The 56,420-nt window shown below is 69.5% G+C and carries 50 protein-coding genes, 1 tRNA gene, 1 other RNA gene and 2 pseudogenes (1 of these 54 running past the window's edge); 31 read left to right on the top strand and 23 right to left on the bottom strand.

Features of this window, described 5'->3' with window-relative positions:
* The 5 genes in view from HMPREF9058_RS07085 to HMPREF9058_RS07065 are tightly spaced (each overlapping or abutting the next) and all read right to left on the bottom strand, a layout consistent with a single transcriptional unit that may run on beyond the window.
* Positions 1-492, bottom strand: the 5' portion of a protein-coding gene (locus tag HMPREF9058_RS07085; RefSeq protein ID WP_009406594.1) for a type II secretion system F family protein. The gene continues 432 nt to the left of window position 1, outside the view; the window shows 492 of its 924 coding nt (coding positions 1-492); its start codon is at positions 490-492; its stop codon lies beyond the left edge, outside the window.
* Entirely contained in the window at positions 489-1,364 is an 876-nt protein-coding gene (locus HMPREF9058_RS07080; protein ID WP_009406614.1) for a type II secretion system F family protein, read from the bottom strand. Before HMPREF9058_RS07080 ends, HMPREF9058_RS07085 begins: the two co-directional genes overlap by 4 nt.
* Positions 1,361-2,677, bottom strand: a complete 1,317-nt coding sequence (locus HMPREF9058_RS07075) for a CpaF family protein (protein WP_009747685.1) — start codon at positions 2,675-2,677, stop codon at positions 1,361-1,363. The genes HMPREF9058_RS07080 and HMPREF9058_RS07075 overlap by 4 nt, the downstream gene beginning before the upstream one ends.
* Positions 2,674-3,432 (bottom strand): hypothetical protein, encoded by a 759-nt coding sequence (locus HMPREF9058_RS07070; protein ID WP_009747711.1) that lies wholly within the window; start codon positions 3,430-3,432, stop codon positions 2,674-2,676. The genes HMPREF9058_RS07075 and HMPREF9058_RS07070 overlap by 4 nt, the downstream gene beginning before the upstream one ends.
* Positions 3,432-4,139 (bottom strand): SAF domain-containing protein, encoded by a 708-nt coding sequence (locus tag HMPREF9058_RS07065; protein ID WP_009406593.1) that lies wholly within the window; start codon positions 4,137-4,139, stop codon positions 3,432-3,434. Before HMPREF9058_RS07065 ends, HMPREF9058_RS07070 begins: the two co-directional genes overlap by 1 nt.
* 242 nt (positions 4,140-4,381) lie before the next feature.
* On the opposite strand from HMPREF9058_RS07065, the gene HMPREF9058_RS07060 reads away from it, so the two are divergent.
* The 5 genes from HMPREF9058_RS07060 (at position 4,382) to HMPREF9058_RS13400 (ending at position 9,448) form a co-directional block, all read left to right on the top strand.
* Positions 4,382-4,675: a hypothetical protein gene (locus tag HMPREF9058_RS07060; protein WP_009747694.1), complete on the top strand. Its 294-nt coding sequence runs from the start codon at positions 4,382-4,384 to the stop codon at positions 4,673-4,675.
* A gap of 1,770 nt (positions 4,676-6,445) precedes the next feature.
* Positions 6,446-6,766 carry a hypothetical protein gene (locus HMPREF9058_RS07055; protein WP_009747712.1) on the top strand — a complete coding sequence of 107 codons (321 nt, stop codon included), beginning with the start codon at positions 6,446-6,448 and terminating at the stop codon, positions 6,764-6,766.
* A gap of 223 nt (positions 6,767-6,989) precedes the next feature.
* Positions 6,990-7,682 (top strand): hypothetical protein, encoded by a 693-nt coding sequence (locus tag HMPREF9058_RS13065; protein WP_009406638.1) that lies wholly within the window; start codon positions 6,990-6,992, stop codon positions 7,680-7,682.
* Positions 7,683-7,840: 158 nt separating this feature from the next.
* Positions 7,841-8,734 carry a hypothetical protein gene (locus HMPREF9058_RS07045; RefSeq protein WP_254654086.1) on the top strand — a complete coding sequence of 298 codons (894 nt, stop codon included), beginning with the start codon at positions 7,841-7,843 and terminating at the stop codon, positions 8,732-8,734.
* A 141-nt stretch (positions 8,735-8,875) separates the two neighbouring features.
* Positions 8,876-9,448 carry a hypothetical protein gene (locus HMPREF9058_RS13400; protein ID WP_139018980.1) on the top strand — a complete coding sequence of 191 codons (573 nt, stop codon included), beginning with the start codon at positions 8,876-8,878 and terminating at the stop codon, positions 9,446-9,448.
* A 200-nt stretch (positions 9,449-9,648) separates the two neighbouring features.
* Here HMPREF9058_RS13400 and hemQ read toward each other — a convergent pair whose 3' ends face one another.
* The 3 genes from hemQ to HMPREF9058_RS07030 are packed head-to-tail and all read right to left on the bottom strand — an operon-like array spanning position 9,649 to position 13,427.
* Positions 9,649-10,458 carry a hydrogen peroxide-dependent heme synthase gene (hemQ, locus tag HMPREF9058_RS07040; RefSeq protein ID WP_009406625.1) on the bottom strand — a complete coding sequence of 270 codons (810 nt, stop codon included), beginning with the start codon at positions 10,456-10,458 and terminating at the stop codon, positions 9,649-9,651.
* Between the two features lie 40 nt (positions 10,459-10,498).
* Positions 10,499-11,938: a ferrochelatase gene (locus HMPREF9058_RS07035; protein WP_009747704.1), complete on the bottom strand. Its 1,440-nt coding sequence runs from the start codon at positions 11,936-11,938 to the stop codon at positions 10,499-10,501.
* Positions 11,931-13,427, bottom strand: a complete 1,497-nt coding sequence (locus HMPREF9058_RS07030) for a glutamyl-tRNA reductase (RefSeq protein ID WP_043537885.1) — start codon at positions 13,425-13,427, stop codon at positions 11,931-11,933. Before HMPREF9058_RS07030 ends, HMPREF9058_RS07035 begins: the two co-directional genes overlap by 8 nt.
* A gap of 292 nt (positions 13,428-13,719) precedes the next feature.
* Here HMPREF9058_RS07030 and HMPREF9058_RS07025 point away from each other — a divergent pair, with 292 nt between their 5' ends.
* From HMPREF9058_RS07025 to HMPREF9058_RS07000, 6 genes and pseudogenes are all read left to right on the top strand, one after another.
* On the top strand, positions 13,720-14,985 hold the full coding sequence (locus HMPREF9058_RS07025; protein WP_302621222.1) for a uroporphyrinogen decarboxylase: 1,266 nt from the start codon (positions 13,720-13,722) through the stop codon (positions 14,983-14,985).
* Entirely contained in the window at positions 14,982-16,655 is a 1,674-nt protein-coding gene (locus HMPREF9058_RS07020; RefSeq protein WP_009747714.1) for an NAD(P)/FAD-dependent oxidoreductase, read from the top strand. The genes HMPREF9058_RS07025 and HMPREF9058_RS07020 overlap by 4 nt, the downstream gene beginning before the upstream one ends.
* A 129-nt stretch (positions 16,656-16,784) precedes the next feature.
* Positions 16,785-18,140 (top strand): hydroxymethylbilane synthase, encoded by a 1,356-nt coding sequence (locus HMPREF9058_RS12790; protein WP_009747664.1) that lies wholly within the window; start codon positions 16,785-16,787, stop codon positions 18,138-18,140.
* Between the two features lie 4 nt (positions 18,141-18,144).
* Positions 18,145-19,098 (top strand): uroporphyrinogen-III synthase, encoded by a 954-nt coding sequence (locus HMPREF9058_RS07010; RefSeq protein WP_009747699.1) that lies wholly within the window; start codon positions 18,145-18,147, stop codon positions 19,096-19,098.
* Positions 19,099-19,406: 308 nt separating this feature from the next.
* Positions 19,407-20,455 (top strand): annotated as a pseudogene (gene hemB / locus HMPREF9058_RS07005) (porphobilinogen synthase).
* Positions 20,456-20,563: 108 nt separating this feature from the next.
* On the top strand, positions 20,564-22,012 hold the full coding sequence (locus tag HMPREF9058_RS07000) for a glutamate-1-semialdehyde 2,1-aminomutase (protein ID WP_043537904.1): 1,449 nt from the start codon (positions 20,564-20,566) through the stop codon (positions 22,010-22,012).
* 68 nt (positions 22,013-22,080) lie between these two features.
* Here the strand turns inward: HMPREF9058_RS07000 and HMPREF9058_RS06995 are convergent, their stop codons facing one another.
* Both HMPREF9058_RS06995 and HMPREF9058_RS06990 read right to left on the bottom strand, forming a co-directional pair.
* The gene (locus HMPREF9058_RS06995) at positions 22,081-23,022 is read right to left on the bottom strand and encodes a macro domain-containing protein (protein ID WP_020992009.1); all 942 of its coding nucleotides are present in this window, start codon (positions 23,020-23,022) and stop codon (positions 22,081-22,083) included.
* 139 nt (positions 23,023-23,161) lie between these two features.
* A complete protein-coding gene (locus HMPREF9058_RS06990) occupies positions 23,162-23,542 on the bottom strand; it encodes a co-chaperone YbbN (protein WP_009406633.1) in 381 nt (126 codons plus the stop codon).
* A 378-nt stretch (positions 23,543-23,920) separates the two neighbouring features.
* Between HMPREF9058_RS06990 and HMPREF9058_RS06985 the strand changes: the two genes are divergently transcribed.
* The 5 genes from HMPREF9058_RS06985 (at position 23,921) to HMPREF9058_RS06965 (ending at position 29,231) form a co-directional block, all read left to right on the top strand.
* Complete coding sequence (locus HMPREF9058_RS06985) at positions 23,921-24,916, top strand: hypothetical protein (protein WP_009406596.1); 996 nt, start codon at positions 23,921-23,923, stop codon at positions 24,914-24,916.
* A gap of 311 nt (positions 24,917-25,227) precedes the next feature.
* A complete protein-coding gene (locus tag HMPREF9058_RS06980; RefSeq protein WP_009406654.1) occupies positions 25,228-26,418 on the top strand; it encodes a Fic family protein in 1,191 nt (396 codons plus the stop codon).
* A 430-nt stretch (positions 26,419-26,848) separates the two neighbouring features.
* A complete protein-coding gene (locus HMPREF9058_RS06975) occupies positions 26,849-27,631 on the top strand; it encodes a hypothetical protein (RefSeq protein ID WP_009406643.1) in 783 nt (260 codons plus the stop codon).
* A 10-nt stretch (positions 27,632-27,641) separates the two neighbouring features.
* Positions 27,642-28,436 (top strand): hypothetical protein, encoded by a 795-nt coding sequence (locus HMPREF9058_RS06970; protein WP_009747669.1) that lies wholly within the window; start codon positions 27,642-27,644, stop codon positions 28,434-28,436.
* 42 nt (positions 28,437-28,478) lie between these two features.
* Positions 28,479-29,231 carry a potassium channel family protein gene (locus tag HMPREF9058_RS06965; RefSeq protein ID WP_009747683.1) on the top strand — a complete coding sequence of 251 codons (753 nt, stop codon included), beginning with the start codon at positions 28,479-28,481 and terminating at the stop codon, positions 29,229-29,231.
* A 160-nt stretch (positions 29,232-29,391) separates the two neighbouring features.
* On the opposite strand, the gene HMPREF9058_RS06960 is transcribed toward HMPREF9058_RS06965, so the two are convergent.
* The 4 genes from HMPREF9058_RS06960 to HMPREF9058_RS06945 all read right to left on the bottom strand — a co-directional run bounded on the left by HMPREF9058_RS06960 (position 29,392) and on the right by HMPREF9058_RS06945 (position 32,755).
* A complete protein-coding gene (locus HMPREF9058_RS06960; protein ID WP_232211353.1) occupies positions 29,392-29,694 on the bottom strand; it encodes a type II toxin-antitoxin system RelE/ParE family toxin in 303 nt (100 codons plus the stop codon).
* Between the two features lie 21 nt (positions 29,695-29,715).
* A complete protein-coding gene (locus HMPREF9058_RS06955) occupies positions 29,716-29,988 on the bottom strand; it encodes a type II toxin-antitoxin system ParD family antitoxin (RefSeq protein ID WP_003788084.1) in 273 nt (90 codons plus the stop codon).
* 167 nt (positions 29,989-30,155) lie between these two features.
* Positions 30,156-31,235 (bottom strand): aspartate-semialdehyde dehydrogenase, encoded by a 1,080-nt coding sequence (locus HMPREF9058_RS06950; protein ID WP_043537881.1) that lies wholly within the window; start codon positions 31,233-31,235, stop codon positions 30,156-30,158.
* Positions 31,232-32,755 carry an aspartate kinase gene (locus tag HMPREF9058_RS06945; protein WP_009747705.1) on the bottom strand — a complete coding sequence of 508 codons (1,524 nt, stop codon included), beginning with the start codon at positions 32,753-32,755 and terminating at the stop codon, positions 31,232-31,234. The genes HMPREF9058_RS06950 and HMPREF9058_RS06945 overlap by 4 nt, the downstream gene beginning before the upstream one ends.
* A 342-nt stretch (positions 32,756-33,097) precedes the next feature.
* Here HMPREF9058_RS06945 and HMPREF9058_RS06940 point away from each other — a divergent pair, with 342 nt between their 5' ends.
* From HMPREF9058_RS06940 to HMPREF9058_RS06930, 3 genes are all read left to right on the top strand, one after another.
* Positions 33,098-34,522: an ATP-binding protein gene (locus tag HMPREF9058_RS06940; RefSeq protein WP_009406636.1), complete on the top strand. Its 1,425-nt coding sequence runs from the start codon at positions 33,098-33,100 to the stop codon at positions 34,520-34,522.
* A gap of 317 nt (positions 34,523-34,839) precedes the next feature.
* Positions 34,840-35,784 carry an ABC transporter ATP-binding protein gene (locus tag HMPREF9058_RS06935; RefSeq protein ID WP_009747692.1) on the top strand — a complete coding sequence of 315 codons (945 nt, stop codon included), beginning with the start codon at positions 34,840-34,842 and terminating at the stop codon, positions 35,782-35,784.
* Positions 35,781-36,869: an ABC transporter permease gene (locus HMPREF9058_RS06930; RefSeq protein WP_009406627.1), complete on the top strand. Its 1,089-nt coding sequence runs from the start codon at positions 35,781-35,783 to the stop codon at positions 36,867-36,869. The genes HMPREF9058_RS06935 and HMPREF9058_RS06930 overlap by 4 nt, the downstream gene beginning before the upstream one ends.
* A gap of 104 nt (positions 36,870-36,973) precedes the next feature.
* Here the strand turns inward: HMPREF9058_RS06930 and recR are convergent, their stop codons facing one another.
* The 3 genes from recR to HMPREF9058_RS13380 are packed head-to-tail and all read right to left on the bottom strand — an operon-like array spanning position 36,974 to position 41,304.
* Positions 36,974-37,582 (bottom strand): recombination mediator RecR, encoded by a 609-nt coding sequence (recR, locus tag HMPREF9058_RS06925; RefSeq protein ID WP_003788101.1) that lies wholly within the window; start codon positions 37,580-37,582, stop codon positions 36,974-36,976.
* Between the two features lies 1 nt (position 37,583).
* Complete coding sequence (locus HMPREF9058_RS13605; protein ID WP_175284701.1) at positions 37,584-38,984, bottom strand: hypothetical protein; 1,401 nt, start codon at positions 38,982-38,984, stop codon at positions 37,584-37,586.
* Entirely contained in the window at positions 38,977-41,304 is a 2,328-nt protein-coding gene (locus tag HMPREF9058_RS13380) for a DNA polymerase III subunit gamma and tau (RefSeq protein WP_009747662.1), read from the bottom strand. The genes HMPREF9058_RS13605 and HMPREF9058_RS13380 overlap by 8 nt, the downstream gene beginning before the upstream one ends.
* A gap of 111 nt (positions 41,305-41,415) precedes the next feature.
* On the opposite strand from HMPREF9058_RS13380, the gene HMPREF9058_RS06915 reads away from it, so the two are divergent.
* On the top strand, positions 41,416-41,922 hold the full coding sequence (locus HMPREF9058_RS06915; RefSeq protein ID WP_009406621.1) for a carbonic anhydrase: 507 nt from the start codon (positions 41,416-41,418) through the stop codon (positions 41,920-41,922).
* Between the two features lie 18 nt (positions 41,923-41,940).
* Here the strand turns inward: HMPREF9058_RS06915 and ffs are convergent.
* An RNA gene (gene ffs / locus HMPREF9058_RS12780) (signal recognition particle sRNA small type) lies at positions 41,941-42,035 on the bottom strand.
* Positions 42,036-42,182: 147 nt separating this feature from the next.
* Here ffs and HMPREF9058_RS06910 point away from each other — a divergent pair.
* The 4 genes from HMPREF9058_RS06910 (at position 42,183) to HMPREF9058_RS06895 (ending at position 44,641) form a co-directional block, all read left to right on the top strand.
* Positions 42,183-42,270 (top strand) — tRNA-Ser (locus HMPREF9058_RS06910).
* A 120-nt stretch (positions 42,271-42,390) separates the two neighbouring features.
* Entirely contained in the window at positions 42,391-43,002 is a 612-nt protein-coding gene (locus HMPREF9058_RS06905; protein ID WP_009747673.1) for a septum formation family protein, read from the top strand.
* Between the two features lie 246 nt (positions 43,003-43,248).
* Entirely contained in the window at positions 43,249-43,722 is a 474-nt protein-coding gene (locus HMPREF9058_RS06900; protein ID WP_009406622.1) for a septum formation family protein, read from the top strand.
* Positions 43,723-43,933: 211 nt separating this feature from the next.
* Positions 43,934-44,641: a TetR/AcrR family transcriptional regulator gene (locus HMPREF9058_RS06895; protein ID WP_009406613.1), complete on the top strand. Its 708-nt coding sequence runs from the start codon at positions 43,934-43,936 to the stop codon at positions 44,639-44,641.
* 68 nt (positions 44,642-44,709) lie between these two features.
* On the opposite strand, the gene HMPREF9058_RS06890 is transcribed toward HMPREF9058_RS06895, so the two are convergent.
* Positions 44,710-45,804: a hypothetical protein gene (locus tag HMPREF9058_RS06890; RefSeq protein ID WP_009747700.1), complete on the bottom strand. Its 1,095-nt coding sequence runs from the start codon at positions 45,802-45,804 to the stop codon at positions 44,710-44,712.
* A 381-nt stretch (positions 45,805-46,185) separates the two neighbouring features.
* Between HMPREF9058_RS06890 and HMPREF9058_RS06885 the strand changes: the two genes are divergently transcribed.
* A complete protein-coding gene (locus HMPREF9058_RS06885; RefSeq protein WP_003788121.1) occupies positions 46,186-46,524 on the top strand; it encodes a hypothetical protein in 339 nt (112 codons plus the stop codon).
* Between the two features lie 156 nt (positions 46,525-46,680).
* A complete protein-coding gene (locus HMPREF9058_RS06880; RefSeq protein WP_050798021.1) occupies positions 46,681-47,256 on the top strand; it encodes a LytR C-terminal domain-containing protein in 576 nt (191 codons plus the stop codon).
* Positions 47,257-47,911: 655 nt separating this feature from the next.
* Here HMPREF9058_RS06880 and HMPREF9058_RS06875 read toward each other — a convergent pair.
* Positions 47,912-49,381 carry a uracil-xanthine permease family protein gene (locus tag HMPREF9058_RS06875; RefSeq protein ID WP_009747658.1) on the bottom strand — a complete coding sequence of 490 codons (1,470 nt, stop codon included), beginning with the start codon at positions 49,379-49,381 and terminating at the stop codon, positions 47,912-47,914.
* Positions 49,382-49,622: 241 nt separating this feature from the next.
* Between HMPREF9058_RS06875 and HMPREF9058_RS06870 the strand changes: the two genes are divergently transcribed.
* The 5 genes from HMPREF9058_RS06870 to HMPREF9058_RS06850 all read left to right on the top strand — a co-directional run bounded on the left by HMPREF9058_RS06870 (position 49,623) and on the right by HMPREF9058_RS06850 (position 54,281).
* The gene (locus HMPREF9058_RS06870; protein ID WP_009747688.1) at positions 49,623-50,006 is read left to right on the top strand and encodes a DUF4190 domain-containing protein; all 384 of its coding nucleotides are present in this window, start codon (positions 49,623-49,625) and stop codon (positions 50,004-50,006) included.
* Between the two features lie 60 nt (positions 50,007-50,066).
* Positions 50,067-50,804 carry a hypothetical protein gene (locus HMPREF9058_RS06865; protein WP_009747696.1) on the top strand — a complete coding sequence of 246 codons (738 nt, stop codon included), beginning with the start codon at positions 50,067-50,069 and terminating at the stop codon, positions 50,802-50,804.
* Positions 50,805-50,894: 90 nt separating this feature from the next.
* Positions 50,895-52,334 carry an annexin A7 gene (locus HMPREF9058_RS06860; RefSeq protein ID WP_043537880.1) on the top strand — a complete coding sequence of 480 codons (1,440 nt, stop codon included), beginning with the start codon at positions 50,895-50,897 and terminating at the stop codon, positions 52,332-52,334.
* 81 nt (positions 52,335-52,415) lie between these two features.
* Positions 52,416-53,819, top strand: coding sequence for a hypothetical protein (locus HMPREF9058_RS06855; protein ID WP_139018977.1), 1,404 nt, complete (start codon positions 52,416-52,418; stop codon positions 53,817-53,819).
* A 159-nt stretch (positions 53,820-53,978) separates the two neighbouring features.
* Complete coding sequence (locus HMPREF9058_RS06850) at positions 53,979-54,281, top strand: hypothetical protein (RefSeq protein WP_009406618.1); 303 nt, start codon at positions 53,979-53,981, stop codon at positions 54,279-54,281.
* Between the two features lie 91 nt (positions 54,282-54,372).
* On the opposite strand, the gene HMPREF9058_RS06845 is transcribed toward HMPREF9058_RS06850, so the two are convergent.
* The 3 genes and pseudogenes from HMPREF9058_RS06845 to HMPREF9058_RS06835 all read right to left on the bottom strand — a co-directional run.
* Positions 54,373-55,059: an SDR family oxidoreductase gene (locus HMPREF9058_RS06845; RefSeq protein WP_009406653.1), complete on the bottom strand. Its 687-nt coding sequence runs from the start codon at positions 55,057-55,059 to the stop codon at positions 54,373-54,375.
* A 151-nt stretch (positions 55,060-55,210) separates the two neighbouring features.
* A complete protein-coding gene (locus HMPREF9058_RS06840; RefSeq protein ID WP_009747709.1) occupies positions 55,211-55,945 on the bottom strand; it encodes a glutamine amidotransferase in 735 nt (244 codons plus the stop codon).
* Between the two features lie 67 nt (positions 55,946-56,012).
* A pseudogene (locus tag HMPREF9058_RS06835) lies at positions 56,013-56,420 on the bottom strand (purine-nucleoside phosphorylase); the annotation flags it as partial.

Here is a 56,420-nt window from a genome sequence, read left to right as displayed (position 1 = left end):
GCGGAAGTCCCGGCGCGCCTCCTCGGCATCGTTGCGCAGGCGCAGCGTGGGCAGCAGCAGACCGGCAACTCCCAGGGCGACGCTCAGCAGCAGGGGCACGGACCATCCCAGGGGCGCCCCCATGACCTGCATGAGGCCGACGACGAGCAGTGGTGCGGCGAAGCCCCCCACCCCGAGGAAGACCGAGGTCACCATGTGCCGCTCCAGGGAGCGCCTCACGACGGCCAGGTCCCCGGTCAGGGAGGACAGGTCGATGCCGGTGCGCCGTACGAGGGAGGTGATGCGCAGACTGAGGGTGTCCACCCATTCGGGGGTGTCCGCCTCAGAGGGGTTGAGACGACGAACGTCCGCACGCATGCGGCCCTCGTCGCGGCGGGTGTCCAGCTCGGCCAGGGCCGCGGCGGGCTGAGTGGCGGGGGGCGCCAGGATGAGGATGAGGGCGAACAGGCCCGCCCCACTGAGCGCACCACCGATGAGGATCCAGGTGATCATGCGTTCTCACCCCCGGCCGGGGAGGAGACGGTCAGGAAGCGCCGCGGCAGCTGAACGCCGGCCAGGCGCCGCATCCAGAGCATGCCGACGGCGAAGAGCGCCACAACGACGACCAGCACCAGCTGGCCCTGCACGCTGGAGTAGGGGGCCACGAAGCTCCGGTTGAAGACGGCCAGCCCCAGCATGACGACGATGGAGAAGATGACGACGATCTGGGCCGAGCGCCGGGTGCCGGCGCGGGAGGCGGAGACGCGCTGTCGCATGTCGAGCTCGGAGCGGGCCGTGTCCGCCAGGGCGCTGAGGAGCTGACGCAGACCGGGCCCGCGCAGGCGGGCGTTCATGATGAGGGCGGAGACGATGAGGTCCGCCGTGGGGTCGTCGAGGTCGTCGGCGAACTGGCGCAGCGCCGTCGGCAGGGGGACGCGCACGCGCATGCGATCCGCCAGGAGGGCGAGGTCCTCGCGCAGGACCGGGGCGGCGGCGTAGACGGTGGCGGGGATGGCCTGCTCCAGGCCCACGGCGCCAGCAATGGTGTCCCGCAGCGACTCGGACCAGGTGGCCAGGGCCTCGATCTTGGCGGCGGCGAGCTTCTCCTGCTTGGCTCCGCCGAAGAGCAGCGGCCAGACGATGACCAGCAAGCCGGCGGCGACGGCCAGGACGATCCAGCGGGTGAGCAGCAGGACGCCCAGGCCGACGACGAGGGAGGCGATGAGCCGGCCGGACAGGCCCTTGAGGCTGTCGCGCAGGGAGCCCGAGGAGCCGGGGCGGTCGGGCATCATGTCGACGCCCATGAAGAACCCGACGAAGAGGAAGAGCCCTCCGCCGACAAGTGCGCCGGCGAGGATGGCAATAGTGGCGGTGGCCTGGTTCACGCGTAACCACCCCGGTAGGCGGCGGCCGGGTCGTAGCCGGCGTTGATGAGGTCGTTGACGCAGGAGATCGGTGCGGCCGGCTGGGCGGTACCGGTCCCGTCGTCGGCGAAGACCTCACTGGACAGGACCCGCCCGTCGACGCCGTTGACCTCGCGCACGGAGGCGACGTAGCGGCGCAGCCCCCCGCCCTGGGAGAAGCGGTTCTCCCGAGTCAGGAAGATGACGAAGTCGACGGCGCCGGCGATGAGGAGGTTGGTGGCGTCCTGGGGCAGGTGCTCGGCCGACTGGATGGCGTAGGTGGCGATGCGGTTGAACACCTCGGAGGAGGAGTTCGCGTGGATGGTGGACAGCGAGCCGTCGTTGCCCTGGCTCATGGCGTTGAGCATGGTGACGATCTCGTCGCCCAGGACCTCACCGACGATGACCCGCGAGGGGTTCATGCGCAGTGAGCGTCGCACCAGGTCTGCCATGGAGATCGCGCCGGAGCCCTCGGAGTTGGGCAGGCGCTCCTCGAAGGCGACGACGTTGGGGTGCAGGTCCGCGAACTCGCCCAGGCCCAGCTCCAGGGCGCGCTCGACGGTGATGAGGCGCTCCTCGGGTGGGATCTCGTTGGCCAGGGCGCGCAGGAAGGTGGTCTTCCCGGCGTTCGTGGCGCCGGCGATCATGATGTTCTTGCGGGCCCGCACGGCCGCCGAGCAGAAGGCGGCCAGCCGCGGGGTCAGGGATCCGAGCCGGACCAGGTCATCGAGGCCCACCCGGTCCAGGCGGGCGCGTCGCACCGAGATCGAGGGCCGCGAGCAGACCTCCATGACGGCGGACAGGCGCGAGCCGTCCGGCAGGCGCAGGTCCAGCTGGGGGTTGGCGGAGTCGAAGGGACGCGAGGCCAGGCCCGAGTAGGAGCCGAGGACCTGCACGAGCTCGATGAGCTCCTCGTCGGACTCGGCCACCGGGGCGCCGCGCTCCTCACGGCCGTCGGCGTACTGGATGAAGACGTTGTCGTAGCCGTTGATGTCGATGTTCTCGACATCCTTGTTGTCCAGCAGGGGCTGGAGGCGGCCGACGCCGAAGAGCGCCGCGTGGATGCCCTGGGAGACCTCTTCCTCCTCCTGGGCGTTGAGCGGGCTGCGGCCGGCGGCGATCTCGGCGCGGGCGTGCTGCTCGAGCACGCGGCCGATGAGGGCGCGGGCGAACTGGCGCTCGTCCTCCGGGGACATCGGGGGGATGCCGGAGGTGGCGTCGTCGCGGCGCTGCTGGGCCAGGAGGTCGGCGACCTCCTCGCGCATGTCGCGGACGAGTCCCTGGTCGACGCTCATGCGGCACCTCCATTGATGACGGCGCCGGCGAGGGCGGTGGCGACGGTTCTGGCCGAGCGCACCAGCAGGGTGCGGCCCAGGGGGCGGGCACGACGGCCCGCCAGGGAGTCCGCGGCGCTCTGGTCGAAGGCCAGGACGCCGATGACGGGGACCTCCAGGCCGCTGCCGCGCAGCAGGCGGGTAAGGTCGTCGGCCTCGTGGCGGGCCTTCCAGGGCGCGATGAGGAGGACACCGAGGCGGACCCGCTCGGAGCGGCGGGAGGTCTCGGCAACGATCCAGGACAGCCGCTCACGCAGGTGGCCGTAGTTCTCCACGCCGGGGCGCACGGCGACCAGGGTGATGTCGGAGGCCATGGCCACGCCCAGGCTCGGTGCGCCGGGAGACAGACGGCCGACGTCGGCGATGATGTCCCCCTGGCGTTGCAGGCTGGTAGCCAGCCCGGACCAGCCCGCCCCGATGGCTGTGGCCTGGTCGGGGCGCGACAGGCCCACGAGGACGGGCAGGTCGCCCTCGATGAGGGTGAGGTGATCGCGCAGGGGCGCGGCCGGGTCACGGCGGATGGCGGCGGCCAGGGAGACGACGCCCCGGTCGCTGTCCAGGGGCGCACCCTCACGGGAGTGGGTGCGATAGACCAGGTCGGACCCGGCGGGGTCGAGCTCGGCCAGGACGGCCGGACGGGGCCAGACCGCGGCGAGCACGTGGGCGCTCGTCGAGGCGCCGGGCGACCCCTTCGCGGAGGCGATCGAGATGAGCATCAGCTCTCCTTGATCGGCTGCCCGGACGCGGTCAGGACGACGGCGATGGTTCCGTTGGCCGATGCACTCGCGAGCTTGGCGGAGCCCTTCTTGTCAACGAGGACGGAGATGACGGCGCCGGAGGTCCAGTCCTCACTGGTACCCGAGGAGGGCTTGGCGGCGAGCACCTGGGCGTCGGAGACGATGACGTTCTGGGAACCGATGTCGACGATGTCGACCTTGTCGCCGGGCTGCAGGCCACCGGCCGGGAAGCGCCCGGCGTTGGCGGAGACGCCGACGACCTGGAGGTCCCCGCCGGGCACCGGGTTGGTGGCGAGCTGGGAGGTGTCCAGCAGCTGGCCCTTGGAGATCTCCACGCGGGCGGTGCGGCCGATGACCTGGTCGATCTGGTCCGCGCGCACCAGGGTGGTGAGGTCTGAGGAGACCGAGGCGCTCACCAGATCCTCTTTGTCAATGACCTGCCCCGCCTTGATGGTGTCCTTGGCGGCCAGCATCTGGACGCGCTGATCCAGACGCATGGCCAGCAGGCCCGCGAGCAGGGCGCCGCCGACGATGAGCAGGACGGCGAGGGCGGCCAGGAGCGGGCGGCGCTCGCGCGGCGCGGAGGGGAGGTGACCACCGGAGTCACGGGTCTGGCGGGCGGGCTGAGGCTGACCGACGTCATTCGTGCGACGCCGTGAGGAGCGTCCGTTCTTGGACAGTGCCATGGGGAGACCTCAAGTCGAATCGGATGGGACAGCGACAGCACCGTAGCCTATCCGTGACCATCTTGGCTGACTGAACGGCCAGGATCCGGAAGAAAGTCACATGGGTTGTTATCCCCTTGCGATCCGATGCGGATCGTGAAAAGGTACTGGAAGCGACGGCCGTCACAGTCGCAATCACATGAAGAGCCCTCAGGTATTCTTCGAGTGACTCAATGAACCAACCAATGAGGAGGAACCTCAGTATGATCCAGGCAGACCTTGAGACCCTCAAGACCCTCTACCAGACCCTCAAGGACGACGTCCAGCGGGCCGACGACATTCAGAAGCTGACCGACACCGCCCTCCAGAACGCCGTCTGGGAAAGCGCCAACGCCAAGGCCTTCCGCGACGCCTGGACCGAGTTCAAGCCGAAGCTCGTCACGTTCGAGCAGGTGTTCGCCACCGCCGCGACCGACGTTGCCAACAACTACAACAACAACGTTGACGCCAACGGTGAGAACCTCGAGCACCTCGCCCCCGTTGAGGCGATCGCCTGAGCGACCCTCTCGCCTGAATGGGTCGGGAACAGCGTGTGCTGCTCCCGACCCATTCAGCGTCCCTAGGCTCAGGCTCTCTCTCGGCTACATACAGCCTCGAGACATCTGACATCAATCTGCAGGCCCACCCGACGCGAAGCAGCATCACCCTCATCCATCTAATTCGGTAGGCGATGGATATTGCACCCTCAAATACAAGAAGCCAGTTCAATGGAGTCGTTGTCATGTCTGTTCGGATAGCCCGCCTCTTGACATGCTTTGCCTGCGTGGTTCTGTCGGCCTCCAGCTGTTCGTTGTCGAAATCTAGCGATGTGAAGTCGGCAGTTGCGCCCAGCAGTGTTGCCCCGTCCGAAGTCGGAGCAGAATGCCCTGGAGTACCAACGACATCGTTGGACGCAGTCGCGAAGAATTTCTCTTTTCGTCCATCTGAGGCTCTGCGGCGCAACTCCGATGTTGTGACGAACGTTGAATGCTATGGCCATAACGACAAGCGTTTGATGGTATTTTACTCGCACTATGGCGAGAATCTGAAGGGGAAGGACGTCCACGAGCTGTCAAAAGCCTATCGAGCCTCGCAGCCCAGTAGTACCTTCCCCGTCGCGGGAGTCGTGGGCGCTAAAGGTGAGGTTATCCTCGGAGATGACGGTGGGGGCAGCTCAATCATCACATGCGGCAACTCCTTCATCCTCGTCTCCTTCTACCCGTGGCAAGAACTAGGAGACAACCTCGACGTCAATCTTCGCAACCTGGCACTGTCGATGGTGCCTTGGGTCTGTCAGGGCGAGCCGGTACCCGGCCTTGGGGCGGACCTGACACCAGCGTTCCCCAACGGGACACCTACGGCATCGACCTCGCCAGAGGCGCCAGGAGGCGAACCGTCCCCAACTGCACCTGAATCGGAGTCAGGGCTGTAGCGGCCCCACCACACCACCCTCTACCGCCCCACAGGTGACGGCTCAGAGGACGTCACTAAGGGCTCAGGCCAGTCCCGGGATGCAATGAAGTAGGGGGCATGCAGAAGCCGCGATCGCTGCGACGCCCCTCGTCCCCGTGCTGACCATCCACGCTGCACACGTGAGTCCAGGCGGCCTCTGGGTGGTGTCATGATTCCGCGGCGCGCGATCGGTAAGCGCGACCCCCGAGCTGCATGACAACCGACCGGGCCCCACACCCGCAGTCGGCGACAATCCGCTATCCTTCACACGAAAGCGCCCTTCGCTTGAAGTTCTCGAACGGCAGGAGCCCGCCTTGTCGCAGGCGAAGCGATACCGTCACCCCACTTGCATCACCTCAACAGTCAACACCTAAGTTTAAGGTCAGGTTGTCATGAAGCTTCGGTCTCGGTGCTTTGTCGTTGCGAGTGTCGCTATGGTGTTTCTGAGTGTGTCGTGCTCTGTGGTTGGCGGCGGAGAGGTGCCCCCTAAGAAGGTCGCGCCATTGCGTTCAGTCATGTTGACTCGTGAGGACGTCCCTGGGGCCACTGACGTGAAGTGGTCGAATATCTCGGGATACCAGAGTAATTGCCCCACCGCGGATGATGACCTCAATCTGTCGTTGTCATCGGATCCTGAGACTCATTTGAGTGTCGAACGCCTTGAGGGTGATGGGATGTCCGTTACCCAGGCACTGATCTTCAATCTCATAGAGAGCGACAAGGGTGGACGTGTTCGTGCTCTGCAAGCAGATGTCATAGCCTGCGACGGTGTAGAGACGACTGAGAATCGCCCCTGGCCCGACAGGCCCGCACCTGCCCCCGCGGAGCGAGTGAGCGTGGCGATGTCGACACTGGAACCGGGCTCCCTGCCCAAGGGCGCCTTCGGATTGAGGCAGCGGGCCACCACACGAGCCAGTGTCGTTGTCGTGGACATGGTCTACGCACCTGTGAGACGCGGAGACCAGCAGGGCATCCTCATGATCCGTACCGCCGCAACCGAGGGCAAGACCAGTCCGCAAGACGCCGTCGGGCTGCTGAACAAGGCGCTCCACCGCGCCGACGCCCGCATCGACCCCGATCAGCTGATCGCGCCGGCGCAGACGTCGCCGGCATCAGGCAGCGTCACGGCAACACCGACATCGCCGCCAACACCCTGAGCCCACCCACGAACGCACCTTCCTGCGACTCTGGGTTGGAGCGCCTCCGACAGTGGAAGCGTCGTCAGCCAGAGGCGGTAGCCGTTGACGTCTGCACCGTCGGAGAACAGGGATGTGGCCTTCGTCGGACTGCCGTGACTTGGTTGTGATCTGGCGGGTAGGGTCAGAGGGTTCCTGCTGCGCCGGGTGACTGTGTGCGGCCCGATCGTGGAGGTGTTCCGTCATGACTCGTTCGCTTGCTCGTTTGTCTGGTCGCTGCCGTGTCGCCAGCGCCCTGGGGGCGGGCGTGCTGGCTGCCTCGCTGGCGCTGGCTGGCTGCTCGTCGAGCAGCCCGAAAGGTGGAGGCACGATCCCGCCCCTCAACACCGCGGGCGCCAGTGCTGCATCGACGACGGCACCGGCCGCCTCGGGTGGGGCGTCCTCGAAAGGCTCGGCGGCACCGACGACTCTGGATGCTCAGAAACTGACTGACGAGTCCATCGGCTACTACGTGGACTTCGTCCCCCAGAGACTGGACACCACCCAGACCCAGGCTGCCCTGGGATACCTGGCCTACGACAGGGCGACGTGGGAGGCATACCGTGATCTGGATGGCGACCTGTCAGCCGTCGAAGCCTCCACAACCGGTGCAGCGTTGGAGAATTATCGCAAGACCTACCGTGAGGCCCAGGAATCAGGTGGGCGTGAGGTCGGAACGTCACGGGTGACGGTTATGTCCGTGGAGATACAGTCGGACAGCGAAGCCGCAGTCGACGTGTGCTCCGATCAGACTCAGATAAAACAGGTCTCAGAGTCAGGTAAAGACATCACACAACCTGACTGGCGGCATACACATTCCTATCTTGTATCGGTGAAACTGACGGACGGTGCCTGGAAGGTTGCTTCGCTTGAGAAGAAGGGGACGGACATTTGCTGAAAAAACATCTCTTCAAGCTCATGGTGGCCGTGTCGCTTGCCGGCGCTGGCGCACTCACTCCGACGGGCCCAGCGTCAGCCAACACGCGCGACAGTGGTGGTGGTGTGACACCGTCGGTGTCCGGGTCTGAGGGCACGGGGTACGAGGTGCAGATCTCGGTGAAGTCAGAATCGGCGGCACCCGGAGGCGGGGGCGGCGACGGCGGTGGTAGTGAGTCCTGGTCCACGCAGGCCACCACCACCGTGCAGCCGGTGTGCTTCTACGCCCATCCCGTCCCAGGGCACGCTGTGGCCAAGCACATGGAGGACTGGTACAAGGAGTCACAGGGCGACCCAGCAATGAAGAAACGCGCTGACTACGTCGGCGCCAGGGACTTTCCTGACTGGAAGAAGCACGCCCAGGAGGACGGTAACTGGTATCACGCCGACTGCAAGAAGGAACGGGCGGCCGACGGCGAGACCTTCGGGTGGATCCTGTACAACTTCTTCAAGGTGAACAACAATCCCGAGTCGATATTCGTACCGGCCGGCCAGCAGCCGCCACGAGTGCCGGTGGACGGGGCCACTCTGGCCCGGGCCGCGTGGAACGCGATCAAGCTGCCGACCCCGACAGTGGAGACCAACCCCAAGGTCGGCCCCCAGGGCGCGACCCTGGTAGGCATGGACACCTGGGTGTGGGCCACCGGCAACACGCCCAAGACCGTGACCGCCACCGCCACAGCCGGCCCGACCACGGCCACAGTGACAGCATCATCAGCAGGGCTGCAGCTGTCGGCCCCCGACGGGAAGGCCTCCTGTCAAGGCTTCGGAGTCGTCTGGCACTCCGGCATGCCCGAGGGCTCCAGCCCCTGCACCATCTCCTTCAACCGCAGCTCGGCCCACCTGGGCGGCACCACACCACTGACAGTGTCCGTGGCCTACAGCGTGACCTACACCGGCAGCGACGGCGCCAACGGCACCCTGCCAGGACTCACCACCACCAGCACCATCAACCTCCCCGTCGCCGAGGTCCAGACCCTCACCACCAACCACAACAACCCCCGCCAGAACTGAACCGGCACCGGCATCGAAAGACAGTCGGACGAGAGTTATCAAGCAATAGAATTTCCGGGCAACACACATCCTACAACAGGCGGATAACATCAAGTGAATGGACACGATTCCCACTCCAAGGCTGACGGCGATTCACTTCGCATGCAACGCCAGTCGCCCACCCGTGTCATACTTGCCACTCTATTGACGGCAACCCTTCTGGTGCTGATCGGAGTCTCTTGGCGCCTTCTAGGGAACCACAACGAGCGCACTCGCAAGAAGATGCCCGACCTCACGGTTCCCAGCGTCATTCCGAGCGATTCCGCTCAAACATGCCGCGGCATACCCGACAAAAGCGTGCAGGCCTTGCTGGGTTCCTACGGAGACGACTTGACCTATGATTCAGTACATCTCCAGAACTACACAACCTGCACCATTATGAACTCAAACGAGAACATTCTTAGGATCGTCTACGGCCATGCAGATGGCGATAACATCCCTTCCGACAAGATCGCGACCGAGAAGAATGGGGCGAAACCAGTCGCCCTACAGTCCGCCCCACAAGGTCATGGACTCGTGAATTCCACAGATTCCGCCAACGCAGAAATTGTTTACCAGTGCGGGCAAGGACAGTTCATCTCAATCACCATCCAAGGCTACGTCCTTGAAACCCCGGTCGAAAGCAACCTGATTAATATGGCGAATTCGATTTCCTCACTGGCTTGCACCACATAGATGGCCGCCCTCTCCTGCCTCGACCTTCACCAACAGCGCCGGCAGATGCGTCGTCGCCCACCCTCACGGCCGGGGACATCTCGCGCCGGCGGGTGCTGTCTGCGCGTCCGGGGACAGGATTCCTGTCCCCGGACGCGCGGGACGTCCCCGGCCCGAAGAGAGTGTCCCCGACGGCGTCGAATGTCCCCGCGGACAGGGAGTCAGGCCCAGGGCTGGCGCTGGGCCCACTCCTGCGGGCTGACGCGGCGCCCGGTGTAGAAGGGCGTGTCCACGCGCACGTGCATGCGCGCATCCGTGTAGCGCTGGTGGTGCAGGACCCCCTCGAGCCGGTCGAGGCTGTCGGCCTCGAAGCCGAGAATCCACTCGTAGTCGCTCAGGCCGAAGGTGGACAGGGTCGAGCCCTTGACGTCGGGGTACTTGGAGAAGCCGTGGCGCCCGTGCTGGGCCATCATGCGCGAGCGCTCCTCGGGCTCGAGCAGGTACCACTCGTAGGAACGCACGAAGGGGTAGACCATGACCCAGTCGCGCGGCGCCACCCCGGCCAGGCAGGCCGGCACGTGGCGGGGATTGAACTCGGCGGGCGTGTGCAGCCCCATGCATGACCACACCGGCTCCAGGTAGCGGCCCAGCGCACTGCCACGCAGGCGGTGGTAGGCGTCCTGAAGGACCTCGGGGTCGTCGTCGAGCCACCACACGAGCAGGTCGGCGTCGGCGCGCAGGCCCCCGACGTCGTACCAGCCGCGCGTCGTCACGCCGCCGGCCTCGACGAAGTTGGCGCTCTCCCCCAGGAGCTGCTCGCGCTCGGGCTGGGAGGCGGGCAGCGGGCGAGCCAGGCGGAAGACGGCGTAAAGGGTGTAGTGGTACTGGTTGTTGATGGCCTCCAGGTCGACGTCGGTGGCGTCGCGCGGGTCGCGGTGGGGGCGGCGCTCCTCGTCCTCGAAGCGGTGCAGGCCACCCTCACCGGGGTGACCGCCGGGATGTCCGTGCTGGCCGTGGGTGTCGGTGCTCATTCTCTTCTCCTGGTTCTTATCGGAGCTACTGGGATGGGGACTATCGAGAGCCGTCGCCGTCGGTCCCGTGGTGAGCGGGCCGGCCGGGGTGGCCGGCCCCGTTCCGGCAGCACGAGTCCGGGCAGACCGTGTGGAACGGGCCGACGCCGGTGGTCGAGTCGGGCCGGACGTCCTCACCGCGGGCGGCGGCGGCCCGCTCGAAGAGGATGTCGACGAGGGAGTCGATGAAGGCCGGGTGGGTGCCGACGGTGGCAGCGCGCGCATACGGCATCCCCAGGTCGCGGGCGGTCTGGGCGGCCTCGGTGTCGAGGTCGAAGACGACCTCCATGTGGTCGGAGATGAAGCCGAAGGGGGCCACGACGACGCCCCCGGGTCGCTCCACGGAACGGCCGTCGGTCAGGTGCCCGGCGGCCAGGGCCTCAAGGTGGTCGTTGACGTCCGGTTCGAGCCAGCGGGCCTGCGGCGGGCCGGAGCGTGAGCAGTAGACGAGGTCGGCCTCCACCGTGTCCAGGCCGAGACGACGGGCGACCTCGGGCACGAGGACGGCGGCCAGCGCCTCGTGCTGAGCGACGTAGGAGACCTCCGTGGACAGGTCGGCGGCCACACCCGGCTCTCGCCGCCCGGTCTCGGTCGGGCCGTGCGCGTCAGAAGTGCCGGAGGCGCCGGGTGCGCTCTTGGGACCCGCCCCCGGGGCGGAGCCGGCCTCCATACCCAGGGGGATGGAGTGGGTGACAAGCACGAGTCGCGCGTCCGCGGCCGCCACTCCCTGCTCGGCCAGGGCGCCGTAGGCCTCGACGATGGCGTCAATGTTGGCCTGCAGCAGGCCGGGGGTGTTGTAGTAGGGGCGCGTCTTGTCCGCGGTGAGCTCCACGGGACCGCCCCCGTCCCCGCCGACCCGGGCAGCGGCGTCGGCCTCGAATCCCTCACCGGTGGAGCCGTCCGCGCCGTCGGCGAGCAGGGCGACGGCACCGGCCAGGTCCTCGCGGTACTGGCGGCACCCGGAGTAGGAGCCGAAGGCCGCGGTGGGCAGGGCCAGGACGCGGCGGGCCCCGGCGTCGGCCAGCTCGCGCAGGGCCTGGCTGACGAAGGGGTGCCAGTTGCGGTTGCCGACGATGATCGGCAGCGTCGAGCCGCGCTCGGCCAGGCGGGCCTGGAGGGCGTCGCGCAGCTCGGCGTTGCACGCGTTGATCGGGGAGGCGCCGCCGACGCTCTGGTAGTGGCCGGAGACCTCCACGAGGCGAGAATCGGGCACGCCGCGGCCGGCGGTGGCGTTGCGCATGAAGGGCAGGACGTCCTCGGGGCGGCGGGGCCCGCCGTAGGACTGCAGAAGGATGGCGTCGTAGGGGGCCAGCGGGTCGAGGGCCGGGACAGTGGCTGGGGCTCCGGCGAGGTCGGCGCCCGGGAGGGTGTCCGGGCGTGCGTCCAGGCACGCGGGAGCCTCCTGGGTGGACCCGGGCACGGGCGCGGCGGTGTCAGTCATGGTTCTCTCCTGTGCTTTCCAAACCCCAGACGAGGTTGAGGGCCTGACGGTAGGCCTCCTCGCGGCCATCCTGGCCGGCGCGGCGGGCCATGACGGTGGGCTGGTGGAGGAGGCGGGCGGCCAGGTGGTGCAGGGCCCGCTCGGCCTGCGCCAGGGGCACCATGGGCTCACCGTCGATCTCGCTGGCGGCCTCGAAGCCGGGCTCGGCAGCGAGGTGATGGTGGGGGCAGGCCCCTGCGGCGGCGTCGGCGCTGTTGACACCGCTGACGCCGGTTCCGGCGCGCCCGTCGACGGCGGGGACGGCCAGGGCGAGGCGGCGGGCGGGCTGGGGGCGCAGGCGGGCGGCCTCCTCGGCGACGACGCGACCCACCTGGGCGCGCAGGGCGGTGATGAGGGGGTCCATGGCCCGGCCGGCCAGGGTGCGCTCGAAGTCAGCGGCCTCGGCCTCGACGATGGCGCGGGCGGCGGTCACCTGCTGGGCCTCGGCCTCGGGAACGGCGTCGCGCACGCGGGCCAGGTCGAGGTGGACGACGCCGGGCAGGGCGCCGACGGCCTCATCGACGTCGCGGGTCAGGGCCAGGTCGAGGATGACGAGCGGCCGGCCGGCTCCCCCGGCCGAGCCGGCTCGCTCGGCGGCGACGGGGGCGACGACGTCGGCGGTGAGGATCGGCCCGCCGGTGCCGCGGCAGGTGACCACAAGGTCGGCGCGGCTCATGGCCTGGCTCAGGGCGTCGGTGGGGACGGCGCGCAGGCCGTGGCCGGCGGCGAAGGCCTCGGCGCGGTTGGAGGCGGAGTAGACGGCGATGTCGCTCAAGCCTCGGGCGCGCAGGTCGGCGACGGTGGCGCCGGCGTAGGAGCCGGTGCCGACGATGAGGGCGCGGCAGTCCTCCAGCGGCGGCAGGTGGCCGGCGGCCTGATCCACGCCGACGGCGACGACGCTGCGCCCCTGACCGGACAGCTCGGTCTCGTGGGCCACCCGGCGGGCGGTGGCCGAGGCGCGCTCGACGACCCGCACGAGCTCGGGGCTGAGCGTGCCCTCGGCGGCGGCGGTCTCGGCGGCGCGCCGGACCTGGCCGACGATCTGGGCCTCACCGACCACCATCGACCTCAGGCCCGCGGCGATGGCGAGCATCTCCCGGCGGGCGGCCGCCCCGACCAGGTGGGTCACTAGGAGGCCGCTCGGGGGGAGCCCGGCGCGCTCGGCCAGGAAGGCGGTGATGGTCTCGCCCAGGTCTGACGCCGCGGTGGACCGGCTCGCGTCAGCCGGAGAGAGGTCCGGGTGCAGGGCCGCCGGACAGCCGGTGTCCGCCCAGGAGTCGGCATCGATGAGCAGGGTCAGGCGGTTGCAGGTGGACAGCACCAGGACCCCGCGCAGCGCCGGGACCGCCTCCAGGAGGTCCGACCCCAGCCCCGGGGCGACCGCACCGAGCCGGGCAACGACGTCGAGGCCCGGCAGTCGATGGTCTGCGGAGAGAAGATGAGTAGTCACAACGAGCGCTATTGAAACATCACCGTGGGGAGCAGGCACAATAGCGGCGTGGCGACACACACCCGACATCATGACAATGCGTCATCACCATATTTCTGACACTCTGTCAGGACCCGACGGATGTCTGGAACGCCGCATCATCACGCGCAATAAACCCTCTCTGACCACTGCTGACAGGAGGCAGTCGGATATGTCTCGCATTCAGTTCCCTTATCGCAGGGAAAGCACGCGGCGTCAGCATTCTTCGCCCGATAACAGCGATTTCGTCACCGGCAGTTCACACAATGATTCAATGACTTGCGAGCCGGCGGCGAGGGCTGCCGGAGCGGCACGGCCTGCCGGGACCACGACGGGACCGGCTCCGTCGCCGGCGCTCCTGGAGGCGCTGGCGGGACGGAGGCCCGCGCGCACACCGGTGTGGTTCATGCGTCAGGCGGGACGTTCGCTGCCGGAGTACCGCGCGCTGCGGGCGCGCGCCGGCGTGCCGATGCTGGATGCCTGCCTGGATCCTGCGCTGGCGGCGGAGGTGACGCTGCAGCCGGTGCGGCGCCACGGCGTCGACGCCGCCGTCTTCTTCTCCGACATCATGGTGCCGCTGCGCCTGGCGGGCGTCGGAGTGCGGATCGAGGAGGGCGTCGGGCCGGTCCTCGACGCCCCGGTGCGCAGCGGCCGCGAGGTGGGCGAGCTGGTGGCCCGCCGCTTCGGTGACGGCCCCGACACCGAGGGGGTCGGGGCGATCGAGGAGGCGGTGCGGCGCGTCGTCGTCGAGCTGGGCAGTCCGCAGGCGCCGGGCGTGCGCGAGGGGCTGAGCGAGCGGGCGCGCGCCGGGCTGGAGCACAGTGCCGGGTCGGCGGGGTGGACGCCGGTGCTCGCCTTCGGCGGGGCGCCCTTCACGCTGGCGGCCTACCTGGTGGAGGGCCGACCCAGTCGCGACCACCTGGCGGCGCGCACGCTCATGCGCGCCGACCCCGACTCCTGGGACCGGCTCATGACCTGGTGCGCGCGCCTGACCGGCGAGTTCATCGCCACCCAGGTGCGTGCCGGGGCGGCCGCGGCCCAGCTCTTCGACTCCTGGGCGGGCTCGCTGTCCCCGCGCGCCTACCGCGAGCGCGTGGCCCCCTACTCGGCGCTCGCGCTGGATGTCGCCCGCCAGGCCGTCTCCCCCACCACCGGTGAGGCGGCGCCGCTCATCCACTTCGGGACCGGGACCGCCCGGCTGCTGGGGCTCATGCGGCAGGCGGGGGCCGACGCCGTCGGCGTGGACGAGCGCATCGAGCTGGGTGAGGCGATTGAGGTGCTGGCCGGGGCCGACCCGCAGGCGGGAGCCTGCCCGGTCCAGGGCAACCTCGACCCAGCGCTGCTGGCGGCGCCGTGGTCGCTGGTGGCCGCGGAGGTCGACGCGGTGCTGGCCGCCGGGCACGCGGCGCCGGGGCACGTGGTCAACCTGGGGCATGGGGTCCCGCCGGCCACTGACGCGAACGTCCTCACCCGGATCGTGGCTCGGGTGCACGGCTCGGCCGACTGGGAGTCCGTGGCCCTGGCCGGGTGGGAGGCATGAGCGAGGAGGCCGTCGGGGAGCGGCGGTGGGACGCGCTCGTCATCGGCGGCGGGATCGCGGGTCTGACGGCGGCCTGGGACCTCGTGCGCGCCGGGCTGCGGCCGCTGCTCATTGAGGCGCGCGGCTACACCGGAGGGCTCGTCGCCGCCGGGCCGATCGGCGGAGCACGCATGGACCTGGGCGCCGAGGGCTTCGTCGTGCGCGGCCAGGCAGCCACCTCCATGCTCGCCGAGCTGGGGCTGCGCACCGCCGCCCCGCACGGCCGGCCCCGTCTCTTCCTGCCGCCCCTCGCGCCGGGCGCCGACGAGCAGTCGTCCCAGTGGGGGTTGCACCGGTTTCCTGACCACGCCTACCTGGGGATCCCGGCGGACCCGCTGGCTCCTGACGTCGTCGCCATCATCGGGCAGGAGGCCGCGCGCCGGGCCGCACAGGATGCCGACCTTCCCGGCTCCGTGGGCACCGGCCCCGGGGATCCGGCCGACCTGGCCTCCTTCGTCACCGCCCGGATGGGGGCCGGCGTCCTGGAGCGCCTCGTGCGGCCCATCGTCGCGGGCATCCACTCGGCCGACCCGGCGGACCTGGCGGCCGATGTCGTCATGCCCGGGCTGCGGCGGGCCACGGCGGAGCTGGGGTCGCTCAGTGCCGCTGTGGCGGAGGTGCTGGAGCGGCGTCGGGCCCGCCAGGACGGGGCGGGTGGCCGGAGCGTGGACGCGGCCGTCAAGGGCGGGCTGTTCCGGCTCACTGACGCGCTGCGCGAGGCCATCGAGGCCGGCGGCGGGAGCGTGCGCACCCGCACCGGCGCCCAGTGGTTGCGGCCCGGCGGCGGCCAGGACTGCGCGGGCGGACAGGCGCCGGCCGCCTGGCGGGTGGGGATCGCCCCGACGCGCCGGGGTCCGACGCTGTCGGACGAGCCGCTACCCGATGGGGCGCAGGAGGTCGTGGTCACCGACCGCGTCGTCGTGGCCTGCTCGGCGGGGGCCGCGCTGCGGCTGCTGCGGGGGATTCCCTGCCTGCCCGCGAGCGCGACGGAGCTGACCGTGCCGGTGGGGGCGCCGATCGCCCGCTTCACGCTGGTGGCCCGGGCTCCGAAGCTCAGTGGCGAGCCGGTGGGCTCGGGGCTGCTCGTGGCGCCCGCCGGCGTTGCTGAGCCCGCTGGCCCCGCTGAGCCCGCCGCGTCGTCGTCGACCGGCACCGGGGCCTCTGTGCCGGACTCTCATGGGACGGATCCCGGTGGGGGGTCTGCGCGCCCGGTGGCCTGCCCGGTGCGGGCCAAGGCCCTGTCGCACCTGAGTGCCAAGTGGCCGTGGGTCGGTGCCGAGCTGCGGGCGCTGCACGGCCCGGACGTCCACGCGCTGCGCCTGTCCTACGGTCGGCCCGGGCAGCCGCGACCGCAGGTGGATCTGCAGGTGGCGCTCGATGACGTCGCGGCCCTGACCGGGGTGAGGATCAAGCCGGAGGCGGTCATCGACCACATGCTGGTGCGCTGGGACGGGACGCTGCCGCCGGTGACGCCCGCCTACCGGGAGCGCACGAGGCTCCTGGAGGAGCAGCTGGCGCCGGTGACGGGACTGGAGGTCACCGGGGCGTGGGTGGCGGGGACCGGGATCGCGGCCGTCGTCGAGCACGCCCGCGCCGCGGCCGGGCGCCTGGTGGGTTCCGATGATCGGTGAAGCGCCGCGCCAGGACGGGGGCGGGCGGCGCGTTCGTATATTAGGTCGCGAGTTCGTACTTCCAAGGTACGAAGGCGAGCCCTACGGTACGAACGCGACGATTGAGAACTGCGCACGAGGAGGGGATGCATGACCACGACGGGGACGGGCTCCTGGCGGCGGCTTCGGCTGGGCACGCGCGGCTCGCGCCTGGCGCTGACCCAGTCCGGGCAGGTCGCCGAAGCACTGATGGCGGCCGGCGGGGGCGGTGCGGCCGCCGCGGCCGGCAAGGCCAGCGAGGGTTCCGGCGGCCTGGGCATCGACCTGGTCACCGTGCGTACGGACGGCGACGGCGACCGCACGCCCCTACGGCAGCTCGGTGGGGTGGGGGTCTTCGCGGCCCGGCTGCGTCACGCGCTCCTGGATGGCGAGGTGGACCTGGTGGTCCACTCCTTCAAGGACCTGCCCACGCAGCCGGTCGAGGGTCTGGAAGTCATCTGCGTGCCGCCGCGCGAGGACCCGCGCGACGCCCTGTGCGCCCGCGACGGCCTGACCCTGGCCGACCTGCCCGAGGGGGCCCGCGTGGGCACCGGCTCGCCGCGCCGGGCCGCCCAGCTGCTGGCCGCCCGCCCCGACCTGGAGGTGGTGGACCTGCGCGGCAACGTGCCCACGCGCCTGGCGCGGGTGCGAGGCCTGGAGGTGGTCGGCGTCGGGACTGATGAGCCGGTGGCGCCGAGCCGAGCCGATGCCGCCGGCGACCTGGACGCGGTGGTCCTGGCCCTGTCGGGGCTGCGGCGTCTGGGTCTGGAGCACTGTGCGAGCGAGGTCCTGGACCTGGAGACGATGCTGCCCGCTCCGGCCCAGGGGGCCCTCGCCGTGGAGGCGCGAGCCGACGAGGACTCCGCGGAGCTGGCCCGAGCGGTGGCGGCGCTCGACGATGAGCCCACGCGCCTGGCGGTGACGGCCGAGCGGGCGCTCATGGCCCGGCTCGGGGCGGGCTGCGCGGCGCCGGTGGGGGCCTGGGCACACCTGCGGGGCGGCGGTCAGGAGCCGCGGGAGGAGCACGCCGAACACGGAACCGGGTGGAACGAGGAGTTCGGCGGCAATGACACCGCCGCGACCAGGACCAGGCAGGGCGCCGGGACTGGGCAGGATGCCGGGGCGGCGAGTGGCGGCCCGCGGCCAGTCGTCGCCGCGGATCGGGGCGATGAGCGCGGGGGGACGGAGCCGGCCGGAGCGGCGGGGCCGCAGGGTTCGGAGGTCTCACGCCGCTCGCCGCGGGTGCTCGTGCTGCGGGCGGTGGTCACCTCGCTCGATGGTGGCCAGGAGGTCGGCTGCGAGCTGAGCACTGAGCTGCCCGAGGCCACTGGGGGGCCGAGGACTCCCGGGGACACGGCGGCGGTTCGGGCGGCCGAGGCGCTGGGGGTCAGGGCGGCCGAGGTCCTGTTGGAGGACGGCGCCGACCAGATCGTCGACCTGCACGCCAACAAGCCCCGGCGGGACTGAGGCCATGGCGCAGTCCACCTCACGCACTGACTCGACCGGGAGCCAGCCGGGCCTGCCCCGGGAGGGCGGCGGGGCGCCGCTGTCGGGGCGGGTGGTTCTGCTGCCGCGCCTCAAGGAGCGCGACCGCATCGCCTCGGCGCTGGAGCGGGCCGGGGCGATGGTGCTGCGCGCCGCCGTGACGCGGACGGTTCCGGGTGAAGCAGCGGCGCTGGAGGCGACTGCGCGCAGGATCGTGGCGGGCGAGGCGGCCTGGCTGGTACTCACCTCGGCCCGAACCGTGGAGGCGCTGGTGCCGTACCTGCTTGCGGAAGCCGGAGTCGGCTCGGCGATCTGGAGGCACGGGCTCCACCAGGAACCCGGTACTCCCGCCCCCCACGACAGCGCCAGCACCCCAGCCATCCCACCGCTGCGGGTGGCTGTCGTCGGCCCGGCGACGGCACGTGCGTGGACCGAGCTCACCGGGACCGCCCCCGACCTGGTGGCCCGGGGATCGGCCACCGCCCTCCTGAAGGAACCAGAACTCGCCGGCCCACTGCCAGCCCCGAATGCTGCGCGGCGGGTGCTGCTGCCGGCCTCGGCGCTGGCCGACCCGGCACTGGCGGAGGGCCTGCGTCGAGCGGGCTGGGAGGTGGAGCAGGTGGCCGCCTACACGACCGTCACGGCCGACGCCCCTGACCTGCCCCCTGACCTGGATCGCACGTGGGCCACTGGCGGTGTGGACGCGGTCGTGCTCACCGCCCCGTCCACGACGCGGGCCGTCCTGGAGCTGCTCGGCCCGCCACCGCAGAGAACCGGGCTGGTGGCCATTGGCGCCACCACGGCAGCGGCCACCCGCAAGCTCGGTCTGACGGTCGCTGCCGTCGCCCCCTCCCCCACGCCCGAGGGGGTCCTCCAGGCCACCATCGACACCATCCGGGCCACAACGGGCCCCGCTCCTGCCCCTCAGGAGCCGCCGTGATGGCCACATACCGGCGAAAGTGTCACGATTGGCGACTTTTCATCGCCGCCACAGTCCCTGGGGCACCTACCCCTCGGGTATTCGCCCAGGTCAGAGCCGGATACTCCGATGAGCTCCGGAGCCGCACCCCCGCTCGGCACGACTAAAAGTCGCCATTCGTGACACAAAACCACCCCGCAGCCTCTGAACCCGACACAAGCGCCCCCCGCACAAACCTCCTCAGACCCACCCGATCCGCCTCGTTCCAGTCATTCCAACACTGTGGACGGCCTGCGAGGCGGCGGACCACCTACCACCAGGAGCACCTCATGACCGATGCCCTTCGACCGGCCGCCGACTTCCTGTCGCGCCGCTCCGTCCCCGACCCGCAGGCCCCCACGGTCCGCCCCCGGCGCCTGCGCACCACTCCCGCGATGCGGCGCCTGGCGCGCGAGCACGTCGTGGACCCGGCCGCCCTCATCCTGCCGGTGTTCGTGCGCGAGGACATCGATACCCCCGCCCCGTGGAGGCGATGCCAGGGGTCGTCCAGCACACGCTGGACTCGCTGCGCAGGGAGGCCGCCGCCTGCGCCGAGGCCGGCATCGGCGCCATTGACCTGTTCGGCGTTCCCGCCACCCGGGACGAGGCCGGCACGGCGGCCTGGGCCGAGGACGGCATCCTCAACCGCGGGATCGCGGCCGTGCGCGCGGAGGTGGGGGACGAGGTCGTCGTCTGCGCGGACACCTGCCTGGATGAGTTCACCAGCCATGGCCACTGCGGCCTCATCCGCCCCGAGGGCCCGCGCGCCGGCGAGGTCGACAATGACGCCACCCTGGCCACCTACCAGGCGATGGCCGTCTCCCAGGCGGAGGCCGGGGCGCACATGGTCTCCCCCTCGGGGATGATGGACGGGCAGGTCGCCGCGATCCGCGCCGCCCTGGACGCCACCGGCCACGATGACGTCGCGATCCTGGCCTACTCGGCGAAGTACGCCTCGGCCTACTTCGGGCCGTTCCGGGAGGCCGTGGGCTCCACGCTCACCGGGGACCGGCGCGCCTACCAGCAGGATCCGGCCAACCGCCGCGAGGGCATGCGCGAGGTGATGCTCGACGTCGCCGAGGGGGCGGACATCGTCATGGTCAAGCCGGCCGGCCCCTACCTGGACGTGCTGGCCGACGTCGCCGCCGCCTCACCGGTGCCGGTGGCGGCCTACCAGGTCAGCGGCGAGTACGCGATGGTGGAGGCGGCCGCGCAGCGCGGGTGGATCGACCGCGAGCGCGTCATCGCCGAGTCGGTGCTGGGCATCGTGCGGGCGGGGGCCGACATGGTCCTGACCTACTGGGCCCGGGAGATCGCCGAGAACCCGGCCCTGCACTGATACAAGAGCCACGGAGGGCAGGATCGTTCCGGTAGGTTGGGAATCAGTTCCGGCCGGCGCGAGGTCACCTCCCGAACCGGCCCTGACCAGTTCATCGACAGGAACATCGTGACTCAGCAATCGCAGCCCGCAGGCCGGCCCTCCAGTGCCACCGCCTCGACCAACACCTCCCTGTTCGAGGCGGCTCGCGCCGTCATCCCCGGGGGCGTCGACTCCCCCGTGCGCGCCTTCGGCTCAGTGGGTGGCACGCCGCGGTTCATCGCCTCGGCAAGCGGTGCCCACGTCACCGACGCCGAGGGCCGCAGCTACGTGGACCTGGTGGGCTCGTGGGGCCCGGCGCTGCTGGGGCACGCCCACCCCGGCGTCGTCGCCGCGGTCCAAGCGGCCGCCGCCCGCGGCCTGTCCTTCGGCGCCCCCACCGCCACAGAGACACTCCTGGCCGAGGAGGTGCGCCGCCGAGTGCCGGCCGCGCAGAAGGTGCGCTTCGTGTCCACCGGCACCGAGGCGACGATGACGGCCGTGCGCCTGGCCCGCGGCGCCACCGGCCGCGACCTGGTGGTGAAGTTCGCGGGCTGCTACCACGGGCACAGTGACGGCCTGCTCGCGGCGGCCGGCTCAGGCCTGGCCACCGGCGGCCTGCCGGGCAGCGCCGGCGTGCCCGCGGCGGTGGCCGCCCAGACCATCGTCCTGCCTTACAACGACGTCGCCGCCCTGGAGGCCTGCTTCGCCGAACGGGGCGCCGAGATCGCCGCGGTCATCACCGAGGGCGCCCCGGCCAACATGGGGATCGTGCCGCCGGCACCCGGCTTCAATGCCGCGATCCGCCGTATCACCGCCGAGCACGGCGCCCTCATGATCCTCGATGAGGTCCTCACCGGCTTCCGCGTGGGCCCGGCCGGCTGGTGGGGCCTGGAGGCCGTCGACGGCTGGACCTCGGACCTGCCGGGCCAGGCCACTGAGCGCGCCGACGTCGCAGCCCCCTCCTGGCCGGGCGCCGACTGGCGCGAGCGCGCCGCCTGGGTGCCGGACCTGGTGACCTTCGGGAAGGTCGTGGGCGGCGGGATGCCGCTGGCCGCCGTCGGCGGGCGGACGGAGGTCATGGACCTGCTGGCGCCGGACGGCCCCGTCTACCAGGCGGGCACGCTCTCGGGGAATCCGCTGGCCACGGCGGCCGGCCTGGCCACGCTCCAGCTGGCCGACGACGCCGTCTACGCCTCGGTGGCCGCCCGCGCCCAGACCATCGGCGAGGTGGTCTCGGCGGCCCTGAACGAGCAGGGCGTGCCCCACCGCGTACAGCGGGCGGGCTCGCTGTTCTCCTTCATGTTCGGGCAGCGGGCCGCCGAGCAGGGCGTGAGCGACTACGAGGCCGCTCGCGCCCAGGAGACCTGGCGCTACGGGCCCTTCTTCCACGCCTTCCTCGAGGCGGGGGTGGGCCTGCCGCCGTCGGTCTTCGAGGCCTGGTTCGTCTCGGCCGCGCACGGCGAGGCGGAGCTGGAGGCGATTGCGGCCGCGGCCCCGGCGGCCGCCCGTGCCGCGGCCCGGGCCCAGGCGAGCTAGACAGCCCCCGCCCTCAGAGCAGTACACCCGCCCCCAAGCGAGCTGACGGGGACCGCGAGCCCCACCCCTTACGGCCGCCAGGGCGGCGGGGCGAGGGCGGCTTCGTAGGCGGCGACATCGACGTCGGCGTTGAGGCTGATGACGATGCGCATCCGGGAGTCGGGGTGGGCCGCCAGCCAGCGGCCGATCGTCTCCAACGTCACCAGGGCGGCCTGCCGCTTGGGGTAGCCGAAGACGCCGGTGGACAGCGAGCACAGGCCGACGCTGCCCAGCCCCGCGGCGTGCGCGACGTTGAGGACGCTCGTGTAGCACGAGGACAGCAGGCGCCGGTCACGCAGGGTCGGCTTGCGCCCGTCCTCGATGACGGGCCCCACCGAGTGGATGACGTGCTGGGCCGGCAGGTGGTAGCCGCCGGTGAAGACGGCCCGGCCGGCGGGCTCCCCGCCCTGGCGACGGGTGGGGTCGAAGGTCTCGGCCCAGGTCATGTAGCGGGCGCACTCGGCGCGCAGGGCCGGCCCGGCGACGGCGTGGATGATGTTGTCGATGCAGCGGTGCCCGGGGGCGAAGCAGCCGAGCATCCCGGAGTTGGCGGCATTGAGGACGGCGCCGGCGCGCAGCCGGGTGAGGTCGCCGCGCCAGAAGGCCACGTTGCGGCCCAGCAGGCCGGGAACGTGATCGGTGATGGCCAGGGGCGGAATCTCGGTGGCGTCGACCATGCCGCGCTCGGCGGCCTCGGCCTCCAGGAGGGTGTCGAGGTCGGCGGCGATGTCCTCGGGAAGGGGCGCCGGGGGGCGAGCGGTGAGCAGGAAGTCGAGCATGGTGCGCAACTCGTCGGGGTCGGTGGGGACCGTCGAGTCGATCCAGTCCGTGGCCCCCTCGGGGTCAGAACGCAGGAAGGCGTAGACGAGGTGGCGCACCAACGCGTCGCGGCCCGAGGCACCGACGGGGACCGCCCATCGGGCTCTGACAGCGTGGCTGACGTGGGACTCCAACTTCACGCGGGCCATCATAGGATATCAAAACGTAATGTTCTGCCCTTGGGTGGGCGAGCCGGGCAACAGACAACGACGTCGCCCGGAAACGGCGGGTTCCCGGGCGACGTCGGACGGCTGCGGGCACCGAGAGGACGGCCCCGCGGCGGGCGACGGATCAGGCCTGAGTGCCGGCGGCGGCCTCCTCCTCGGCGATCTTGGCCTTGAGCTCGTCCATGTCGAGCTCGCGCACCTGCGTGATGAGGGAGTCCAGCGCGGGGGCGGGCAGGGCACCGGCCTCACGGTAGACCAGCACGTTGTCGCGGAAGACCATGAGCGTGGGGATCGAGGAGATGCCCAGGGCACCGGCCAGATCCTGCTCGGCCTCGGTGTCGACCTTGGCGAAGGTGATGTCCGGGTTTGCCTCGGAGGCCTTCTCGTAGATGGGGGCGAAGCGCATGCACGGGCCACACCAGGAGGCCCAGAAGTCGACGATGGTGATGCCCTCGCCGTGGATGGTGTCCTTGAACTCGGGGCCGGTGATGTTCTTGGTGGCCATGAGTGTTCCTTTCAAGACTGTGGAGACAGATGGGTTCCACTGCGGCCAACACGGCCGGGGCCCAACCTATTCCTGAGGTCGGCAATCCTCGTGACGGGGCCGCCCGGCCTCGCACCGGTACCGCGCCGCCGTCTCTTGCGGCCGGGGACATTCCACGCGACCGGGTGCGCGCCGTCCCGGCCGGGGACACCCGACGCGTCCGGGGACAGGATTCCGGTCCCCGACGGCGTCGAACGCCCCCGCCCGCACAGAAATGTCCCCGCCGGCGTCGAACGCCACCCGGGGAGAACGGTCCCCATGGGCGTGAGGCACCCGCCACCCCCAGACTTGACTCGCCAGCCACTACCGACCTGCCGACAGTTTTCAGGAGGGCACCCCATGACGATCTACCTCCGCACCTGCCCCACCACCAGCATCAAGGTGCTCGGGTGCCTGGGCGCCCTGGCCGCCGCCGGCATCGCGCTTCTCTACCCGTTGATCCTGCTCATGACCGCCTTTGCCCTGGGCGCCCTGGACGAGGCCGTCGCCTACCCGGAGGACAACGAGTCGATAGCCAATGCCGCGACTGCGGTAGGCGCGACACCACTCATTTTCAGCCTCGTGCTGACCTCCGTCATCTTTGGAGCAACCTCCTGCTTCACGGGCACGGACCGGTGGCTCACCAAGGACGCGACAGTGACTTATCGCGATATCGCGTCGGCACGGTTCCTCCATGTCGCCCGGGATCCCAACAGCCGCGCCGTGGGCATGCTGTGGGCGATGCTCGCGGGCATGCTGGTGACGGCCTCCCCGTTCACCATGATGTCTATCCCGCACTCCCTGATCTACAGCGATTCCACTCAAGATCTGGCCGTGGGGGCCACCTGGATTCTCGGCCTGGCCCACATCGGCCTGTTCGTGGCACTGAAACGCGCTGCCGCACGCCGGCGGGCAAGCGCGGTACGCCTGAGAACGTACGGCGTGGCGGTCGCGGACCCGAAGTCCTTCTCCCTCCCCCTGCCTTCCAGCCGTGGCAACCTCAGCATCCAAGAGGTCCCGGTGCACTTGGGTCGCGTGAAGGTCCAAGCCGTCTACGCCCCACCCGCCGGAGGTGCCGAGCCGGGGCGACCGGTCATCATCCCGCGGCTCGGCCTGACGGTGAGACCCTCACGGCTCGACGACGCCCGCTCCCGGGTCGAGGCCCGGCTCGACGAGGTCTGGCGGGCCGCACAGCTGATACGAGCCTCAGTCGAGCAGGAAGAGACGGCCGACGCCCCGACATCGGAGGCTGAGACGAATCCGGCTCACCAGCCACCACATCAGGACGCGGACCCCGGTCACGACCCGCCCCAGACAGAAGACACCCCTCCCACGAGTCGCGGCTCCACCACCTGACCCAGCCCTGCACAGTGCGGCCGGGGACATTCCACGCGGCCGGGTGCGCGTCGCTCCGGAGGGGGACATCCTGCGCGTCCGGGGACAGGATTCCGGTCCCCGACGGCGTCGAACGCCCCCGACCGCACAGAAATGTCCCCGACGGCGTCGAACGCCCCTGCCCACAACGGAACCCCACGGCGGCAGTCACCGGCGCACAGCCCTACACATGCCCGTTTCCAGACACACACCCATCCGCGATGTCCAACAATCCAACATTGTATGCAATCCTTCCTCTTTAGATGTCATACAACCACCACTAGGATGACATCATGGACGTGAGCATGTTCGTTGACGACACCATGGGGGAACTGGTCGACATCACCGGCTCCGACCCGGTGACCGGCAGCTGGCAGCACAAGGCCTTCATCCCCACCCCACTCGGCTCCGATGAGCCATCCATCAGCGGAGGCACCTACCGGATGGTGGCAGCAGCCGGGCGCGCACTGGCCGCCCTCGACGCCACGGCCCAGCAGCTGCCGAACCCCTACCTGCTGCGAACCCCCTCCCTACGGCGCGAGGCTCAGTCGACGTCGGCCCTGGAGGGCACATACGCCCCCCTGCGCGAGGTGCTCACCGCCGACGACGACGCCCCCGCGACCGCCGAGATGACGGAGATCCTCAACTACGTCCGCATGGCCAACAGCGGTTTCCTGTGGGCGCAGGAGGGGCGTCCCATCACCCTGTCGCTCGTCGAAGACCTTCAGGGCGAGCTCATGCGGGGCACTCCCCTGGAGCCCGCTTCAGGTCGCCTGCGCGACACCCAGGTCATGATCGGCCACCGCACCGGTGCGCACAGCACGACCCCGATCCATGCGTCCCGATTCGTTCCCGTACCGCCCGGGGATCCTCTTCGCGCCGGCATGCGTGCCCTCGTCGACTGGCTGCATCGGGACCACGAGGGAGACATCGACCCGATCATCGCCGCGGGCATGGCCCACTACCAGTTCGAGACCCTTCACCCCTTCCGGGACGGCAACGGGCGCCTGGGGCGGTTCCTCATCGTGCTCACCCTCCTGAGCTCGGGTGTTCTCAGCGAACCCACGCTGACGGTCTCGCCGTGGTTCGAGGAGCGCCGCGCCGAGTACTACGACTCGTTGCTGCGAGTCAGCACCCACGGCGACTGGGACACCTTCCTGACCTTCTTCTCCCAGGGACTGGCCGCGGCGGCCACCAGCACGCGCCACCAGATGCTCGCCCTGTCCGCTGCGCACCAGAGCCTCAAGGAGACGGTGCGCACCTCCAGCCTGCGGTCCGCGCACGCTCTTGACCTTGTCGACTTCGCGGTCGCGAATCCGAGCTTCACGGTACGCAAGGTCGAGGCGGCCCTCGGCATCTCGTACGGGCGAGCCAACGGCCTGGTTGCCCAGCTGGCTGACATCGGGGTGCTCGACGTCGTCGAGACCGGCTCGCAGCCTCGCCGCTTCGCCGCCCCTGCCGTCCTGAAGGTCCTGCTCGCCTGAGCCCGCCCCACCTCTTGCGGCCGGGGACATTCCACGCGACCGGGTGCACACCGCTCCGGACGGGGACACCCGACGCGTCCGGGGACAGGATTCCGGCCCCCGGGCGCGCGGACTGCCCCCGGCCGCGCAGAAATGTCCCCGACGGCGTAGAACGCCCCCACTCCGGGAGAGTGACCCCATGTGCGGGTGATACCCACCGGCCCTACGACGCCTGCCGCCACACCACAGGGCCCTGCCCACTCGTGCGCTGACACGGGCAACCGGCCCGGCGCCATCGTTTTCCACTATTCGGCGGACTCCAACCGCCGACACGGACAATTTTCTTCACTACACTTCCCGACGACGCACCACCCAGATCGAGCCACGGTGCCGCCGCACCCCGGCAACACGCCGGGCACCTCCCAACCCTTGAGAAGAGCAGCATCGCCACATGAATGAGATCCAACCGTTCCGACCACTGCAGGCGCCGGTAGCAGTTGCGCTCAGCGCCTTCGCCATCATCGCACTCACGGAACTGCATAGCCTCGACCCCGACTCCACATCATTTTCAATCGACTCATTCAACGCATTATCCGCCGTTGTTTTCTGGATAGTCTCCTCAGGGGTGGTCACCTACAATTCCCCGCAAGCACAAGGGGCGACAAGCGCAGTATTCACTGTCGCCGCCCTCGTGGGTGAGATCATGCCAGCAGACAGTGAACATAGACGGAGCACCCTCTCGGAGATCTCTCCCATCCTGTGGATCCTGGCTGGAATCATGTGCGGATCGGCCGCGGCAACATGCACCACCATCAGCCGCACGAGCAAGCATCACTCAACTCTCAGCATCACGGACCAGCTCCTCGGGAGAATCGCGGTCGCAGTACTTGCCAGCCTCCTGGCATCCGCACCACTCGTGAGCACCTCACCCTCTCGCTTATGGGCGACACCCGGACAGACCAGCATGTCTATTATCACATTCCTCTGCGGTTTCGCGATGACTGCATTTGCCGGACTATCGCCCTTCATTCCCCCGATCTATCTGGTCGTCACCCTTATCCGCTACTACACCTTCGACAACGCAGAGGCGGCGGGTACCTACCTGGCCGACATTCTCCCCATCCCTCTTCTCGCCATCTCCGCCACAGCAGGACTGCTCACCATGTACCACTACAAGAAGCCACGACCAATCACGTCGAGCCAATCCACAGAATCTCACACTTCATCACACTAAGAGGATACTCATGAATAATGAAATCTCTTTTCAGCAGTTACGTGCACCCATCGCCGTGGCGCTCACAGTGATCCTCAACTCGATGTTCGCCCTACCCTCGGATGCGCGCCTGACAGATCTTTCCAAGGTTGAGAGTCCGCTCATCCTCGCCTCGATCCTGTTTATTTTCCCTCTGGCGATATGGAATCATCCGCCCAGCCTGGGGGCTTCAGGAACGACCCTGCTGATCCTGAGCCTCCTGGCGCATTCCCACAGAGGCACGTACGGGGACTTCGAACACGCCGCCAGGCCTCTGTGGTTCACCGCCGGCCTGCTCCTGGGAGCGGCGCTCGCCTTCGTCGCCAGAAAGCACGTACGCTCGACCCTCTCGCAGGTATCCGGATGGAGGTACATCCTCCACCCCGCACGACTCACTGAGGCGATCGTCGGAATCAGCACCATCCTCGTTCTTTTTAGGCCCTCAAACCCACAGTTCATCCACGTCGAGCACGCCGACACTGCCACCAGTGAGGGCTCCCTGCTCTTCTGGTTCGCCGCGGGGGTATTCATTACCCTGTTGGCCGCCATCTCCCCGACGGCGACGACCATCTGCCTGGCTGCCATCGTCTGGTTTCACGGCGTCAACGATTACAGCGCGTTTCCCACCACCGGCACCGTTTCCATCCTGTTTATCCTTGTGCTGGTGAGCATCAGCCCTCTGTTCGTCCTTCACGATCTCCCAGCGCAGGAGACCGAGGATTCCGACACCAGCACCGGCGACGTCGGCGTCGACGGCCCCGGCCTCGCAGAAATGCCCCACCGGTGAGGGCAACACAGTCTTCTCCCCAGCGCCGTCTACTATCGGTCCATGCCGTCTGAAATCAGCCCGGGCACTCGGCTGCGGGCGTGGGAGCGGGCCGCGGAGTGGCCGCTGGCCGGTGCCGCCGTCGTCTTCCTGGGCGCCTATGCCTGGGAGGTACTCACCAACGCGCAAGGCGCAGCCAAGGAGACGGCCGAGCTCGTGATCGGCGCCGTGTGGGCACTGTTCGGCCTCGACTATCTTGTCCGCCTGGTCCTGGCGCCGAACCGGGGCCGCTGGTTCCTCCGCCACCTGCCCGACCTGGCGATCATTGTCCTGCCGATACTGCGGCCGCTCAGGCTCCTGCGCCTGGTGACGCTCGTGAGCATCATGCAGCGCAGCGCCGGCACCGCGCTGCGCGGACGCATCACCCTGTACACGGCCGGCAGTGCCGCCCTGCTCATCTTCACCTCGGCACTGGCCGTGCTGGATGCGGAGCGTCATGAGCCGGGCTCCTCGATCCAGTCCTTCGGCCAGGCCCTGTGGTGGGCGCTGACGACGATCACCACCGTCGGCTACGGCGACACCTTCCCGCTCTCCACGCAGGGGCGCTTCATCGCAGCGCTGCTCATGATCGGTGGGGTGGCACTCGCCGGCGTCGTCACCGCGACCCTCGCCTCGTGGATCGTCTCGCTGGTCGAGGAGGAGAACGCCGAGCAGGAGGCTGCCACGCAGGCGCAGGTGGCAGCCCTGCAGCAGCAGGTCAGCGAGCTGAGCGAGCGCATCGACCGTCTTCTGGCGGAACGCGACTTGGGACGCTGACGGTGGGCCTCCCCCGGTCCGACGTCGGCCCCACTGACCGCGCAGACACCGAACCGAGCCGGGCATCTCTCGCGGAGGACAACAGAATTTCTGTCCGGCTACGCGAAAGATGCCCGGCTCGGCGCGGAGGGCTACGCCGCACACAGATTCGCAAGCTCAGTCATTCATCGTCGGCACGCAGAAGCGGACCATAGTCGCGCCCGCCGTAGTAGACGCCGATGATCTCAATCATCTCATCGGTGATGGCGAAAGCGATGACAGCACGTCGGCGAAACCCGATGGTGCGCAGGCCGGGGCGGATGTCGTCGCGAGCGCGACCAACCATTGGGAAGTCGGCCAACGCATCGCACCGGTCCATCAGCGCGGTCACGTAGGCCTCGGCGCGATCAGGGAAGCCCGACTCGTGTGCGATCCAGTCGTAGAGATCGGTCAGATGACGCTGCGCCTGCGGAGAGTATCCCACACGCCGGGTCACAGATCGCCCTCACGCCTCGGAGGTCCGGCGGGAGTGATGGGCCGCGATGTGGGCACGCACCTGCGAGGCATTCAGGGCCAACGAGGGATCAGCCCTCAGCTCGTCATACGCCGGCGCCACATCGCCGCGCAGCCAGGCATCAACGGCCTCCTCACGGGCGAACAGCTCCCGGAGTCCATCAGTGACTGCCTCACTGCGGTCGGTGTAAGCACCCGATGCGACGCGCTGCTCCAACTCGTCCGCCAGATGAGTTGGCAGAGTGACACTCACTTGTCTGCTCACAGGACACCTCCTCTCCTCTGATGGACGGGACTCTACACCGGGCTCCTGGGAAGATCGGCGGCCACACTGACCGCGCAGACACCGAGCCGGGCACGTCTCGCGCAGCCCGACCGCATAACGGTCGCCTCACGCGAAAAGTGCCCGGCTCGGCGAAAGAGAGGACCCAGTCAGCCCCGCAGCTCGGCGGCCACCAGCTCGGCGAGCTCGACGGCGTTGAGGGCCGCGCCCTTGCGCAGGTTGTCCCCCACGGCGAAGAACTGCAGGCCGTGGCCCGGCGCGAAGGCCTGGTCGGCGCGCAGGCGCCCCACGAAGGTGCCGTCGCGGCCGGCGCCCTTGAGGGGGCTGGGCACGTCGTCGTAGGTGACGCCGGGAGCCGCCTCCAGCAGCTCGCGGGCGCGCTCGACGCTGATCTCGCGCTCGAACTCGGCGTTGATGCTGAGCCCGTGGCCGGAGAACACCGGGATGCGCACGCAGGTGCCGGAGACCAGCAGGTCCGGGATCCCCAGGATCTTGCGGGACTCGTTGCGCAGCTTCTGCTCCTCGTCGGTCTCACCGGAGCCGTCACCGGCGTCGTTCCCGGCCCAGGCCACGGCGTTGAAGGCGATGGTGTCGACGTAGACCTCCGGCGCGGGGAACTCGACGGCCCGCCCGTCCAGGGCCAGGCCCTCCATGTCCTCGTTCACGACGGCGCGCACCTGCCCGGCCAGCTCGGCCACCCCGGCCCGACCCGATCCGGAGACGGCCTGGTAGGTGGAGACGATGAGGCGGATGAGCCCGGCCTCCTCGTGCAGCACCTTGAGGGCAGGCATGGCCGCCATGGTGGTGCAGTTGGGGTTGGCGATGATGCCCTTGGGGCGCTCGCGCAGCGCGTGCGGGTTGACCTCGCTGACCACGAGCGGCACCTCGGGGTCCTTGCGCCAGGCCGAGGAGTTGTCGACGACGACGGCCCCGGCCGCCGCGAAACGGGGGGCGTGCTCGCGCGAGGCCGCGCCCCCAGCGGAGAAGATGGCGACGTCGATGCCGGCCAGGTCCGCGGTGGCGACGTCCTCAACCTCGACCTGGGCGCCGCGGAAGTCCACGACGGTCCCGGCGCTGCGGGCCGAGGAGAAGAAGCGCACCGAGCGGGCGGGGAAGTCGCGCTCGGCCAGCATGGCGCGCATGACGCGGCCGACCTGGCCGGTGGCCCCCACGACGGCGACGCAGACGCCGTCGGCCACTCCGGTGTAGGTGTTCACGGGATTGCTCATCGTCCGGTCCCTCCGTAGACGACCGCCTCGGCGGCCTGGGCGTCGAGGCCGAAGGCGGAGTGGACGGCGCGCACGGCCTCGTCGAGTACGGCGTCGTCGACCACCACCGAGATGCGGATCTCGGAGGTGGAGATCATGTGAATGTTGACCCCGGCCTCACTCAGCGAGCCGAACAGGCGCGCCGAGACCCCCGGGTTGGAACGCATTCCGGCCCCCACCAGGGACAGGATGCCGATGTCAGGGTTGAAGTGCAGGCTTCGGAAGCCCAGCTCCTCGCGGGCGGCCTCGAGGGCCTCGCGAGCGGCGGCGGAGTCGCCGTCGGGGCAGGTGAAGGAGATGTTGGTCAGGCCCGTCCCCTCGGCGGAGACGTCCTGGACGATCATGTCGATGTTGGCGTCGGTGCCGGCCACGATCGCGAAGATGCGGGCGGCGGCGCCGGGGACGTCGGGCACGCCCACGAGCGTGATCTTGTCCTGGCTGCGGTCGTGGGCGATTCCGGAGATGACGGGGGCTTCCACGTGGTCCTCCTTGGCGGTCGGGCGGGGGCGGGCCTGGGCCCGCGCGGCGATGGCATTGCGGTGCGCGGTGTCGACGACGGAGGCCGAGGGCCCCTCGTCGAGCCCGGCGGGGTCTGAGGGCGAGGTCGGGACGGCCGGGGCGGCTTCCTGGGCCTCATCGGCGGCCTGCGGGGCGGCCGGGCTCGCGGCACTGGGGGCGCTGTCGGTGTCGGCGGCAACGACGTCGTCGAGCTGGGCGGCCACGACCGAGGGCACGAAGGCGCCCTCGCGGCGGCCGTCGTAGATCCAGGTCCCGGTCTTGTCGGAGAAGGAGGAGCGCACGTGCAGGGGCACCCCGAAGCGGCGGGCGTACTCCACGGCGCGCAGGTGGAGGATCTTGGCGCCGTGGGCGGCCAGCTCCAGGGTCTCCTCGCTGGAGAGGGACTCGATGCGCTTGGCGGTGGGGACGATGCGGGGGTCGGCGGTGAACAGGCCGTCGACGTCGGTGTAGATCTCGCAGACGTCGGCGTTGAGGGCGGCGGCCAGGGCGACCGCGGTCGTGTCGGAGCCGCCGCGCCCCAGGGTGGTGGTGTCCTCAACCTCGTTGATGCCCTGGAAGCCGGCGACGATGGCGACCGAGCCGGTCTGGATGGAGCGGGCCACACGCTCGGGCAGCACGCCGACGATGGAGGCCTTGCCGTACTTGGAGTCGGTGAGGACGCCGGCCTGGGCGCCGGTGTAGGCGCGCGCCGGGACGCCGAGCTCGGAGACGGCCATGGCGAGCAGGGCCACGGAGATGCGCTCACCGGCGGACAGCAGGATGTCCATCTCGCGGGCGGGGGCGTCGGTGGTCAGGGCGGCGGCCTGGTCGAGGAGCTCGTCGGTCGTATCCCCCATCGCGGAGACGACGACGACGACCGTGTTACCGGCCTCGCGGGTGGCGACGATGCGCCGGGCGACGCGCCGCATCGCGTCGACGTCGCTGACGGACGAGCCGCCGTACTTCTGGACGACCAGTGCCATAAGGCGCTCCTCGGGTCCTGGAATCAGTGCGTGTCTAGCATCAGGTGCTCCGCGCCGGTGCGGGCGTCCTGGCAGGGGCTTCCGGGGGTGGAGCCGTCGCCGTGCGGCGCCCACGACGACGTGGCTGGGGTCAAGCATACGGTGCGCCGTGTTGCCTGCACATCACGCGGCCCGCAGCCCTCGCCCTGCACGCCCTGCGACCACACTTCGACAGAATCTTCAGAATCGACCCGGAGCCGCGTCGTTTCTGAAGTTTTGGTCGAAGTGTCGACGTGAGGCGGGCCCGAGAGCCACCCCACTCACGCCCACTCTTACATACTCTAAAAATGTTAGAGTAGACACATGGGCCACGACGACATCGATGCGCTACTCAACCTCCCCATCAACGAACGCGGCGAGCGACTGGCTCAGACGCAGGAGAACCAGTGGTTCGAACGCAAATCCATCCGTGTTGACCAGAAGAGCTTCGCCAAGGCCATCATCGGGATGGCGAACGCGGAAGGTGGAACCGTCGTCGTCGGCTTGAGCGAGAAGCGAGTCGAGGGGACCGACTCCACACCCTCTCAAACCAACAGGCTTCGCCAGGTACCGATGACCATGGCGGCTCCACCACTGCGCGTCCACTTCCGGGAGGTCCCGGTGATGAACGACGACGGCACGCAAGACCATCTTCTCGTCGCCCAGGTACCTCCCAGCCGACACGCACACCGGCGCAGTGACGGAACAGCCTTCCTGCGCATGGGCGACTCCACCGTGAAACTTGACGGCCCGATGTGGGAAGAGCTCGTCTACGACCGGGAGGCCGAGACATATGAGGCCCAGCCCGCCGGTATCACGATGGCTGACCTGAGCGGAAAGGCAATCGATCGACTACGAGCGGAGATCGGCGCACACGGAGACGACAGCCACGTCCTACGCAGCCGCAGCCTCCTGGCACAGGACGGCAAGCCCACCATCGCCGCACTCCTGCTCTTCGGCGCTGCACCCGAGCAGCTTCTGCCGCAGGCACTGGTGCGCGTCCTACGCTACCGAGAGGACGAGACAGGCACCGGAGCACGCCAAACCATGGAGGCCGACGGCGATCGACGCCTCGAGGGCACCATCCCAGACGTCATCGCCAGAGCAGCTGAGCTCATCGATCAGTGGGCCCCTAAGCGCAGGGCTCTGAAGAACGAGGGGACCTTCGGCCCGACGGACATCATCCCCCGGGACGCCTGGCTGGAGGCCGTGGTGAACGCCGTCGTCCACCGCTCTTACTCGATGGCCGGGGACCACATCCGTGTGTCGATCTTCCCCCACCGTATCGAGGTTTCCAGTCCGGGCCGTTTTCCCGGGATGAGCGATCCGAGTCGCCCACTCGAGATCGCGCGATACGCACGCAACCCGCGCATCGCCAGGGTGTGCGCGGACCTCGGGATCACGCAGGAGCTCGGCGAGGGCATTAGGCGCATGGTTGACGACATGCGCCAAGCCGGTCTCGCGGACCCTCACTATCGTCAGACCTCAACTAGCGTCATCGTGAGGCTGGATGCGACGTCGGCCATCTCGAGCGACGTCATTGAGAGACTGCCTCACGGCTCGCTCGCGGTCGTCACGCTCCTGCGAAGCACCGGGCCATTGGGCACGGGGGAGATCGTGTCGGGCGTCAACGCATCCCGCCCTACGGTCCTGCGGTGGCTCAAGACGCTGCGCGAAGAGGGACTGGTGGAGCGAAGAGGACAGTCACCTCGAGACCCGCGAGCCACATGGTACGTACCCGGCACCTGATCCCCCGCCTCTGCCGCCTCACTGCCCGCAGCAGAGTCCTCCGGCCACCCACTGACATCTACTCTAAAATATTGAGAGTAGCAATGTGAACCTGCAGAACGTTGGGATGACAAGGAACAACTCGCCTCGAACGGCGCTACTGCCAACCTACTCGAACGCTACTCGAAGCTCTCTCAACAGCCGCCGGACCACACTTCGACCGAATCTTCAGAATCGACCCGGAGCCGCGTCGTTTCTGAAGTTTTGGTCGAAGTGTCGACGTGAGGCGGGCCCGGCTTCCACCCACCGGCCCCGCGCCGACGACGTAGCCTGGCCGTATGAGCATTGAAGTCTCCCAGCTCACCCGCTTCTTCGGCCGGGCGCCGGCGGTGCACCAGCTGGACATGTCGGTGCCCAGCGGCGCCGTCACCGGCCTGGTCGGCCCCAACGGCGCCGGCAAGACCACACTGCTGCTCATGCTTGCGGCCCTCCTGGCCCCGGACCACGGGACGATCCGGGTGGCGGGCCTGGACCCGGTGACCCAGCCGCGCGAGGTCCACCGCGCCGTGGGCTGGATGCCCGACGCCTTCGGCACCTGGGACTCCCTGACCTGCACCGAGATCCTCCTGACCTTCGCCGCCGCCCAGGGCATGGACGCCGACGCCGCCCGCCCCCGAGCCGTCGAGATGCTCTCCCTGGTCCACCTCGAGGAGATGGCGCGCACACCCGCCCGGGTCCTGTCCCGCGGCCAGAAGCAGCGCCTGGGCCTGGCCCGCGCCCTCATCCACGCCCCCAAGGTCCTGCTCCTGGACGAGCCGGCCGCCGGCATGGACCCGCGTTCGCGCGCCGACCTGCGCGTCCTGCTGCGCGACCTGGCCTCGGGCGGCACCACGATCCTGCTCTCCAGCCACATCCTCACGGAGATGGAGGAGATGGTCGACGGCGTCGTCTTCATGTCCCACGGGACCGCCGTCACCTCGCCGGCGGGGTGGGGCCCGGCGCCCGGCCAGGCGGGCTCGGGCGCGCCGGCCCCGCTCCCGATGCAGCGGACCTGGCGGATGCGGGCCCTGGACGCCGAACGACTGGGCCAGTGGACACGCTCCGCGCAGCTGCCCGTCACGGCGGAGGAGGACGGCGCCGTGCGACTCCCGGTCGCCGACGACGCAGCCGCGGCCCGCCTGCTGCGAGGGGCCGTTGAGGCCGGGGTGGAGGTCGTCTCCTTCGCCCCGCTGTCCGGAACCCTGGAGGAGACCTACCTGGCTCTGGAAGGAGAACGCCGATGACCTGGACCGGTGTGCGCACCATCATGGTGCTCGAGCTGCGTCAGCGGGTGAGGGCCACGCGCTGGCGCATCATGCTGGGGATCTGGCTGACGGTCCTCATCGTCCTGTGCGGCGGGCTGGTGATCGCCGTCGAGACCACGAGCTCCACAGGCCCGTCCAACGACTTTCTTCTGACGCTCTACGACATCGTCGTCTGCTTCGTGCTGGGGATCGGGCTCATCGTCGCCCCCACCTTGTCGGCGACCTCCATCAACGGTGACCGGGCCGACGCAACCCTGGCACTGCTGCAGGCCACGGCACTGCGCAGCCAGGAGATCGTCGTCGGCAAGCTGCTGGCGGCCTGGGTGGCCGCGATCGCCTTCCTGGGGGTGGCGGTGCCCTTCCTCATCGGCTTGACGGTCGCGGGCGGTTCGCACTGGCAGGCCCTCCTCGCCCACCTGGTCATCCTCGTCTTCACCCTGGGGGCGGTGTGCGCCATCGGCCTTGGCTTCTCGGCGCTGGCGGCGCGGCCCTCGGCCTCGGCGGTCCTGACCTACCTCGTGGTGGCCGCCCTCGTCGTCGGGACTCCACTGTTCATGGCCATCAGCTCACCCCTGGCGGTCGGCAACCAGACACTGGTGACCTACAGCCTGGACTACGACAAATCCACCAACGGCACGCTCGTGTGCAAGACCGACCCCGAGGTCTCCGTCGAGGAGGTCACCCACACCGATCGGATCTGGTGGCTGCTGGCCCCCAACCCCTTCATCATCCTGGGGGACGCCACCGCCCACGCGCCCCGTCGGCTCGACGGCTGGGGCCACCGCAGCAGCTACTCCCCGCTGGAGGCCACGGGTTCGTGGACCGACGAGCTGCGCGACCCCAAGCCCGATCGGGTCGTCAGCAACTTCTGTAAGAACCGGAAGGACTCCTCCGACGATTCTTCCAGCAGGCGCGACAGCGAGGCTCCCGTGGCCAAGCACCTGGTCTTCTGGCCCGCGAGCCTCGTGGTGCTCATGGCTCTGGGGGCCGGCGGCGTGGTGACGGCCAGCAGACGTCTGCGCGTCCCGGCCGGCCGACTGCCGCGCGGCGTGCGCCTGGCCTGACCCTCCCGCCCTGAGCCGGCCGGGCATTCTTCGCGCAGCCCTCCCGACACTCTGTTGGCGGCGGTGAAAGATGCCCGGCTCGCGGCGAGAAGCGCAGGGGGCGGTCAGTCCTCGACGCGGCGTCGGCCCTCGAAGGCCCGCCCGAGGGTGACCTCGTCGGCGTACTCCAGGTCGGCGCCCACGGGCAGGCCGGAGGCGAGCCGGGAGACTGGCACGGCCATGGTGCGCAGCATGCGGGTGAGGTAGGCGGCGGTCGCCTCGCCGACGACGTCGGGGTCGGTGGCCAGGATGACCTCCTCGACCTCGCCGTCTCCCAGGCGGCTGAAGAGCTCGCGCACGCGCAGGTCGTCAGGGCCGACGCCGTTGATGGGGTCGATGGCGCCGCCGAGCACGTGGTAGAGCCCCCGGTACTCGCGGGTGCGCTCGATGGCGACGACGTCCTTGGGCTCCTCGACGACGCAGATGACGCGCTGGTCGCGGCGCGGGTCGCGGCAGATGGCGCACTGGGGGGCCTCGGCGATGTTGCCGCAGGTCTCGCAGAAGCGGACCTTGGCCTTGACGGCGCGCAGGGCCTCGATGAGGCGCTCGACGGCGGCCGCGTCGGCGGCGAGCACGTGAAAGGCCATGCGCTGGGCGGACTTGGGGCCGATACCGGGCAGCTCGCCGAACTCGTCGATGAGGTCCTGGACGGCGCCTTCGTAGACGGCGGGCATGTCAGCGTCCTTCCTGGGTCACGGTGACCTCTTCGATGACCTGGGCGCCAAGGATCCGTTTGACGACCTCGAGCCCGACGACGCCGGCGTCCTCGGCGTCGGGGTCGTCCTCGCTGGGGGTGTCGTCGGCCAGGGAGTCGGTGTCGGCCTCCTGGGCGGCGGCGCGAGCGGCGGCCATGGCGGCGGCCAGGCGTGAGCCGGCGATGCCCGACGGCGCCCAGGTGGACTCGTCCTCGGGTGGGGCGCTCGAGGCGCTGGGCTCCTCGGGGGGCGGGCCCGGGCTGAAGGGGCTCGACGCCGTCCCCTCCCAGGTGACAGGGGCCAGGCCGGGGGATCCTGCGGTGGTCTCCGAGGAGCCGGGGGCGTGTGACGCGCTGCCGGCCCCGGGCGCCTGCGGGGACGGGGAGGAGGACGTCTGCTGGAAGGACTGGGAGGCCGCCGGAGCGGACGCGGCCCCGCCGGGAATCTCCGGCAGGGCGCGCAGACGGTGGACGGTGGCCAGGGGCGCCTCGTCGGGCGCCTGCGCGGCGGGGGCGGAGCGGGACTGGGCGGGTGAGGCGGAGGCAGCTGGGGCCGAGGTGGGGGCCGGAGCGGACTGGGGGTCGGTGGGCGCGGGGGATGCAGGCAATCCTGAGCCTGCGCCTGAGGAGGGCCCGGGCGGCGGGGACGAGGGCGCGGAGGCGGATGCCGACTGGGCGGGCACAGTTCCGCCGCCGGGGACGGCGACCGGGCCCCAACCGTCGTCCAGATCGGTGCCGCCGCCGGCGGGCGCGGAGACCGGGGCCGGGGCCGAGCCCCCGCCGGGGATCGCGACGGGCCCCCAGCCGTCGTCGGGATCGGAGGGGTTCGCGGAAGCGGGGGATGCCGGCGGCTCCATGGGAGCAGCGGTGGGCGCCGGGGACGTGGAGGCGGCCGGGGATGCTGGGGAGACCGCCTGGAACTCGGTGGGGGCGGCGGGATCGACGCCGACCTGGGCCGGCTGCGGCTCGGGCGAGGTCGCGGCCTCCTGGGCGACGGCGGCCGGGGCTGGAGCGGCGGAGTGCCCAGCAGAGCCGCTGGGCTCATCGACACTGAGAGCCCCACTGACGTAGCCGGAGTCCTCGGCGTAGGGATCGGCACCCCAGTCGTCCTCGGGCGGGGGTTCGGGGATCGGGGAGCCGTCGTCCCAGGTGGTGGAGACGGGACGGTGCGCGCCGGGGCGGTCGGCAGGCTCGACGTCGGTGGGCCGTGCCGACGCAGCAGCGGGCGACTGCGCGGGGCGGCCGGCGTCGTGGACAGCGCTGGTGGGGTTGTGGGTGGCAAGCGCCTGGGGGTCGGGAGCGGATGCGGCGACTGGTTCACCGGTGGAGCCGTGCAGCACGGCACTGTCGACGCCGGGGCCAGAGCCACCGGCGCTACTCACGACGGCCGGGGCCGGTGCTTCGGCCGGGCCTTGGCCGCCGGTGTGCGTCCCAGCGCCGTTGACATCCTGCGCCACGCTGCTGGCGGCCGAGCCCGCCGAGTCGAAGGCGCCGGCCTGTGGTCCGGGCCCGCTCGGGCCTGCATCGGGGGCGCCGCCACCGTCGAAGCCCTGCGGCCCGCCGTGACCGGCGTCGTGGCCGACGGCGGAGCTGACGCTGGGGCCAGGGGTGTGTGCCGTCTCCGCTCCGGAGGGGGCAGCCCCGGATCCGCCCGGTCCTTGCGGTCCACGCGGGCCGCCTGAGCCGCCAGGGCCACCGGGGCCACCTGAGCCACCCGGGCCGTCGTCGCCGGCAACGATGGCGTGCACCTCGAGGCGCAGGCCCAGGGCCTGATGGAGGGCCGCGGAGAAGATAGGGCCGTGCCCGCCGTTCTCGAAGGCGCCCACGAGGCCGGGGGCGGCGAACAGGAGCGTGAAGACGCCGCCGGAGACGGTGCCCGGTCGGGAGTTGGGGCCGACCAGCGCCCAGGTGGCGCGCCGCGAGCGCTTGGCCGCCTCGAGGACCTCCTCCCAGCGGGTGCGGATCATCTCCGCGTCGGCCGCCTCGCCCCCGCCCGGGCTGCCAGCAGCGACACCGCCCTGGGCGACGGGTGCTGAGGCCGCAGCAGGGGCTGCCCCCCAACGGCGCTTCCCTGGGCAGCGGGGGCCAGGGAGCGGCGGGCGCGCTCGGGGCGGCTGCGCGCGAGGGCTGCTCGGCCGGCCGTGAGGCCGCCGCGGCCGAGGGTGCGGAAGGCCCCGGCGAGGCGGCGGCGCCGTCATTCGGGCCGTCCCAGCTGACGGCGGGGCCCGCCTGTGAGGCCGGTGCGGTCGACGTCGGACCCGCGGCAGGCGCTGAGGGCGCGGCAGGGGCCGCCCCCCAACCGGCGTCGGAGTGGGGAGCCCCAGGGGCGGTGGGCGCCGGGCTCCCGACTCTCTCCGGTCCTCCGGCGTTCTCGGGCCGCTGGCCTCCACGCCGGCCGGCGGCCTCTGCGGAGGCCTGGCGGGCGATCTGGGCGGCCATCTCGCGTCCCGACCCGGCGGGCACGACACCGGCGCTACTTCCGGCCGCTCCAGTGCCCGCGCCGACGCCCGCACCACCGGGGGCGGGCGAGGCCATCGGTCCGGCGCTCCCAGCAGGCCCGCCCGCACCCCCGGCCGCAACGCCACCACCTCTGGCAGCACCTCCGGCGGGGATGAGCAGGCGGGCCACGAGCAGCTCGAGCTGGAGACGCGGGGAGGTGGCGCCGACCATGGCGGTCAGGGCCTGGGCGGTGGTATCAGCGGCCCGGGAGAGAGCAGCGGCCCCCATGGTGCGGGCCTGGAGATCCATGCGTTCGAGCTCGTCGACCGGCAGGGAGCCCAGCGCCGCGCCGGCCTCGGAACCGGCCAGGGCGATGACGAGCAGGTCGCGCAGCCGGGCCAGCAGGTCCTCGACGAAACGACGGGGGTCGTGCCCGGAGGAGACGACCCGGTCCACCACTCGGAAGACGCCGGCGCCGTCGGAGGCCGCGATGGCGTCGACGCACTGGTCGAGCATGGTGGTGTCGGTGTAGCCCAGCAGGGCAACGGCCCGCTGGTAGTCGACGCCGCCGTCGTGCGCCCCGCCGATGAGCTGGTCCATGACGGAAAGGGTGTCGCGCACGGAGCCGCCGCCGGCGCGCACCACGAGGGGGAAGACGCCGGGGCCGATCTCGACGCCCTCGGCCTGGCACAGATGACCGAGGTAGCCCTCGAGGACGTCGGGCGGGACGAGACGGAAGGGGTAGTGATGGGTGCGCGAGCGGATGGTGCCGATGACCTTCTCCGGCTCGGTGGTGGCGAAGATGAACTTCACGTGCGCCGGCGGCTCCTCGACGAGCTTGAGCAGCGCGTTGAAGCCCTGCGCGGTCACCATGTGGGCCTCGTCGAGGATGAAGATCTTGTAGCGGTCGCGGGCCGGTGCGAAGGCGGCGCGCTCGCGCAAGTCGCGAGCGTCGTCGACGCCGTTGTGGCTGGCGGCGTCGATCTCGACGACGTCGAGGCTGCCAGGGCCGCCGGTGGCCAGGTCCCGGCAGGAGGGGCAGGTGCCGCAGGGGGTGTCGGTGGGGGCCTGGGCGCAGTTGAGGCAGCGGGCCAGGATGCGCGCCGACGTCGTCTTGCCACAGCCGCGCGGGCCGGAGAAGAGGTAGGCGTGGGTGACGCGGTCGGCCCGCAGCGCCGCCATGAGCGGAGCGGTGACGTGGTCCTGCCCGATGACCTCCTGGAAGGTGTCGGGGCGGTAGCGGCGGTACAGAGCGGTGGTCACGGCCCGAGCCTAATCGGCCGGGCCGACACCGTGCGAGGCTCCGGGCGGGTCGGGTGCCGTCTGGCACGATGGGCGGGCCGGCGCGTCGCCGACTGGAGGAACGGAGGAACCATGACCGTCACCGAGGCTCTTGTCTCCCGCAACGCCGCCTACTGCGCCGAGGTCCTCGCCCGCGGTGGCCTGGCGGCCAAGGGGAAGCAGAAGGTCGCGGTCGTGGCCTGTATGGACTCGCGCGTGGACGTCTTCGCGGCCCTGGGGCTCGCCCCAGGCGAGGCGCACGTCATCCGCAACGCCGGCGGACTGGTCACCGAGGACACGATCCGCTCCCTGTCGATCAGCCAGCACCTGTTGGGCACCGAGGAGATCCTCCTCATCCACCACACCGGCTGCGGCATGCTCTCCTTCACCGACGAGGAGCTGTGCTCCGCCCTGGAGGCGGACACCGGCGCGAGGCCGACCTGGGCGCCGGGGGCCTTCACCGACCTGGCCGACAGCGTGCGCCAGTCGATCGCCCGCATCAAGGCCTCGCCCTTCATCCCCCGCACCGACGCCGTGCGCGGCTTCGTCCTGGACCTGGCCACCGGCCGCCTGGCGGAGGTCGACGCCGCCGCGGCGTGAGCCTCCGCCGCCCGGGCACATGAGGACCCCTCGCGCACCCGCCAGAGCCTGCTTACCCTTGCTACCTTCCGGTCCTGGGGGATTCACTGGATGACGCCGCACGAGGGGCCGAGCGAGAGACTACCCGATCCGGCCCCCGGTTGCGAACCGTCCCGACCGAGCTCGCGTGACAGATCCCACCGCCCCGGGCTGGCCCCGGGGATGGGCGTTCCGATATATTCCTTTCTCGTTGCACGTGGTTGTCGCCGCGTGGAGCGCCTGGAGGATTCGCCTAGTGGCCTATGGCGCACGCTTGGAAAGCGTGTTGGGTGCAAGCCCTCGGGGGTTCGAATCCCCCATCCTCCGCCACCACCCCGGAATCCGTGTGATTCCGGGGTTTTTCCATTCTCCCCTCCGCCGTCCGCAGCAGGCTCCCGATCAGGTCTCCTCCCCATCGACGCCGCCTCCCACTCCTGCCACGATGACCCCATGCGCACGAACGTCCCATCCCTCATCGCCCTCCCGATAGCACTCCTCCTCGCCGTGAGCCTCAGCGCCTGCGACGAGGAGGCGGTGGGCACCCCCTCCACTCTTCCCTCCTCCTCAGCCACGGCCGACCCCACGGACTCGTCCAAGGACGAGCCCTCCCAAGGCTCCGACGCCACCCCCTCGGCCACTCCTCAGGCCGACGCCTCCGCCAGTTCCAGCGCCAAAGCGGAGGGCGGGGCCAAGACCGTGAGCATCCAGGACCTCAAGACCGGCAACTGCATCTCCGAGATGGTCAACGGGGCCGAGCAGGGCGGAACGGATGCCACGGGCGCGAAGCTCGTCGACTGCTCCACGCCCCACCAGTACGAGGTGACCGGGACGGGGCAGTCCACAGCCTCCACCTACGCCGAGGCGAGCACCTCGGATGAGGTCACCGCCGTCTGCAACCCGGTGCTGGAGAAGTACGTCGGCTCCTCATCCAAGGCCAAGAAGTACCGGGCGGCGGCCCTGACCCCCTCGCAGTCCTCCTGGGACCAGGGGGACCACTCGTTGGTCTGCTTCGCCCAAAACCGGGATAACACACCATTGAATAATTCCATCAAGAACTCCTAGTCTGTCCCCAACGAGCAGGACGGCCGCACACGGGCGAACCACCGATGGAGGGGACCACTTCTCCCTTCCCGCGCCTTGCGAACACTGTCCAGCCTCCCACTCCGGCCGGGTGGCGACTCTCCGTCTCTCCGTCTCATGTCGCCACCCGGTCCTTATCCCGGATTATTCAGCCGCCTTTCCGGCCGCAACCAGAAGCCTGCAGAAAACCGGCACAATGCCGCCATTCCGACTGTTACGGTTCGACCCATGCGCACCCGGACCACGCTCCTCACCCTCCCCGTCGCCGCCGCCGTCACCATGGGGCTGACCTCCTGCAGCCTGTTCTCCTCACAGACCACCACCGCCACCAAGGACCTTGAGGTCGGGCAGTGCTACAACACCGTGAGCAAGGACTCCGGCGGGGATCAGGCGATCGGCGAGGTCGTCGTGGTCGACTGCTCCAAGGCTCACACCTACGAGGTCATCGCCCAGACCACCTTCAGCGATGACATCAAGGAGTTCCCCAAGCCAGAGGCACGTGACTCCCTGGGGCAGGGCTTCTGCCTGGGCGAGGACTTCACCAAGTACGTCGGGATCGAGTCCGGCAAGACCAACTACCAGGTCGAGTACCTCACGCCGGGCGAAGGCACCTGGGCCCAGGGCGACCGCAAGATCACCTGTGTCGTCACCCAGGGGGACAAGTCACAGGTCAAGGGCTCGGCCAAGAACTCCAAGAAGTAGTCCCCTGTCGCCGTCTTTCCGGGCGGCCGCAGCCACCCCGAAACCCTGAACAATACTGAATATCGCGTCGATAGCCTTTCATAAAATGAGGCCATCCGTCACACTTTTCCGGGAGCGCCGACCCCGATCAAGCGCCGCGTTCTTCCGGAACTTCTCGAGTTGGAGAGGAGGCCGGCATCACGCGCAGCTGCAGCGCTCGTAATCTCCTGGAGTGACCAGTGACGCCCTCAGTGCACCGCAGCCCGGCGCTCCGCACGACGACGAGCCCTCCGAGCGCCGCCCTGGCCGCCCGCGCCGTCGAGGCCCCAGACGTCGCCCGGGCGAAGGCGGCAGCCGGCCGTCCTCCACCCAGGAAGCGATCCTGACCGCCGCACGCGAGTCCTTCCTGACCCAGGGGTATGAGGGAACCACCATCCGCGCGGTGGCCCGGGCGGCCGGCGTGGACCCGGCACTCGTGTCCTACTACTTCGGCTCCAAGGGGGACCTGTTCGGGGCGGCGGTCAACCTGCGCGTGCGGGCGAGTCAGGAGATCGCCACCGCCATCAGCGGGGATCTCCTCTCGGCCGGCCCCCGGCTGGTGCGCCTGTCGCTGACGGCCTGGGACGACGACGCCGACGGCGCGACCTTCCGCAGCCTGCTGCAGTGGATGGCCACCGACACCCGCAGCCCGGAAGCGATCCAGAACTACGCCACCGAGCAGGTCGCGGCTCCGATGGCCGAGGTCCTTGAGCAGTCGGGCCTGTCAGTCGCCTCGCCGCGCGAACGGGCCACCCTGGCCGGCTCCCAGCTGGTGGGACTGGCCATGATCCGCTACGTGCTGCGCCTGGAGCCCATCGCCAGCGCGAGCATCGACCACCTCGCGGAGGTCGTCGGCCCGACGATCCAGCGCTACCTCACCGGCCCGCTGCAGTCCACGTGAACAGGGTTCGCCCCGGTAACACGTCACCGGGGCGAACACAGGAGTACCGAGGATGTCTCGGGTTCGGCTCAGAAGGTCTCGTAGCGCCCCGAGCTGAGGAACACGCCGTGACCGGTCTCGGTATTACGGCAGGTCATGCCAGTCTCCTCGGAGCTGCACACCCAGGAACCGAAGGTGACGGACTGACCGTACTCCACCACCTGGGGCGAGGAGCCGCCACCGCGGAAGGCCTCGTCGAGAGAGAAGGCGCCCTCACTGCGGCCGGCGAGCTGCGGAGTTCCCCCGGAACTGAGGTCGAACCACCACTTCGGCGAGCCCGCCTCATCCTTGCCGTAGGTGCCGTTGGAGCGGTAGGACAGCACACCGCAGCCCGCGTAGTGGGCGGACAGGTCGCAGCCGATGTTGCCCGACGGCGACACGATCATGGCGGTCTTCTCCGAGACGAGATTGCCCGGGACGAAGGACGTTGCCTGGCTGGGCTGCTCGTCGGCGGGGGCGGCCGGCTCGGCCGGGTTCTCGGCGGGCTTGTCGGTAGGTGCCTCGGCCGGCTTGTCGGCCGGTGCCGGCTGCGCGTCAGCAGGTTTGTCAGCGGGCTTGTCGGCAGGCGCCTCAGCCGGCTTCTCGGCGGGCTTGTCAGTCGGCTTCTCGGCCGGCGCCGGCTGCTCCGCGCGCTTCTGAGTCTCAGGGGCCGGGGAACTGGGTGTCTGAGCGGATCCGGCATAGGGCTTACCGGCGTCGTCGGTCTTCCCCTGAGCCTGAGGGGCCTTGGAGGCGCCGCTGTTCTGCTGCCCCGGAGCGTCCGTCTTGCCGGGGGCCAACGCTCTAGTGGCGTCGGTCCCGCTGGCGGCCGGACGGGGCTCGTTGGCCCGCGGGCTCGCGGGACGGGACTGGGAGCCGGAGGGCTGCGACGCGGAGGAGTCGGCGGGGCCCTTACCGGTGGGACTGGGAATGCGAGGAGAGGCGTGCCCCGACTTCTGGCCGGAGGTCGCCTTGGCACTGGCCGTCGACTGCGCCTTCGCAGATGACGATGAACCCGTGGTGCCCTGCTGATTGGCGTTGGAGGCACCACCGGACTGACAACCGGCCAGAAGCATGGCGGTCGAGGTGAGAACAACAAGGGACAGGGGAATGGTGAAGCCGCTTCGGCGGACCGCGATGGTCATGGCTGCGGCATCCTTTCGGTCGAGGTCGGTGCAGCGAACACGGTACTAGAGCCGCGAAGCAGAGGGGAACAGTCCGAAGGTCAGGCATGCCGCCGATTTCCGGCATCAGACATCCCACCCTCCCAGTAAACCACCAGATATCGCAGCGATAACGCCAATCACAAAGAGATGACGAAATCGCCGTCCTATCGGCCACATTCCAACTAGTGAGACAGATAACGGAAGCGACTCCCCACCTCGGAGGGGCCCGGACAGGCTGAACCCAGCGGACCGGCGCCCCGGGACAAGTCGATCCTGTCGATGCAGTCGACGTCGTCGATGTTGGACGACCCACGGCTCCCCCCACGCACCTACGGCCGCTTCATTCACTAGGATGTTGCCGTGATCTTCAAGGCAGTACGCGAGAGGCCCCCCTACCCCGACCATGGGGTCACCACTCAGCGCGATTGGGCCGTCATCGCACCTCGACAGATCCGCCTGGCCGATCTCACTACCACCCGCGCAACCCTCGATCTGCGCAGCCTCCTGGATGACGACTCCACCTTCTACGGCGACCTGTTCGCCCATGTCGTCTCCTTCAAGGGGGACCTCTACCTGGAGACCGGGCTGCACCGGGCACTGCGCGCCGCCCTGCAGGGGCGCACCGCGATCCACGCCCGCATCCTGGAGGTCACCGAGGAAGGGGTGCCGCGGCTCGCCCCGGCACCGCCGAGCGCCTGATCCTCGCCGGCAGCACCCGGCAACCCGCCCAGCACCCCGGTCCACGGCTCGGTCCCATGTCACATCGAGCCCACCACCACCCGATGAGCGCCGTCGTCCATTACCCTGGATCGCGTGAGTAGTCCCGCAGATCCGCGCGCCGAGTACCGGCGGCACATGCAGCACCGTCAGACCACCGTCATCGGCGCCATCCTGGCCGTCATGGTGGTCGCGGTCGCCGTGAGCCTCCTGGTATCGCTGGGCATCCTGCCCGCCTACAACCCGGGCTTCTCGCAGCCCAAGAGCACGGCGACCTACGTGCCCCAGACCTGCCCGCCCAGCGGCGCCAAGACCGTCGACGTCACCACGATCGAGAAGATCAACATCTACAACGGCTCGGAGACGGTGGGGCTGGCAGCCACGGTGCAGCAGGAGCTGGAGGAGGCCGGCCTGACCGTCACCTCGGCGAATGACTGGCCGGGAGGCATCTACAACGGCGAGGTCCAGATCATGGCCTCCAAGGGCGGCCTGACCAACGCCTACTCCCTGGCCCAGATCTTCCCCAAGTCCACGGTGCAGCTCGACAAGAGCCTGTCCGACGACGACACCACGGTCTCGGTGGTCCTGGGCAAGGAGTACCTGCAGAACGCACTGAAGTCGGACGAGATCAAGCTCCTCGGTGCCGACAAGCCCATCACCGCCCCCAGCGACTGCGTCCCGGCGGACAAGGCCGCCACGAAGAAGACCAGCTGACCCCGGGGCCGCCCGGTCCGGGCGGGAGCGTCCCGACGATGACTCCCAGCCTCGATGGCTTCCCGCCTCGATCGAGGACGTACTTCTCCGACGAGGACTGCGCTGTCCCCCAGACGACTGGGAGCTGACCTCAGTCATCTGGAGGAGAAGGACGTTCTGGGCGGGAAACGCAGTTCCCGATTCAGAGCGTCATAGCGCCTGAGACGCCGGCTCACGTGCGGTTCCAGGATGGGGCCGGCGCTCGCGCGGGGCCCGGAGGCCGTGATTCGACGCCGGCTCCACCCTGAGCCTCACCTCGGGCCGGCCTACTCCACGAGGGTCGGGATCCACTGGCCAAGGGTTGTGCGTACTGCACGAAGGCCCCACCTACCCGCAGTACACCCACCCCTCCTCCAGTAGCACCCCACCCTCGTGCAGTACACGCCCCACACCACCCGAGCGACAGCGAGCCACCGAACCAGGCCCCACCGAGGAAGCGAGCAGTACGTATCGCGTACTCAGCTCTCCCCACCGGCGTCTTGCGCTGTCATGGCAAGAAACCCTCAGGAGCATCAGGCAACGCCCCATGACGGCAGTGGCAGTCGATGTGCTGAACCGAGCACATCGACTGCCACATCTCTTGCCGCTTTTCGGCGGCACCTACCGGCAGGGCGGCTCAGCCGCGGCCCTTACCGGCCCCCTCAACGCCATCGGCGCTCGACGACATCGGAGCCTGCGCCTCCGAGGCGGCCGAGGGCGAGTGGGCGGCGCGGCTGGAGTAGGCCGGGCCCTCCAGCTCGGTGCCGGCGGGGGCGGAGGCCGGGGAGGCCTGCTCCAGGTTGGTGCCGCGCAGCTTCGAGATCCAGCGCATGGCGTGGTAGACGCCGATGGCCGCGGCCGAGCCCAGGGCGATGCCCTTGAAGGTCATGTCGCCCCAGACCAGGGTGTAGTCGGCGATGGCCACCACCATGGACACGGCCGCCGTGTTGAGGTTGACCGGGTCGGAGAAGTCCACACGGTTCTGCACCCAGATGCGCACCCCCAGCATGCCGATCATGCCGTAGAGGACCGTGGCCGCCCCACCCAGGACGCCGGCGGGGATCGAGGCGATGATCTGGCCGAACTTCGGCAGGAGGGACAGGCCCAGGGCGCTGAGTGCCGCCACCACGTAGGCGGCGGTGGAGTAGACGCGGGTGGCGGCCATGACGCCGATGTTCTCCGCGTAGGTGGTGGTGCCCGAGCCGCCGCCGCTGCCGGCGAGCACGGTGGACAGGCCGTCGGCGAACAGGGCCCGGCCGGTGACGTCGTCGAGGTCCTCCCCGGTCATGGCCGAGACGGACTTGACGTGACCGATGTTCTCGGCGACCAGGACGAGCACCACGGGGATGAACAGGCCCAGGTAGCGCACGTCGAAGGCCGGGGCGTGGAAGTCGGGAAGCCCCAGAACAGGGGCCTTAGCGACGGCGTCGAAGTTGACCTCCCCGCGCAGTACCGCGGTGGCGTAACCGATGAGCACGCCGAAAAGGATCGCCAGGCGCCCGATGAGGCCCTTGAACAACACCGTGATGACAAGGATCGAGACGATCGTGACGACCGCCGTGACGGGGCCCTTCGTGACATTGCCCCAGGCGGCGGGGGCCAGGTTGAAGCCGATGAGGGCGACGATCGCTCCGGTGACGATCGGGGGCATGAGACGGTCGATCCAGGCCGACCCGACCAGGTGGACGATGATGCCCACCACCAGCAGGCACAGCCCCACCGAGATGATCCCGCCCTGCGCGAGGGCGGCCTTGTGGGGGTCAAGAGGGATGTCGACGAAACTCCCGTTCCTGTCCATGCGCCCGGTCACGGCTCCGATGGGGGCGAGGAGCGCGAAGGAGGAGCCCAGGTAGCTGGGCAGGCGCCCGGAGGTGATGCCCAGGAACAGCAGGGTGCCCACACCGGTGAAGAACAGCGTCGTCGCCGGGTCGAAGCCGGTCAGCAGCGGCACCAGGAAGGTGGCGCCGAACATGGCGACGACGTGCTGGACACCGATGCCGATGGTGCGCGGCCAGGTGAGGCGCTCACCGGGGGCGACGACCTCGCCCGGAGCGATGGACCGGCCATCGCCGTGCAGGCGCCAGCCACGAGAGGGAGAAGAGGACACGAGTGAGCTCCTGCCTAAGCAACGAGGGAATGGCTGTGTCCCGTGGGAAATCCTCTCGCAGGAGACCCGCGGGACGCTCGGCAGGACCCGGCAGAGCCTGCCGGAACTTCAGCATAGCCCCTGCTCGGCGGGCCCGCGGACCGGGCTCCTCGCGGGCACCTTCCGGCCACCTGGCGGCTCCCAACTGATTCGTCCGCGGGAAGGATGCCGTCTGCGGGCGCCGACGGTGCATGATGTGGTCATGAGCACCGTCGGGACCTCCACGCCAGGACAGAGCGCGCCACGCTTCTCGCCGAGCTCGGAGCAGTACGTCGACGGGCTCCCCCAGGGATTCGTCTTCCCCGGAACCGAGAATCTCGATCCGGCAGAAATCTTCTCCGGCCCCGGCTACACCGCACCCCGCCCCCGCAGCGACTCCGGAGCGACGGCCGCCCTGGTGTGCGGACTGCTCAGCTTCATCCCCCTCGTCGGCGTCGCCGCGATCATCCTGGGCATCAGTGCGCTGCGGCGCCTGCACCGCAGCTATGACTCCGGTGAGGGACTGGCGTGGCTGGGGCTCATTCTGGGAGCCATCTCCGTCATCCTGTGGTCCTGCGTCCTCATCCTCGTGCTGTTCGTGATCTAAAGGCCACAGGGCCACGCCCGCACGGCCACGCCCGGCCAACCGGTCCCCTACAGTGGTCCCGTGAAGCCTTTCATCATGGTGACCACGCGCCCCGAGCACGAGGCGGCGCAGGACGAGTACGAGTCCTTCCTGGCTCAGAGCGGTCTATCGCGCGATGACCTGCAGCACATCGCCCTGGAGGAGGTCGATTTCCTCGACTCCTTCACCGCGGCCGATGTCTCCGGGGTCCTCATCGGGGCCAGCCCCTACAACGCGGACACGCCGGCGGCCGAGAAGACCCGCAGTCAGCTCAACGTCGAGGAGCAGATCCGCGAACTGCTCGGGGTGATCCTCAAGGAGGGCATTCCCCTTCTGGCCACGGGCGTCGCGCTCCAGGTGCTGGCCGCCTACCTGGGCACCGGGACGCAGGAGGAGTTCGGTGAGGAGCTGGGCGCCGTCGACCTCTTCCTGACGGCCGAGGGCCGCGAGGACCCGGTCCTGAAGGGGCTCCCCCAGGTGGTCACGGTCTTCGCCGGCCACTACGAGGGCGTCGGGGAGGTGCCCGCGCACGCGACCCTGCTGGCGAGCTCGCCGGACTGCCCGGTCCAGATGCTGCGCGTGGGCAGGAACGTCTACGCCTGCCAGTTCAACCCCGAGCTCGACGCCGTCCAGTTCGAGCGGCGTGTCAGTATCTACGACGAGGCCGGTTACGGGGACCCGGACATGAGCGAGGACATCCTCACCCAGGCCCGGTCCTCCGAGGCGCACGACGCCGGACAGATCATCCGCAACTTCGTCTCGTACTTCACCCGCAGCTGAGCTGCCGATCCTTGGGGCCGCACGCCCCGAACGACTCGGGGATCCAGGCGCAGCTCTGGAGCTGAGAGCCACGATCATCAGGACGTTGTCATGACTTACCCGCCCGCCTATCCGCCGCCACAGGGACACAGCGGCCCACCGAGCCCGCAGTACCCGCCGCAGGCCGCCTATGGCTCTGCTCCGGTAAGCGCCCCGCAGGGCGGGGCGACCTACGGGCAGGCGCCGACGCCGGCCGGTCACGGCGCGTACATGCCCCCCGCGCAGAGCGCGATTCCGACCCAGTCGGTATTGCACCCACCCGGGGCGTCCGCCTTCCCAGGCCAGCCCTATCCGCCTGCGCCGGCACATGCCTTGACGCCGCAGTATCAGCCGTACCAGCCGCAACAGCAGCAGTTCCAGCAGTTTCAGCAAGGCGCGGGCTCGGGCACCGGGTCGGCATACCTGAGCGGAGCAGTCACCGCACCGGGCTACCCCTCCTCTGCCAGACCACCGCGGCTGGGCAGCCCTCAGCCAGGAACGACCTCATCACAACCCTTGGGTGCGCCACACCAGGTGCCATGGCGCGGGTTGAAAGCGGCGGCACTGGTCATGATGATCGTTGGCTGTGCCCTTGAGGTCGTCATCTATATCACCTTCCTTCTCACTTTCGCGCGGGGCGATACATGGTGGTCAGCCATCATTCCGACACTCTTATTCATCGTCACCACACCAGCGATCTGGTGGCATTATTTCGGATTGCGTCGCCTATTTCGCAACCAGCCAGTCACTGAGATGCTAGGGCTCTCACTGTGGTTCGGCTACGGGGTACTCATCATACCCATTGCCGGCACCAACAAGGACCCGTACGCCGGCGTGCAAGACTTCACCATTGTCCTCCTATTCATCGTCACCGCAGTGGGCGCCATCCTCACCACACGCCTCAATCAGCACTTAAGGACTCCGCAGCCATGGCCCACCACCCTGGCCATAGGCGCCTGCCAGTTCTTACTCATCAACAGCGCCGTGCACATTTCATACCTCACCATATCGGCCTACGTGACCATATCGGCAGGAAAGAGCCTCAGCGACCACACAACCAGCGCCTGGTTCATATGGTCGGAATCAGGGGGCGCAGGCCTTTCCGTCACGACAGGGCTACTCATTGTTACCATCGTCACATCCCTGGCTGCCGCAGGCCTGTTCCTGGGAATGCGGCGCCCTTCCAGCACATCCTTCCGAATCGTGTCCACGAGCGCCGTCTCACTATTTACGCTCTATAACATCGTCGTCGTCCTCGCCTACGGGTTGCCCACCGTTGGCGAGTACGCTTTTCGGCCATCCAGCACAGGAATCGTGATGGCGATCATCATCGGCCAGGGAGCCCTCCTCATCGGTTCGACGCTGATGGCCGGACGCCGATCCGCGGCCGCTCCTCCCAGTGGCCACAGCCGGTATCACGATGGCGCCGCGAGCACAGCCGGCCCCCACGGCATGCAGAACCGCTTCAGCAGGCAGCACCGCTCCCAGTCACAGTGGGGGAGCGGGTACTGATCCCGCCCCACCACCGCGGGGTCGGCACACGACATCACCTCGGTCATCGACACCGACCGACAGGTCAAGCACAATGCCGATATGCGGCAGCCACCTCAACCTCAGAGCAGCTACACACCGACACCGTCGGGCACCGAAGGGCACAGCCCGGCGACGCCATACGGCGTGATGCCACACGGGCCGCACACCCCCGTATCGCCACCGCATGCGACCTTCTCGGCAGGCCACAGCCCCCAGAGCGGGCAGCAGGCCCACTACCCCTATCTTTTCCAGGCCCAGGCCGCCCCTCCAACACAGCCGGTGGCGCCGCACCTGTCCAGCATCGGCCAGCCCGCCAGCAGTATCGTCACCAACGGGGCTGATATCGATCCCTACTCGGCAGGGCCCACTGCCAGCTTCCCCAGGTTCGCCCCCACTCCAACCCCTGGGCCCCTCCCCGTGATCCCGCAGCCGCAGCCGTTAGCGCCGCCAGCACCGGTCAGCGCGCCACCGCTCGTCGTCACCCGCACAATCTCCTCGCCCTCACCCACCCGCTGGAGGCGAGACCGGATCATCGCCCTCATCACAACTCTGATTGCTTGCGGTGCTCAGATCGTGTGGGTCCTCTACGACCTCCACAGGCAACCCAGATTCACCGCCCCTCCGGGCTTCACGCTGGATTTCATCCTGTACCTGCTCTTCTATGCCCTCAGCACCCCGGGCGTCTGGTGGTTCTTCCTTCACTTTTCGTCTCTGAAAGCCATCTTTGAGAACCACCCGACCTCGGTCATGGTCGCCGCGACTTTTCAGATACTGCTCATCGACGTCTTGATATTCAACGACAGTATCATTGTCACCCCTATGCCGATCCTGTGCCTCCTGACAACCGGGAGCGCCGCGATCGCCGCAACCATCATGAATCAACACACGCCCGCTGCGCGACCATGGTCTGTCACGATCGGATTAGCAGCCAACCTCTTCATTCTCGTCATAGCACTCCATCAGCTGGCGAACTCTGTGAGATACATAGTGGGCGGCACCGACATAAGTGAGCACACAATCAACGTCTGGATGGCGATATCACTCCAGCCGACCCCTTTAGGAGCGCCTCTCGTCGGCGGCATCTTCCTCATGATCATGACGGCCTTGATCGCCTCCGCCAGCCTCTACCTAGGTTCTCAGAGCCGTTACACAGTGGCGTTCTCACGCGTCGTCGGCATCGCACCATTAGTCATGGTACTCACGAACGTGTACATCCTCCTCGCCTATGGCATTTCCGTCACTTCCATCAACTCCATGCTCGGTTTTTCCAGCATGGGCCACGGGTTCCCATACGCCTCCTTCCGAGCATGGGGCTCATCGATCCTGCTGGGAGCCATCGCCGTCGGAATCATCGTGCTGCTACACCGACGCACGTCCGCCATGAAGCACACGACGCATCAGTTCCCACCGGTGGCCACAAGCAGGCAACAACCCCAATACGTGAGCTACCGGCCCTACATGTAGGGGAAACCTCCACCCATCACGACACACAGTGAGCAGAGTCACTCACGTATCCCCATCCGCTGACCCATCGGTTCCGAACTCCTGGTGACGGTGCACTACGTCGGTGCGCCACCACTCACCTGGCCACGTCGCCAGCCCATGTCACCAAGGAGTTCTCCCATGCGTACTCGCAAGATCGTGTCAGCCGCCCTGCTCGTTGCCGCCCTCGCCGTCGGCACCGCCGCCTGCGGCTCCACGAATGCCGACAAGGACAAGATGGAGCAGACCTCCACCCCGAACGGCACCATGAGTGACGGCAAGATGTCCGATGGAAAGATGAGCGACGGCAAGACCGGGGACGGGAAGATGTCGGATGACAAGATGTCCGACAGCCCCACCTCCGGCAGCATGTCGGACGGCAAGATGAGCGACGACAAGATGTCGGCCGCCCCTTCGGCCAGCGCCATGAGCGACGGCAAGTAGACCTCACCATGACCCGAACGGGCTCCGGTCCACATTCACTCAATGAGTGCGGACCGGAGCCTTTCTGATGCCTACCCCACGAAGGTGGCGATCATGACAGGTCGGCGTACTCCTGCGGTACGTCAGCAACAGCCTGGGCTATGGGGGTGTCGCCGTCGTAGAAGGGGATGACCTTACCGATACTGGCCGGCTCGGCGAGCACGGCGGTGATAACGCGGGCGACGTTCCCACGCGACGTCGGCGCCTTCGAGGTCGGGGTGCCCTTGGGGACGCGCGCCACGGTGATAGCACCGGTGGGTTCATCCAGGGTCAGCAGGCCCGGCCCCAAGATCGTCCAGGCCAGGTCGGTGGTCTGCAGGTGTCGGTCTGCCGCGATCTTGGCAATGGCGTAGGCGCGCAGCGGGTGGTCGTCGGGAACCTCGCCGTAGGCGGTGAGGAAGGAGACCATGACGTAGCGCGTGACCCCGGCTGCGGCGGCGGCCTCCATGGAGCGGATGGCGGCGGCACGGTCGACGGCGTCGGTACGCTCCGGGCCTCCCTTGCCGCCGGCCCCGGCGGACCAGACGATCGCGTCAGCACCGGCGAAGACCCGGGTGAGCTCAGCGACGTCGGCTTCCTCGACGGACAGGACCAGCGGGGTGGCTCCGGTGGCGGCAACGTCGGCGGAGTGGTCAGGGTTGCGGATGAGGGAGACGACCTCGTGGCCGGCATCCACGAGCAGCGGGGCGGCCAGCAGCGCGACCTTGCCGTGACCTCCGATCATGACGATGCGGGACATAAGCGAGCCCTTTCTGTACGTTCCCGGAGCATTCGGGGCCGATCAGACACATCGCCCCGGGTGATGCCCCACTATCCACCCCACTTGCACCGTACGCATCCCCTTCCCGCGCTGCACGAACTGGGGCATCGCGCCGACGACGCGGCGACCGTCAGTCGCGGGCGTGGACGGCCACGAAGTTGGCCAGCAGTTTCCAGGAGTCGGAGACGTCGTCGAGGCGCACGCGGGCCTGGAGGTCGGCGAGCTCGTCGTCGGCGAAGTAGCCGTGACCGGCGTAGAAGCCGAGCCGGTGGGCGAGGTAGTCGCCGTCGAGCTCGGGGTGGAACTGGGTGGCGTACAGGTTGGACCCGATCCGGAACATCTGGACCGGGCAGGCCTCACCGGTTCCCAGGACGACGGCGTGGGTCGGCAGCGTCGTGACCGCCTCCTTGTGGGCGACGAAGGCCTGGAAGACCTTCGGGACACCCGCGCAGACGGGGTCGGCCAGGCCGGCCTCGGTGAGAGTGACGTCGGGGGCGGTGACGGCCTCGCCGTAGGTGGTGTCGACGACGGCGCCCTGGTGGCAGGCGAGCGTGCCCACGCCGTAGCAGGCGCCGAAGAAGGGGAAGTCGGCCGCGACGACGCGGTCGAGCAGGCCGGAGAGCTCGGCCTCGACCCGCTTCTGGGTGGCGGACTTCTTCTCCGCCGGGGTGGAGGCGTTGAAGGGGGAGCCGCCCACGAGGATGCCGGACCAGTCGTCCAGGTCGATCTGGGGCAGGGACTGAGACTCCAGGCGCAGGCGGCGGAGCGTGGACTCGTCCAGGCCGGTGCGCTTGAGGAACGCCTCGTACTCGGCGTCGGCGGGCTCATCGTCGCTGCGGGTGGCCAGGAAGAGGAAGGGTTTCACGAGATGACCTTAACGGGGGCCGGCGGCCTGGGCAGCATCCTTTTCCACGCCGTTCTCAGAATCACGTTCAGGAACCGGCCCGCAGGCTTCTGAGGATCTCCTCGACGGCGGCCAGGGTGACTCCGGAGGCCTGCCTCAGGGAGAGCTGCGCCCGCCCGAGGTTCCCGCCGGCGGCCGGGGCGTCGAGGTAGGTCAGGGCGGAGACCGCCACGCCCCTCGAGGCCAGGACCATGGCTTCGGCCACGGAGTCGGTCACGGCGGCGTCGGCACCCAAGGAGACCAGGGCGCGTGACTCGGCCGGGCTCGGGCGCAGGGGCCCGGGCACGAGGGCGACGACGGAGCTGCCGCTCACGCCGCGCAGGCTCCCCAGGCGCTCGGTGAGCGTCGCGTCCCAGCCCGCCGAGACCATGCCGGGGGCCGGGAAGAGGGAACCACCCGAGACATTGAGGTGGTCGGCGACGACGCGCACCTGTCC

Origin of the sequence: Actinomyces sp. oral taxon 175 str. F0384 (assembly GCF_000223355.1) — a bacterium.
Lineage (GTDB): Bacteria > Actinomycetota > Actinomycetes > Actinomycetales > Actinomycetaceae > Actinomyces > Actinomyces oris.
This window is presented reverse-complemented; position numbering and strand designations above follow the sequence as displayed.

Bases quoted from the DNA above. Each gene is read 5' to 3' on its own strand.
- HMPREF9058_RS07075 (WP_009747685.1), bottom strand. From the start codon at position 2,677: ATGAGCGTCGACCAGGGACTCGTCCGCGACATGCGCGAGGAGGTCGCC.
- HMPREF9058_RS07070 (WP_009747711.1), bottom strand. From the start codon at position 3,432: ATGCTCATCTCGATCGCCTCCGCGAAGGGGTCGCCCGGCGCCTCGACG.
- HMPREF9058_RS07065 (WP_009406593.1), bottom strand. From the start codon at position 4,139: ATGGCACTGTCCAAGAACGGACGCTCCTCACGGCGTCGCACGAATGAC.
- HMPREF9058_RS07060 (WP_009747694.1), top strand. From the start codon at position 4,382: ATGATCCAGGCAGACCTTGAGACCCTCAAGACCCTCTACCAGACCCTC.
- HMPREF9058_RS13065 (WP_009406638.1), top strand. From the start codon at position 6,990: ATGACTCGTTCGCTTGCTCGTTTGTCTGGTCGCTGCCGTGTCGCCAGC.
- HMPREF9058_RS13400 (WP_139018980.1), top strand. From the start codon at position 8,876: ATGCAACGCCAGTCGCCCACCCGTGTCATACTTGCCACTCTATTGACG.
- hemQ (WP_009406625.1), bottom strand. From the start codon at position 10,458: ATGAGCACCGACACCCACGGCCAGCACGGACATCCCGGCGGTCACCCC.
- HMPREF9058_RS07035 (WP_009747704.1), bottom strand. From the start codon at position 11,938: ATGACTGACACCGCCGCGCCCGTGCCCGGGTCCACCCAGGAGGCTCCC.
- HMPREF9058_RS07025 (WP_302621222.1), top strand. From the start codon at position 13,720: ATGACTTGCGAGCCGGCGGCGAGGGCTGCCGGAGCGGCACGGCCTGCC.
- HMPREF9058_RS07020 (WP_009747714.1), top strand. From the start codon at position 14,982: ATGAGCGAGGAGGCCGTCGGGGAGCGGCGGTGGGACGCGCTCGTCATC.
- HMPREF9058_RS12790 (WP_009747664.1), top strand. From the start codon at position 16,785: ATGACCACGACGGGGACGGGCTCCTGGCGGCGGCTTCGGCTGGGCACG.
- HMPREF9058_RS07010 (WP_009747699.1), top strand. From the start codon at position 18,145: ATGGCGCAGTCCACCTCACGCACTGACTCGACCGGGAGCCAGCCGGGC.
- HMPREF9058_RS06995 (WP_020992009.1), bottom strand. From the start codon at position 23,022: ATGATGGCCCGCGTGAAGTTGGAGTCCCACGTCAGCCACGCTGTCAGA.
- HMPREF9058_RS06990 (WP_009406633.1), bottom strand. From the start codon at position 23,542: ATGGCCACCAAGAACATCACCGGCCCCGAGTTCAAGGACACCATCCAC.
- HMPREF9058_RS06985 (WP_009406596.1), top strand. From the start codon at position 23,921: ATGACGATCTACCTCCGCACCTGCCCCACCACCAGCATCAAGGTGCTC.
- HMPREF9058_RS06980 (WP_009406654.1), top strand. From the start codon at position 25,228: ATGGACGTGAGCATGTTCGTTGACGACACCATGGGGGAACTGGTCGAC.
- HMPREF9058_RS06975 (WP_009406643.1), top strand. From the start codon at position 26,849: ATGAATGAGATCCAACCGTTCCGACCACTGCAGGCGCCGGTAGCAGTT.
- HMPREF9058_RS06970 (WP_009747669.1), top strand. From the start codon at position 27,642: ATGAATAATGAAATCTCTTTTCAGCAGTTACGTGCACCCATCGCCGTG.
- HMPREF9058_RS06965 (WP_009747683.1), top strand. From the start codon at position 28,479: ATGCCGTCTGAAATCAGCCCGGGCACTCGGCTGCGGGCGTGGGAGCGG.
- HMPREF9058_RS06950 (WP_043537881.1), bottom strand. From the start codon at position 31,235: ATGAGCAATCCCGTGAACACCTACACCGGAGTGGCCGACGGCGTCTGC.
- HMPREF9058_RS06945 (WP_009747705.1), bottom strand. From the start codon at position 32,755: ATGGCACTGGTCGTCCAGAAGTACGGCGGCTCGTCCGTCAGCGACGTC.
- HMPREF9058_RS06940 (WP_009406636.1), top strand. From the start codon at position 33,098: ATGGGCCACGACGACATCGATGCGCTACTCAACCTCCCCATCAACGAA.
- HMPREF9058_RS06935 (WP_009747692.1), top strand. From the start codon at position 34,840: ATGAGCATTGAAGTCTCCCAGCTCACCCGCTTCTTCGGCCGGGCGCCG.
- HMPREF9058_RS06930 (WP_009406627.1), top strand. From the start codon at position 35,781: ATGACCTGGACCGGTGTGCGCACCATCATGGTGCTCGAGCTGCGTCAG.
- recR (WP_003788101.1), bottom strand. From the start codon at position 37,582: ATGCCCGCCGTCTACGAAGGCGCCGTCCAGGACCTCATCGACGAGTTC.
- HMPREF9058_RS06915 (WP_009406621.1), top strand. From the start codon at position 41,416: ATGACCGTCACCGAGGCTCTTGTCTCCCGCAACGCCGCCTACTGCGCC.
- HMPREF9058_RS06905 (WP_009747673.1), top strand. From the start codon at position 42,391: ATGCGCACGAACGTCCCATCCCTCATCGCCCTCCCGATAGCACTCCTC.
- HMPREF9058_RS06900 (WP_009406622.1), top strand. From the start codon at position 43,249: ATGCGCACCCGGACCACGCTCCTCACCCTCCCCGTCGCCGCCGCCGTC.
- HMPREF9058_RS06890 (WP_009747700.1), bottom strand. From the start codon at position 45,804: ATGACCATCGCGGTCCGCCGAAGCGGCTTCACCATTCCCCTGTCCCTT.
- HMPREF9058_RS06880 (WP_050798021.1), top strand. From the start codon at position 46,681: ATGCAGCACCGTCAGACCACCGTCATCGGCGCCATCCTGGCCGTCATG.
- HMPREF9058_RS06870 (WP_009747688.1), top strand. From the start codon at position 49,623: ATGAGCACCGTCGGGACCTCCACGCCAGGACAGAGCGCGCCACGCTTC.
- HMPREF9058_RS06860 (WP_043537880.1), top strand. From the start codon at position 50,895: ATGACTTACCCGCCCGCCTATCCGCCGCCACAGGGACACAGCGGCCCA.
- HMPREF9058_RS06855 (WP_139018977.1), top strand. From the start codon at position 52,416: ATGCGGCAGCCACCTCAACCTCAGAGCAGCTACACACCGACACCGTCG.
- HMPREF9058_RS06850 (WP_009406618.1), top strand. From the start codon at position 53,979: ATGCGTACTCGCAAGATCGTGTCAGCCGCCCTGCTCGTTGCCGCCCTC.
- HMPREF9058_RS06845 (WP_009406653.1), bottom strand. From the start codon at position 55,059: ATGTCCCGCATCGTCATGATCGGAGGTCACGGCAAGGTCGCGCTGCTG.